Raw genomic sequence first — 55,992 nt, forward strand, 5'->3', positions numbered from 1 at the left:
CAGTCGTCGTCGAACTGGTAAAGACATAGTGATCTCAGTGTTGTAAATAGTTATACGTTTATTATGCAGAGTATTTTTTTAATATAAAAATTTATCAAGCATGCCCCTGGTAGAATGCCTGTTTTTTGCACTCGGAGCCGCCCTGAATGTCGTCAAATTTGAACTGCCCATTATGATCTATGATGTCGTTGTTATTGGCGCTGGCGCCGCAGGGTTAATGTGCGCAGCGCAAGCGGGCTATGCCGGTAAACGGGTCTTAGTGCTTGATCATGCTAACAAAGCGGGCAAGAAGGTTCTGATGTCCGGCGGCGGCCGCTGCAACTTTACCAATCTAGGCACGACGCCACAGCATTTTTACTCTTCAAATCCTTACTTTTGTATCTCAGCGCTCAAGCGCTACCGCCCAGAACACTTTGTCGAGCTCGTTGAGCGCCATGGCGTTGAGCATGTTGAGAAAACACCGGGGCAGCTGTTCTGCGCAACCTCCGCCAAGGAAATTGTTCGCACCCTACTCACCGAGTGCGAGTGGGCCGGGGCTGAAATAAAACTCAGTACTCAGATTACCCGTGTGGAACAGCAGGGCAATGCCATGCGGCTGTCGACGTCGATCGGTAAAATTGATGCGGGTGTGGTGGTAGTGGCCAGCGGGGGGCTTTCTATTCCGAGTATGGGAGCGACGGGATTTGGTTACGACATAGCGCGTCAATTTGGCTTGGAAGTGTTCGATACTCGGCCGGGGTTGGTGCCGTTCACCCTTAGCGATACCTGGAAAGCGCGTGCAGCATCACTTTCTGGTGTCAGCGTACCAGTGGTCGCCAGTGCTGGCAGCCGTCGCTTTGTTGATCCTATGCTGTTTACCCACCGCGGCCTGTCTGGGCCCGCGATGCTGCAGGTATCCAGCGTTTGGCAGCCAGGGGAGAGCCTTACCGTTGATCTGTTGCCCGGTGAAGATGTGGCGGAATCGCTGCGTGAGGCGCGTCAAGCAACGCCCAAGCGTCAACTTTCTACGTGGCTGACGGAACGCTTTCCGAAGCGCTTGGCGCAAGCATTGCTTGAGTGGTATCCCGATCATGATCCTGCGCGGCCGCTCGCTCAATATGCCAATCAGGCCTTGGACGAATGGGCTGGCAGGCTTAATGCTTGGCAACTGAAACCGGCAGGTACTGAAGGGTGGCGCACTGCTGAAGTGACCATGGGGGGAGTCAATACCGACGCGCTATCATCCAAAACCTTTGAAGTGAAAGGCTTGCCACAGCTGCGGTTTATCGGTGAAGTAGTGGATGTTACAGGCGAGCTCGGTGGGTATAACTTTCAGTGGGCATGGGCGAGTGGCGTAGCCTGTGGTCAGTCTTGCTAGGCAACGCCGCTCGCTCAGGGTATTAGCAACAGGCTTAAGTAGCCACTTTGGCTAATAACTTAAGCTTCTTGAGTAGCATATAGCCCGCAAGCACTTTTCTACCTGCCGCCATTGCTCCACCTGGGTGGCGCATTAGTTTGAATGCGGCAAAACCACCGACGGCGTAAAGCGGCAGCTTGAAACTTTGCCAGTTTTTATCCAGGGGCGAGGCGGCTTGCTGCAGGTATTCGCTATCGACCAGAATATCCACACGCTGCTGCTCCAATTCCGCCAGCAGCAGGGCTTTACGTTCAGCGCGGCTTAGTGGCTTTGTTGGCGGGTTAGCGGTGTCTGCGGATGGTTTCATCACTTGGCTCCTCAAGCAGTGCTCGATCTGCGGCAAGCTGTTTGAGTGTTTCTTTCAAAAGAGAGTGGCGCTTCGACTGGCGAACAGCGATCCACGCTAGTAACAAACTGGCGCCTATCAATACCCCAGCGCTTATCACGATGGCGGTTAAGCGATAGCTATCCCAGAACAGAACCACTACCAGCGCTGTCAGTGTGGCAATACCCAGCAACAGCAGCAGTAAGCTCGCACCTGCAAGAAGGAGTAAAACCAGTAGCCGCGCACGCTCTTCTTCTAACTCAAACACCGCCAAACGCAGGCGAGTTTCGCTATTAGCGATCAGCGATTTTAGTAAGCGTTTGGCAGCAGAGAAGACGCGTTGGGTTGGACCCAAAGCCATTAGCGACGACCGAGCAGCATACCCACAACCATACCCACTGCCGCACCAATGCCAATACTCGTCCAGGGGTTCTCATGAACATAGCGGTCGCAGGCATCTGCTTGCTGTGTCAGTGAGTCGCGCGTGTCGTCATAGAGGCGTTCGCCGCGAGCTTCAAGGCGCGCACGGGTATCTTTTAATCGACGCTCGGCGCGTGTACGTAGATCGTTCATCTCTCCGCTGGCATCTTTAGCGGTCGCGTTGACGAGTTCTTCAACGGTTTCGCTCAAATGGCGCAGATCATCTTTAAGTTGATCGGCTTGCGTAGAGTAAGTTTGCTGACGTTTGGCCATGAAGTCTTCCTTTGACGAATGAATGAGAGGGCTGCTACAAGCATAGCAGCCACCTGACAACAGACAAGCAGTTACACCTATCGGTTCAGCCCTGTGGCACTAAATAAGGGATTTAAACTGAACCCCAAGCTTAAGCGATGCACACGATGATCGTAATCAATCATGCTTTCGCCGTAGCCATAGTAATACTGTACATGTGCTCGCAAGCTGTTGAAAGCAGGCCAGCTGTAATCTATCTGTGTGCCTATATTGCCAGCGCTTGGGTTGCCACGCAGCTGTCCACTCACTTCATGGTTGTTATTAAGGCGCTTGGCGAGGCGAATATCGCCGTACCCCATGTAGCGTTCGATATCTGGGTTGTCGTCATCCTTTGTGGATTCCGGTATCCGCCAATGGGGTGCCAGGGTAAAAGCCCAGTCACCGCGCTGGAAAGTACTTTCAAGATAAACCCGGTTCCAGCTACGGGAGAGAGGATCTGAGCGTCCATTAGACTGGTGATTGAGGGAAACTCGGTTGCGGGTATTCACCCAGCCCAGCGCCCCCCAGGCATTGTCAAAGTCGATAAACACTTCCGGCTCGTAGTTGGTTTCCCGGAAAGGCGATGAGGCGTCAGTATTATAAGCCTGCCACCAACTGCGCTGGGTGTAGCCGAAGTAAACATCGCCATAGTTGCCCAATACCTGCTCGGCCAGATTAACCTTGGCACTAAACTGGAATTTCAACTCAACGTTATCAATCGGGGTATCACCAGAAATATTTCGGAAGCTTTCACGGTTTTGATTGGCGTTATAGCTAACTGGAAAAAGGTAGTTGGTGCGGTGGGTAGTGATGGAAAACGGGTTGCGGGTTGATGCCTGTTCAAGCTCACGGCGCTCGCTTAAATCTTTCCGTGCAGCTTCTTCAGGCAACTGTTCAAACGGCATGCCCTGCGCGGCATCTTCGGGGCTCTCAATCTGCTGCAACTGTTGATGCAGGTCATACAGCTCGGCGTTGAGGGCACGGATACGCTCCTCAATCTCTTGTTGAGACTCAGCGACGGCACTCGCACTAAAAGTAGCAAGACTCAGCAGGACAATAAGTTTCGTTAACGGCAGTTTTCGGGTGACCATCAAGGTGACTCGCAAAATAAAGGAATAGGCAAATGCCAAGCGTGTTTCTATCACGCCGCCTGAGGAAGTCAACACCTCTGATTGCGCTGACCATCAGAACGCCTGACAATAGCATCATTCTCCGTCTCTGCGGAGCATTTGATGTCAGCGAGGCCCTAAGTAACGTGTTGATACGTAACGTGGTGAGATGCGCCTGTCAGTGGAGTATAACCTGTTTGTTCCTGCTGTTTGTCATGAGCAGTGTCGCTTTTAATCCAGCACACGCTGCGCTTCAGTCCAATATGCTTGAGCTAGTGCCCGAACAGGCTGAATTGGCATCAAGGCTTGCTCAGTTAGAAGCTCTTGAAGAACCCTTGACCGCCCAGCAGGTCAGCGATAAAGAGGCCCTGGAAGCGGCTCTTGAAGCTTATGAGCGGCTGGCTTCTGTGGACGAGCGTCTAGCGGCTCTAGACACCCGAGTAGAACAAGCCCCTGAAATGTTAGCACGACTGCAGCGCGAGTTGAGCGAAGCGGAAGAGGCTTCCCAGCAGCTAACGGTGGCTGACTTGAGCAACCGCCCCCTTGATGAGCTGGAAACGTTGCAAACTAACGCCGTGGTCGAGCTGCAGCAGTTGCAAAGCCAACTGGCAGAAGTGAACTCGCAACTGCTGGCCGCCCAAACACTGCCTGAACGTGCCCAGCAGTCCATCGCTGAAACTCTCCAACGCGCAGAAAGTCTACGCCGACAACACGATGAGCGCGAGGCTTTGCTAGCGGATCGCCAACTTTCTGCACTGAGCGATGCACGGCTTATCCAATTACGCCTTGAGCGGGCACTGGCCGAACGTGAAGTAAGCTTTTATCAGCGTGAGCTAAGCGCTAATAGCCGCCTGCGCGAATTAGCCCAGGAGCGCCGTGATGTGCTGATGGTGCAGATCGATTATCAACAGCAGCAGCTAACGATGTTGCAAGGCGTTATTGATCGGCAACGCCGATTGGCCTCTGAGCAAGCCATTGCCGATGCCGCCAGGGATAACCCGTTAATCGCCGCTGGGCATCCGGTGCTGGTGCAAGAGCAGCAAAACAATCAAATGCTAAGTTTAGAGCTGCTGCGGGCGACAGATCGCGCAAACAGTATAGTGCGCGACAATATTGAAGCCCAGCGACAGTTAGAGAACGTGCGTCAGCTTCAGCGCAGCCTTAATGAGCAAATTGAGGCTATCCGCGGCAGCCAGCTGCTGTCGCGTATTCTGCGTGAACAGCGCAAGTCCTTGCCTCCCTTGTCGGCACCACGAGATTTACAGGACGAAATTGCCGACCTGCGCTTAAAACAGTTTGATTTGGTTCGTCAGCGCGACCAGCTACGTCAAAGTGACCAGTTTGCCACGCAGCGTCTGGCAGAGGCGGGCATAGAGGTAACGCCTGGATTAGTCGATTCTCTCTCTCGTCTTTATCAATCACGTCGGGAGCTAGTCGAACAATTGGAGCAGTCTTATGGAAGCTTGTTGAGTGCAGCGATCGAGCTACAGCTGAACCAGCAGCAGGTATTAACGACCACCAGTGAGCTACGCGAGACGATTGATGAACATCTCTTTTGGGTCGCCAATAGCCGCCCGCTGGACGTTAATTGGCTGCGCCAGTTACCGCGTAATTTACTTTTAGAGTGGCAAGAGGGAGAGTGGCGCGCCATTTTGCCCACCCGTTGGCAAGGGCTCTCTTGGCAAGTGCTTAACGGGGCACCGCTGGTGTTGGTGGGGCTTGTGCTGATGGGGTTACGTCGCCAAATTAAGACGCGCTTGGCGAACCTGCATTCACAAATCGGACGCTTGAAAAGCGATACCCAGCTGCACACGCCTAAAGCGGTGCTGTTCAATGCGCTGCTGGCGCTGCCTGGCCCATTAGCGTTAGCGGGCATTGGGGTTGGGTTATTAGGCGCGGTGGGGCCGTTGGCGACTAGCGTTGCTCCGGCACTGCTTCAGTTAGCCCTGAGTTGGGGCGTAGTGGCATGGGTGCGCCGACTATTGGTTGCTGATGGGGTGGCTGAACGTCATTTTACCTGGTCGCCTCAATACACCGCTCGCTTACGCCAACTGTTAGGCGGGTTAGGTATCGCTTTGGTGCCCGTCATTGCCATTGCGGCTATGTCGGGTGAGATGGAGACTCCGTTAGCACAGCGCCCCGTTGCGCTGGCGTTACTGTCACTTGGATTGATAGCCATGAGCTGGTGGCTGACGCAGTTGATACTGGCGCATATCCCCATTTTTGGCGTGCGCCTGTTTCGTTTGTTTTTGGGGCTGGCGATGGCGTCGGTACCGCTGATGCTGCTGGGATTAGTCGCCTGGGGCTATGAATACACTGCTTTGCGTCTAGTAGGCAGGTTCGCCATTACGCTTTACCTGTTGGGGCTGTGGGTAGTGGTGGAAGCCACGTTGGTGAGAAGCCTTGCCGTGGCCGCGCGGCGACTTGCCTATCGTCGTGCGCTGGCGCGCCGACGCGCTCAGGTACAGGAGGGCGCTGAAGGTGGGTTAGAAGTTGTCGAAGAGCCACCGCTTGATATGGCGCAAATCAACAGCCAGTCGCTGCGGCTTTCCAAGCTGATTGTGTTGATTGGTTTTAGTGCCCTGCTTTATCTGGTCTGGGCAGACTTGCTTTCAGTGCTTGGCTATTTGGACAACGTGTCACTATGGGAGGCGCAAGAGGGGGACCTGGTTGATAACGCGCTATCGATATCCGACATCTTTGCTGCCCTGCTGATTGTCGCTATTACGTTTATCATGGCGGGCAACTTACCCGGCTTGCTAGAAGTGATGGTGTTATCCCGCCTGTCATTGAAACAGGGCAGCGCCTATGCCATTAGCTCGCTGCTCTCCTACACTATTGTGGGCACGGGGATTGTGATGGGGTTATCGACCCTTGGCGTTTCCTGGGACAAACTGCAGTGGCTGGTGGCCGCTCTGAGTGTGGGCCTAGGGTTTGGATTGCAGGAGATTTTCGCCAACTTTATATCCGGCTTGATCATTCTGTTTGAACGCCCCATCCGTATTGGCGACACGATCACGATTGGCAATTTGCACGGTACCGTCAGCCGTATCCGCATTCGGGCGACCACCGTCACTGATTTTGACCGTAAAGAAATTATTATCCCCAATAAAACCTTTGTGACTGACCAGCTAATCAACTGGTCGCTGTCGGATAATATTACCCGAGTCGTGCTGACTTACGGCGTGGCTCATGGGTCGGACATGCCGAAGGTGCATCAATTGCTGCGCAAAGCTGCAGATGAAAACCCGCGCGTGCTGGCGGACCCAGAACCTCAGGTTTTCTGTTTAAGCTACGGGCAGCATAGCCTCAATTTTGAGCTGCGTATTTTCGTCAACGACCTGCTCGACAGGCTGTTTGCGGCCGATGAAATTAACTGTCGGGTTGATGCACTGTTTCGTGAGGCGGGCGTACGCGTGGCCTTTGAGCAGATGGACGTATGGCTACATCCTGATAAGGGCGAGGCTATAAAAGTGCAGTCTGCAAATCAGCTCACGCCTCCTTCGTCGACTTGAAGCTTTTTATTAAGCGCCTTTTACGGCATGCAGGAGAAACTCCCGATTGCCATCGCCGCCGGTAATCGGGCTCTCCTGCCAGTGGCGTATGGTAAATCCGCAGGCGTGACAGGTGCTGCGAATATTGGCTTCAACGTCGTTAAAACGGCTAGCGTCACGCACCACGCCGCGCTTATCGAGAGCTTCTGCGTTCAGCTCAAACTGAGGTTTAACCAGCGAAATCAATTGCCCCTCCAGCGGCAGCAGAGTAGCAATTTCAGGCAGAATTAGCGTTTGCGAGATAAATGACACATCCATAATGGCGCTATCGATGGGTTGAGCGGCAAGCACGCTTTTTAGTGCTTCATCGCTACTCATGTAACGCGCATTCAATCCCTCCAGGCACGTCACGCGTGGGTCGCCACGTAGCTCGGGGGCCAGCTGCCCATGGCCAACCTCTATACCAACGACATGGCGCGCGCCAAAGCGCAGCGCGCAGTCGGTGAAGCCACCGGTCGATTGGCCTATATCGAGTACCACCGCTTCATTGAAATGCATTTGTAGCGTTGTCAGCACCGCTTCCAGTTTCAAACCCGCGCGGGAGACATAGCGCTCTTCAGGGTCGTCCTCCACTTCAAAGCGAGTATCTTCGGGCCACTTTTCTGACGCCTTAGTTAACGGCTTACCGTTACTGGCAAGACGAACCCGCCCATGTCGAATAAGCCGCTGGGCGCGGGTACGCGAATTGGCCAGCCCTTGGCTGACCAATAGTTGATCGAGTCGCATCATAATGATTAAGAGTGTCGTTAATAGGGCGGCTTATTCTGCATCCGGTGGGGCGTTAGGGCCTTGATCAGCCTGCAGTTCGACAGGCGGTAAACGCGATGCCCCCCAGCTACGGTGGAGGTAATATTTCACATTTTCCAACTCTTCATCGGTGACAGACACTACTTCACCACGCTCGAGTGGGTCGTAATGATAAATATACAGCCGCGATGCAAAGCGTTCGAAAGGCAGCGATGCTTCACCAAAGCGTTCACCGTTACCCGAGGTGCTGACAATGACGCCGTCGCCCCAATCCTGGCCGCTATCGTTGTTGGGATTATAAAAATAAACCCGCATAACGTCAGATGGGTCGAGGGAGGCCCGCAAAATGGTGATCGCGTGCCAGCCAATAAAGCGTGCTGCGCTATCGGTGACCGCAATGCCCGCTGGCTGGGGATGAATCAGCGGTTGGTTGCCATTGTAGTAGGGGTGATAGCTGGCATAGAAGTGGCGTACAAAATCATCCACATCGCTTAGCTGCCCGGTGGCCACATCGACATTGATGCGGAAACCGCGTCCTGACCACCAGCCATGAAATTCAGGATTCACCCAGCGGTGAGGGTCACCCTCACGACCAATGCAACGTCGGCCCATTTCGGCATAAATGCGATCAAGGTGTGGCACCACAATCAGCGACACGGGATCTAAATCCATTGGCAATTCAGTCGCAACGCCAGAAAGGCTCTCCATCGATGAGATGGCCTGGCCCTCGAAATGCATAATGAGTTCGTCATCGCGCGCTGCCCACGCCACCATCTGCAGCAGATAGTCCGGATCATTGTAGGCCCACATGGAAAGGGCGCGTGCCGATTGGCAGGTAGGGTTATTACCCTGTCCAACGCCTAACGGTAGACCCAGCATGCATAGCACGCCTTCAATCAGCCGTGCACGGGGCGAAACAGTGTCGCCATAGGCGATAGTGAGTCGTGACTGGGCCCACTCTGAGAGCGGTAGATTAAGCTGGCGCCACATGGCCGGTGCCACCGGCGGCTGATAAAGAATGCCGCGTTCGAGCATGAGCGCTAGGCCATAGACCGCCTGCGACGTAGCAGGATAAACACCACCACGAATCAACGCTTGAACCAGCTCACGGTAGCAGAGTAAGCAATCACGCCCGGTAGACGACAAGCCCAACGCTTCAGAGAGTAAATGATCACCCTCTTCAAGCAGGTGGCGTAGCAACACGGCGTGGTAGGGCGAAACTAGCCCGGTATCGTGCATCGCCCTGGCAAAACCCGTGGATTCAGCCTGCAGCGCCGCCTGATCCATGTGCTCCAATCGGTCGCGATAAACATCGACACCAGGGTCTTCTCGGCAGGCCTGAGTGGGCCCGTAAAGCGAGCTGACCAAACGGTCGGCGCCTTGGCCACTGGCGCCAAGATCAATCGCCGGGTTGGCTTGGCAAAGGGCAATTTGGGTGATCATTTGTTTGATCGAGTCAACCTGGATGGGACGCTGCTTTAAAATGCGCCAAATCTCATCAATCAGTTGATCGACGATATGTTCGTAGCCGATTCGATCCGCTAAGTGCTGGAAAAGCTGGCGAGGAATGGTCGCCAGGCGCCCCTGGGTTTCCCGCTCCGCCTCACTGGGCGGTAAAAATAGCAGCCATAAATTAATGGCCATGACCTGAGTCAGGTAATGGTGCGCATGATCGGCGGAAATCAGGGGATGAATAAAGTCGCCTTTAGCGACGGCGAGAAGCCGAAGCTCGCTTAATGCTTCGATGACGACCACATTGGCATCCGCGCTTTTCAGCGCAAAAGTTGTCAGGGTCGGCACCAGATATTGGGGAGTTTCCCAGTCGGAGCCTAAAAACACACCAGCCTCCTCGAACGCTTGCGCGCGGGATTCCAGTGCTTCACAACCGCCATCCTGAAGTAATATTCGCCGCGCAGTATCCATTACTCGCGGCAGCTTGGCGGGCTTTGAGAAGGCGGGCGCCTGCGTAAGCAGGCGCACAGCGTCATCAAATTTGCTCAACAGTCCATTGAGCTTGCTATCTTCTTGAGAAGACGTAACTTGATCAGTCTCCACGGTGACTCCTTATCCCAGCGTTAGCAGGGATTATACATAGAAGTCGAGGTCTTCTTGGCGTTTTAATAGGTCGCGTATGGTATGCGCATCCTCGCCTTTAAAGTAGACCAGACCCCAATGGGTACCAAACGCGGTGCGTTTGGTAACGGTTTCTTCTACTGGTGAGGTTAGCTCATGAGACTCAAAGTAGGGGTGATCTTCGGTCTCTTCGGGAATTTCCAAACGGCTGACCACACGACGGCGTGGGTATACGCCAAAGCAACCGGCAAAGCCATCGGCATCGACCACTTCTTTCGGGAAAAACTTGGCCACTTCTTCTTTCGTGGTTTTCGGGTCGAACACTAGCATTGACGCTTGATAAGCATTAAAGCCGTAAACACGTTCTAACAATTCAAAGACTTTGAAACCGGGCGGACGGTAAGCCACTTCGCCAAAATACATCTCACCATCGCTGGTGACAAAGTATTCGGGGTGAATCAAGCCAAACTCAATATCAAATGCTTTAACTAGCTTTTCGATTTGCACGGTGATCTGTTCGCGATACTTCTCAAGCTCTGGAGACGCAGGCACAAATACAGAGTAACCCAGCGTTACATATTCTGAGATGTTCAAGAAGGCGATTTTGCCATCATGAATCCACGCTTCGACAGCAAACTCCCAGCCGTCCAGGTGCGATTCCATCAGCACCGGGAACTCTTCGTCCGGGATGGTATCCACTTCATCCGGTGTGCGAATAACACGGTGGCCCAGGCAGCCTGCTTTATCGAAGGCCTTGAGGTGAATGGGGTCGTTGGGGTCACCATCCAGCTTAAGCAGCGTCTGGTTAACGCGTTTGAGAAAGCGCACCACGTCTTCTTTATCGTGGGCTTCTTCAAAGATACCGACGCGGATGCCGCCTAACTGGGCCCGACGCTTCATCAACGCCTTGTCGCGAAGCAGTAGCGATTGACCATAAATACGTGGGTTATCAAGCAGTACGGAGTTGATGGCCCCAGCCCATTCTACGGTTTCTTCATAGAGAGGGATCGCGACATCAACACCCTTTTCTTTGAGTGTCTCGGCGATTTCCATTGAGCGGTCATTGAGGCGCTCGAAATTCCAAGGCACATAGGGAATGTCGTGTTTTTGGCAATACTCTTCGGCCCAGTCAGGTGCAACGACAATGTAGCGACGATCAAAATTCTCAGCCGCTTCAATCGCATTGAGGCTCCAACCGAGCAGAGCGATATAGCCCTTATTTGGATCCTTTTGCATGTTGATGACTCCTACTTGGTGAGTGAAAAGAATTGCCAAAACACCCAGCCCACCATACACGAGGGCGGCTGGTGCGGCTAATGAGCCCATTATCCGCAGCATTAACGCAACACTCGCTAAAGGCTTTGCGTAAAGTCGTAGCGGTAGGAATATGGTAAGCTAGTCGGTTCAACTTCATGTACAAATGGCAAGAGGAATAGGCCAAGATGGCGGCCAAGCCGATCTACCGTGTGGTGGTTCACCAGCAGGGTGAAATTTGGGATTTATACGTCCGAGAAATCTTTCAGAGCGAACTTTGGGGCTTTATTGAAGTCGAGGAGTTTGTCTTTGACGATGCTTCACGGGTAGTCGTCGACCCTGCGACTGAAAAATTGCAGCGAACCTTTGATGGTGTCAAACGTAGCTACTTACCATTAAATGCTATTGTGCGCATTGATGAAGTAGAGCGTGAAGGCCCATTGAAGGCGGTTAAAACTGATGCCCGAGTAGCAGAGTTCCCCCGTCCCTTTTCGTTGCCACCGCGCGGAGAAGGGTAAGCGTATGAGACAAGCGCACCGCTAAGTTAGGCGATAAGCGCTGTTGGCTTCGTCCGCCTTGCAGCGTTTTAAATCAGGACATGATGTCATGCAGGTAAATAAAATTCGTTTTCGATATTACGCCGCTGCGGCCGGCGTTTTACTAAGTGTGGCGAGCATTAATGCTAACGCCCAATCCGACAACCAGGCATGGGTGACCGACGAGTTAAGTACCTACGTGCGTAGTGGCCCAACGGACGGTTATCGCATCATCGGTACGTTGAATGCCGGTGAGCAGGTCGATGTTCTTGAAACCAGCGGGAATTACACCCGGGTTCGTAATAGCGATGGCAATGCGGTCTGGGTATTGAGCGACGAGCTTCAGCAGACGCCGAGTGCGGTTGAGCAGCTACCCGCGTTAGAAGCGCAGGTCGAAGAGTTAACGGCTGAGCTTGAAGGCATCAATGAATCCTGGGAACAGCGTGTTTCTTCAATGACCGAAACTCTTGAGGTTCGTGAGCGGCGTATTGCCGAGCTTGAAGCGAGTAATCAAGAGCTGGACAGTCAGGCTGAGCAGTCACGCCAGCAGGTAAGAGGGCTTCAGGCGCGCTTAGAAACCCAGGAAGAAGATCTTTTGATGCGCTACTTTATGTACGGCGGTGGTGTGGCTGGCGCGGGCTTGTTGGTTGGTTTGATTGTGCCGCACCTACCACGTCGGCGTAAAAAGCGTGACCGTTGGTTTTAATAGCGCGATCAACGACAAGGTAGCAAAAAATGAGTGATCAATGGCGCAAGCGCTGGCAAGAAGGGCGCATTGGTTTTCACCTGCGGCAGGCGCACCCGGCACTACTGCGTCATTGGGGCTCTCTTGGTGTTGCCAAACGCACCAAGGTACTTGTACCGCTGTGTGGCAAGAGTCTGGATATGCGCTGGCTGGCTGATGAAGGATATCCGGTATTGGGTATTGAGTTTGCCCCAGAAGCCATTGAGCAGTTTTTGGCTCAGCGCAGTACCTCAGTATCACGATATCGCCAGGCAGGGTTCAATGTCTCCCGTCAAGGTAATGTCGAACTCTGGTGTGGGGACTTTTTTCATCTACATATTCAGCAGGCAGCAGAAATTGGGGCGTTTTATGATCGCGCTTCACTGATAGCGCTGCCGCCAGCAACCCGTCAGCGCTATGCTTTCCATCTTGCTCAACTGGTACCGCCCGGTGCCAAAGGTCTGCTGATTAGTTTGGCCCACAACGAGGGTGATGCTGGGCCTCCCTATAGTGTCCCCGCCAGCGAAATTGAAAGCCTGTTCGCCCCTAATTTCACGTTAACATTTCTAGAGCAGGGCAACCCCGATGAACGCGGCTACACGGAGAGCGTGTGGGCGCTGGAACGACGCGGGCCGCGCCTCTAAGTGTTTAGAGGGGCAGCCCGCATGTGTGCGGCTTGTGCGAAGGAGATAGCTTAGCGGGCGAGCAATTGGCCCAGTTCAGGGTCGCTAAAAGCACGGTTCATACCATCGCTAAGTAGATCGCTCAGCATGCGTGCATTACTGTCGGCGTCGGGTTTAAGCGCATAACCCTGTGTACGGCGCGATGTGTAAGTGCCGGTATAAGTAGTGCCCTTGTTTTGCGCGATAGCGCGGAAGACACCTTCAAGACGCGCTTCGTCTACCAACGGCTGGCCGCTCTCGCCACGCGCGTAATTCAGGCTGGCAAGTTCCAGCGTCAAACTCGGACGCCCCTCGGCTTGCTCAGTCGTGGGCGTAAAGCCCATATCGCTAACGGCGCGCTCTGCTTCTTGCTGTAAGCGCGGAATTAATTCGTGGCTGCTCACGGTGATATGCGCGGTGGACATTCCGCCGCCAGCACGATTGCCAATAATATCGCTTTCGCGCCCATCCTGAGCAATTACCGTGACTTGCTGGCCAGAGCCAACCTGAGGCACCTGGGCGCTGCGTTCAGGGCTGAGTTGCAGGTACTGCGGGCTAGTACAACCGGCTAGCCAGGCGCTGGCAAGCAGAACACCTGAAATCCGTAAAAAGTGACGCCGAAGCATAGTCTTCCTCCGCTATGGCTAAAAGGCCAGTATAACGCGGCTAGCGCGCTGACGGTATGTTCTGGCGTTGCGGCTTTGCCAACGATGGCAAAGGGTTGCTGGATCGCTTCGCTGCTGGCAGCTACTGGTCCTAATTTTTTACAGTCCTGAATGCAAAATAGGCACCGCTATGACGTATACAGATCTGTTTGAAAACGACGATATGAAGTTGATTAATCTGCTCCCATGGGATGGGGCGGCTTATTACCACGGCAAAATCCTGGATACAGTCACAGCGGCTATGTATTTAGATAAATGCATAAGCGAATTAAGCTGGGAGCATGATCGCACGTTTATTTACGGCAAAGAGATTGTTACAAAGAGGAAAATAGCCTGGTATGCAGACAAGCCGATTTCCTATACCTACTCCGGCTACACAAAAATGGCGTTAGTGTGGCCGGACTTTTTGCGTGATCTTAAACAGGTTGTGGAGAGCCACTGCAAAGAGGGCTTTAATTCGTGCCTGGGTAATTATTACAGCTCCGGTGAGGAAGGCATGAGCTGGCACAGTGATGCCGAAAAAGACCTTGTTGAAAATGGGGCAATCGGGGCGTTGACCCTAGGCGGCGAAAGGAAATTCTCGTTTAAACATAAACAAACAGGGGAGAGTGTGTCGCTTACTCTAGAGCACGGCAGTCTGTTGATTATGAAAGGTACTACACAGCAAAACTGGCTACATAGCCTGCCTAAAACCAAAAAAAGTATCGAGCCGCGGGTGAGCCTAACGTTTAGGCAAATGCGCTTTTGAGCTAATCCGAGTAGTTATTAACGCAAGCCACCCCTGGGCGGGGCGGCTATTGAAACGTCATGCGACGCGTGTCTGCTCCGTCGTTTTCTCAGTGACTTTGGGGAAGCGACGCCAGTGGCGCGGGTGAGCAAACAAGCGCTGCCCACGGCGTAGCGCCAAGTGTTCAAAGTCAGTGTGGCGCACGGTAGCCAGCCACGGCTGGGCCAGCCAGTCGGCTTCTAGCTCCACGCGTACTTCGGCACCTACCGGGGAGATCGCTGTGATGGTAACCGGCAAGTGGCTCTCTGAGGTGGGCTGCTCGGTTAAGCGTACTTCATGCGGGCGCAGCAACAGCTCTTCATGACCATCGGGCAGATCAACGTGCCAATAGGCATCGCCGCAGGTCAATACGCCGTTACTCACTTTGCCTTCCAGGTGGTTGACATCGCCTAAAAATTCAAACACAAAGCGATTTGCTGGCGTGCGGTAGAGCTCGTCGGGGGTGTCGATCTGCTCTATACGGCCATTGCTCATTACCACGACGCGGTCGGAAAGCTCCAGTGCCTCTTCCTGATCGTGAGTTACAAAGACGCTGGTGAAATTGAGCTCATCATGCAGATGACGCAGCCAGCGGCGAAGCTCCTGGCGTACTTTGGCATCAAGGGCACCAAACGGTTCGTCCAAGAGCAATACTTCAGGCTCCACCGCTAAGGCGCGGGCCAACGACACGCGCTGCTGCTGGCCGCCCGAAAGCTGGGCAGGGTAGCGGTTGGCAAGATGCTCCAGCTTGACCATTTCAAGCAGCCTGAACACCCGTGCACGAATCTCACCGCTGCTGGGGCGGCGTTTGCGCGAGAGCACGGTCAAGCCAAACGCCACGTTATCGTAAACGCTCATATGGCGGAACAGCGCATAGTGCTGGAAGACAAAGCCAATCCGCCGGTCGCGAACATGTACATTGGTCACGTCGCGGTCGCCAAACAGAATTTTACCCGGTTGGGTGGTACGGTCGGCATTTTCCAATCCGGCGATAATCCGCAGCAGGGTGGTTTTGCCTGAACCCGAAGGGCCGAGCAGGCCGACCAGCTCACCTTCATGAATATCCAGATTGATGGGCTCTAATGCCTGGGTATTGCCGAAGTGCTTAGCGATGTTGTGTAAGCGAATGCTCATGCAAATGCCTCCCGGCGCGCTGCGCGCCATTCCAGCCCGGCCTTCGCGGCGAGCGTCAATAGGGCAATGAATGCGAGTAAGGCCGCGCAGGCAAAAGCCCCTACGGCGTTGTAATCCTGATAAAGCTGCTCAAGGTGCAGTGGCAGTGTATTGGTCTGGCCGCGAATGGCACCTGAGACCACCGAAACGGCACCGAATTCGCCGACTGCACGAGCATTGGTGAGGATGACGCCATACAGTAGTGCCCAGCGAATGTTGGGTAGCGTGACGCGACGAAATGTCGTCCAACCGGAAGCGCCAAGCGTCACGGCCGCTTCTTCTTCACGCGAGCCTTGAGCCTGCATCAGCGGAATCAATTCCCGGGCCACGAAAGGGCAGGTCACAAAAATAGTCACCATCAGAATACCCGGCCAGGCAAACATCAACTGAATATCGTGGCCATCCAGCCACGTGCCGATCCAGCCGTTGCGCCCATACAGCAGCAAGTAAATCAGACCTGCCACCACAGGTGAGACCGCAAAGGGAATATCGATCAGGGTCTGTAAAATGCGTCGCCCGGGAAAGCTGAAGCGTGTTACCAGCCACGCCAGCGCTACACCAAACACCAAGCACACCGGGATAGTGAGTAGCGCTATCATCAGCGTTAAGCCAATCGCATGCAGCGTGAAGGTATTACTTACATTGGTCCAGAAGACCATGACGCCCTGAGAAAATGCCTGAGCAAAAATAGCGACCAATGGTAGCAACAAAAAAAGTGCTGACAGCACTAGGGCGGCACCTATCAGCAGACGCCGGATAACCGGTGCATCACCAATTCGACGCATTACCCCTTACCTCCATGCAGGCGGCGTACAAAACGTCCCTGCCAAATATTGATAGCCAGTAGCAGCGCCAGCGATACGAACAGCACGACCGAGGCAATCGCCGATGCGCCCGCATAGTCGTATTCTTGCAGTTTGACGAAGATCATCAGCGCGGTGATCTCGGTTTCATAAGGCATATTGCCAGCGATAAAAATGATCGCGCCGAACTCGCCTAGTGAGCGCACAAACGCAAGCCCGGTCCCGGTCACCAAGGCAGGCCAGATATGCGGCAAGATCACACGACGAAAGGCGACACCGTCAGTTGCCCCTAGTGACATGGCGGCTTCATCAACTTCGGCGGGCAAGTCTTCCAACACTGGTTGAACGGTGCGCACTACAAACGGAATACTGGTAAAGGCCATGGCTAGTGCAATGCCCACCCAGGTATAGGCGACCTGAAAACCAAGCGGTTCAAGCAGTTGGCCCATCCAGCCGCTGCTGGCGTAAAGCGTTGCCAAGGTAATGCCTGCCACCGCGGTGGGCAACGCAAAGGGCAGATCCATCAAGGCATCCAGTAAGCGCTTGCCAGGGAACTCGTAGCGCACCAGCACCCAGGCCAATAACAGGCCAAAGATGGCATTGATAATGGCCGCGACGGCTGCCGCGCCAATGGTCACCATATAGCTTGCGACCACACGACCTTCAGTGATAATCGCCCAGTATTCGGCGAAGCTAAGCCCCGCTAACTGGCCGAACAGGCCGGTAATCGGTAAGAGCAGCACCAGCGAAATAAACAGCACGCTGATACCCATAGAAAGGCCAAAACCCGGCAGCACGCGTGTGCTGCCGGTTCGCCAAGTGGCAAGTTGACTCATAGTTCAGGCTGGCTCATAGGTGAATATTAGCGGCGCTGTAACTGGTCGAGAAGGCCGCCGCTGCCGAAGTGAGTTTCCATTGCTTCATCCCAGCTACCAAACACGTCGTCTACCTCGAGTAATTCGGTCTCCGGGAACTCGTCGGCAAACTCTTCGACCACGGCTTCGTTATGCACCCGGTAGTTGAAGCCCGCGAGTAGGCGCTGAGTCTCTTCGGTGTAGAGGTACTCAAGATAGCTCTGGGCCAAGTCGCTGTTGCCGTTGCGCTCAGCGTTTTCGCCGACAACAGCAACGGGGAATTCGGCTAGGATACTGACAGGCGGCACGATCACTTCGTAATCGTCGCTGCCGTACTCGCTACGAATATTGTTAACTTCAGACTCGAAGCTAATCAGTACATCGCCAATTTCTCGCTCAATAAAGCTGGTCGTCGCGCCACGGCCGCCGGTATCAAATACCGCCACATTGGCTAAAAAGGTGCTCATGAACTCTTCGATTTGCTCTTCATCGCCATCAAATTCGTTCTCGGCAAAGCCCCAAGCGGCTAAATAGGTGTAGCGGCCATTACCCGAGGTTTTCGGGTTAGGGAAGACCACTTCTACGTCTTCTTGGACTAGATCGTCCCAGCTTTCGATGCCTTTGGGGTTGCCTTTACGCACCAGGAAAGCGGTAGTGGAGTAGTAGGGCGAAGCATTGTTCTCAAATGCGTCTTGCCAATCTTCTGCTACCAGCCCGGCATCCGCGAGTACTTGCACGTCGGTCACCTGGTTAAAGGTCACTACATCGGCACGTAGGCCCTGCAAGATGGCGCGTGCTTGTGCAGAAGAGCCGCCGTGAGACTGGCTAATGGCAATTTCTTCACCGTGCTCTTCCTGCCACCACGCTTGAAACTCAGGGTTGATCGCGGCAAACAGCTCGCGAGCGATATCGTAGGACGAATTGAGCAGCTCCCGCTCCTGGGCAACGGCGGAACCGCTGACCGTAACGCCCATGGCAATGGCTATCAGGCTGCGGCGGAAAATTGTCGGCAATGTCATCGTTAACTCCTTAAATTAGTAAGCGCATAGGATCGCCAAAAAGTAGTGTCGCAATAGCCGCAAGGTTAAAGCTATCAATGTGGAATTACAATCATGTTTTATATTCTATTTAAGAATATGCCTGTGATGACTATGCTCAGCCGCTCTTAGGCCGCAGATACGTGGTTCTAGTAAGCGGCTCTGATAAGATAGATGTTTGGCTTTGCTCTTTAGCCTGTGCTCGCAGGCATAGGGGTCGCTACTCTCGTCTACTGTTTACTCTTCAGGAATGGAATATGACCGCTGCGCATGATTTTCTCATTGCCCCCTCTATTTTATCAGCTGATTTTGCCCGGTTGGGTGAAGAGGTGGATAACGTGCTGGCTGCAGGCGCCGATGTGGTGCACTTCGATGTAATGGATAATCACTATGTGCCTAACCTCACGATTGGCCCCATGGTGTGCAAAGCGCTGCGTAAGCACGGCGTAACGGCGCCCATTGATGTGCATTTGATGGTCAAGCCGGTCGACCGCATGATCAGCGACTTTATCGAGGCAGGCGCCAGCTACATCACCTTTCACCCTGAAGCCTCTGAGCACGTTGACCGTTCGCTGCAGTTGATCCGCGATGGTGGCTGTAAGGCTGGTTTAGTGTTTAATCCCGCGACGCCGCTCTCTTATCTTGACTACGTGATGGATAAAGTCGATATGGTACTGCTGATGAGCGTTAACCCAGGCTTTGGTGGCCAGTCATTTATTCCTGGTACGCTAAACAAGTTGCGCGAGGCACGGGCGCGCATTGATGCATCACACTATGATATCCGCTTGGAAATCGACGGCGGAGTAAAAGTGGACAACATCGCCGAGATTGCCGCCGCTGGCGCCGATACCTTTGTAGCAGGCTCCGCTATTTTCAGTGCCCACCAAGCCAGCGACCCGCACGGTTACGACACAGTACTCAAACAACTGCGGGCGGCGCTAGCGACGGCTTAATACTGCGTTTCAAGCGAAAATTAACGGGGTGTTTGTTTAGTGTAATTTCATGCGCGGTTTTAAATACTTATTAAGTTTATCCACCAGCCATGACAGCCCCGTTTTTGTCGCCCCATGAATTGAGAGCTGATGCGTACGATATAACGAAGCATACGCTTTGCGTGCCAGCCAGCCTTCCAAAAACAGACCTTTGGAGGCTCCGCTACGCATCAAATTACCCACTGCATCGTAGCGCGCCAGTGAGACCAGTGAGCCATGATCACGGTAGCGAAAATCCTGTAATGGCTTATCTTCCAGTTGGTTAACCAGGTTTTTGGCTAATAACTTGGCTTGTTGATGCGCCGCTTGAGCGCGAGGCGGCACGGTACCCTCGTCTCCCATCGGGCAACTGGCGCAGTCGCCAAGCGCGAATATTCGTTCATCGTCGACACTTTGCAGGCTACGTTTCACTTCGATCTGATTTTTCTTGTTAGTCGTCAGGCCAAGTTCGGTTAGAAATGGCGGCGCTTTAATACCCGCTGCCCACACATTAATATCCGTCTTTATCTCCTCACCGTTGTCGGTAATCAGCCGATGCGCTTGTGCTTCCTTGATCGCCGTATCGGTATGAACGGTGACGCCCATTTTCTCAAGCTCTGTTTTAACGGTCTGGCTGACCCGGTCAGAAAGCCCAGGCAGCAAGCGTGGCGCAGCCTCTAGCAAGTGTACGCTAATGTGCTGATGATCTATCGCCGTTACGCCATAGGCATTGAGCATACGTGAGGCATCAAATAGCTCGGCGGCAAGCTCTACCCCTGTTGCGCCGCCGCCCACAATGCCAATAGTCAACTGGGTATGCTGGCGCAGGGTGGGGTCGGTATAGCGCAGGAAGGTATTGATCATATCGCGCTGAAACGCTTTGGCCTGCTGGGGCGAATCAATAAAGTGGCAGTGCTCGGCGACGCCGGGCGTGCCGAAGTCATTGGAAACACTACCCAACGCCATCACTAAGTAGTCATAGGTTAACTCGCGGGCAGGCAGTACCTCAGCGCCATCTTCGTCTTTAACGGGGGCTAAACGTAGGACTTGCTGCTGGCGATCCACACCCGTCAGTGAACCTCGCTGATAACGGTAGAAGTGAGCAGACGAATGTCCGCGATAATCCACCTCGTCCATACTGGAATTAAGCACGCCGGTCGCCAGTTCATGGAGCAAAGGCTTCCAAACGTGGGTGGTGTTACGATCCAACAACACAATCTCTGCGCGTTTACGCTTGCCTAATGTATGCCCTAGCCGCGTAGCGAGGGCTAGCCCACCCGCGCCACCGCCGACAATCACAATCCTGGGTATGGCCATCATTATCTCCTTGGCTAAGTTAGCTCCAGCATAGAAGCTTCTTACGCTTCTGACTAATGCGAACGTTTACCTTGAACAGGTAAGATAGTTTTCTAAACACGATGAGGCAGAGGGCAATGACGGTGCATTCCATACGATTGACAGAACGATATTCAGGACTACATTCAGCACTGCAGGGTAAGCGGCTGATTGCGTTCGACTTGGATGGCACGTTGATTGATTCGGTACCTGATCTTGCCGCCGCGGTGGCGCATGCTCTAAAGGCGCTTGATCTACGCCAGCCAAGCGAAGCAGAGGTGCGCGATTGGGTCGGTAATGGGGCGCCGGTATTAGTCGAAAGAGCCCTAACCTGGGCGTTACAGACACCGCCCACGCCCGCACTCCAGCAGCGCGGCTATGATACTTTTATGGATTACTATGGCGCCGCGCCCCATGTTCTCACAACGCTCTATTCGGGCGTTCAACAAGCGCTTCAGGGGCTGCACCAGCAAGGAATGACACTGGTGCTAATTACCAATAAGCCTGAGCGTTTTATTGAGCCGCTCTTACAGCACTTTGAACTGCTGGACTATTTTGCGCTCTGGGTGGGTGGTGATTCACTGGCTGAAAAAAAGCCTCATCCACTGCCGCTGCTGCATGCTGCCCGCATGTGCCAGATTCCAGCCGATGAATGTGTGATGGTGGGCGATTCCCGGCATGATATTGCTGCTGGTAAAGCGGCAGGCTTTACTACCGTAGCGTTACCGTACGGCTACAACCACGGCGAGCCAATCGAAGAGAGTCACCCTGACCTAGTGCTCTCTTCGTTAACAGAATTGCTGGCAACTACTTCCCAGACGACAAAGGCGATTGAGTAATGACAAAGGGCTGATTACTCGGCCGTTGCGCCGCCTAAAGCGGTATGCAGTACCTCTGCGTTATGACGCAGCATGGCCGAATAGTTGGCAGCTGGGCCATCTGTGCTACTCAGTGAATCGACATACAACGGCCCCGCGAGTGGAATTGAAGTCTCCCGAGCTAAAGCATCCATATGAATACTGGGTGTCGTGCTTTCAAAAAAGAGTGCCGAGAGACGTTTTGCAGCAAGTTGCTCGCTCATTTTGGCCATTGCCTGGGCACTGCCTTGGGTCTCATGATTAACGCCCCATATTCCCTGGGCTTGAAATGAGAAAGCACGTGCGAAATAACCAAAGCTTGCTTCACTAGTGATTAGTGTGCGGTTGGTTTGAGGGATACCATCGAGCCGCTCTTTCACCTCTGAGCTCAGAGTAGTCAGCGCTTTGCGAGCTTCTTCGGCGCGCGCATAAAACACATCTGCCTGCTTGGGCAGGTGCTCGGCCAGCGTGGCGGCAATCACATCAATGTAAGCGGCGGCGCCGGCGGGGTCCATCCACATGTGCGGATCTGGTTCGCCTTTATATTGCCCGGTCGAGATCATCAGCGGCGCGTAGTCGGCCTTTTTCGCCACTTCCACGAGGGTTAACTGATCGTCTGACATCGCTTCAATATGACGAATCCAAGGCTCTAAGCCCAACCCGTTATAAAAGACGATATGGGTCTCTTCTAACGCAAGCACATTGGGGGGTGTTAACTCCCAGCGGTGAACGTCTTCACCCACAGGAACAATGACATTGACGCTGACCGCGTCTCCTGCCACCCGTTTGACCAACTCCTCCATGACTGAAAACGAGGCAATAACGCGTAGCGTTGTGTTGGCATAGGCTGGCGCAGTGCTGATCAATGCGACAAATAAGAGCGTACACATCCAGGTAACCCGCTTTGTCATCTTACGCTCCTAACTTAATTGTAAACTAACGTAAATGTCGGTAGATAATAAAGACTGCGGTGGTTCGTTGCTAGTACCAATCTTCGGGCAGGTCGAGCGAGGTAAGGTATAAGGTTGGATTTCCTCTAAAGGAAAGTGCCACTATGCTTAATAGTCTTACACTCCTAAGCATAGCGTGCCTGATGACTGAACGAACGGTTTCTTCTGTGCGCCGCTGGTGAGTCCCATTTATGGGGCGGTTCGTAAGCTCGCTGGGGGAGCTTCTGATCATTACTGCCCGGCGCGGCACTTAACCCCTGCAACGCAGCGCCCGGTTGCGGTATCATCAAGTCATTAGTGGTTTCATCTGTGATCTGAATGACGCAACGGAGTAAGTGGGGCAATGGCGCAAGCTCAGTCGGGGCAGAAACTGTCAGCGCAGAATCAGCCAGCGCGTAAAGTGGTGATGATAGACAATTACGACAGTTTCACGTTTAACATCGTCCAGTACCTGGGCGAGCTGGGCGCGAAAGTAATCACTTACCTTAATGACGACATCACCATTGAGCAGATTGAAGCGCTGGCGCCGACGCACTTGGTGGTGTCGCCCGGGCCCTGTACGCCTAACGAGGCAGGTATCTCCATGGCCGCCATCGAACATTTTGCTGGCAAGCTACCTATTTTAGGTGTCTGCCTGGGCCATCAGGCGATTGGGCAGGTCTTTGGTGGCAAGGTCGTGCGCGCCCCACAGGTCATGCATGGCAAAACCTCTGCTGTACTACACGCGAACCAAGGTGTATTTGAAGGGTTGGATAACCCTGTTGAGGTGACCCGCTATCACTCTCTGGTCGTCGATAAAGCGAGCCTGCCTGACTGTTTGGAAGTCACTGCCTGGACAGGCGATGACGACGTTACTCCCGGCTTAGTCATGGGGTTTCGTCACCGCGAGCTAGATATTGAAGGGGTGCAGTTTCACCCCGAGTCGATTCTTACCCGCCAAGGCCATGAGCTATTGGCCAATTTTTTAAAACGCGGCTGATGGCCGGTTTCACACGCTTTTTTAGGGGCCCCTCTGCTCATGCAAATGCGAGACGCAATTAATGCGGTGATGCGCCGCGAAGACCTTTCTTTCGATGCCATGCACGCCTTGATGCGCCAAATCATGACCGGCGATGCTAGTGATGCGCAAATCGGTGGCCTGCTGGTGGGCCTTGCCATGAAGGGCGAAAGCGCCGTTGAAATCAGCGCTGCTGCCCAGGTCATGCGCGAGCTGATGAAACGCGTTGAGCTGCATGCTGAAAACGTTGTCGATATTGTCGGCACCGGTGGCGATGGCGCGAACCTGTTCAATGTTTCCACCGCTGCCAGTTTTGTTGCCGCTGCCGCTGGCGCACACGTGGCCAAGCACGGTAACCGCAGCGTTTCGTCGTCATCCGGTAGTGCAGACTTATTTGATGTGGCGGGTATCTACCTGGATCTTAAGCCTGATCAGGTGGCGCGCTGTATTGAGCAGGTGGGCGTTGGCTTTATGTTTGCCCCTAATCATCACCCGGCCATGCGCTATGCCATTGGGCCCCGCCGTGAAATGGGCGTGCGCACGCTGTTTAATATTCTGGGCCCACTGACCAACCCGGCTGGTGCTCCCAACCAGGTACTTGGCGTTTATGCGCCGGAGCTGGTACCGCTAATGGCAGAAGTGCTGAAAACCTTGGGTAGCCGCCACGTGATGGTGGTCCATTCAGACGATGGTTTGGATGAAATCTCCCTGGCAGGCCCCACCTTAGTCGCCGAGCTTAAGGAGGGTGAGATTACCCAGTACACCATTACGCCCGAAGAGCTGGGCATTGAGCGCCAGAGCTTGGCAACACTGAAAGCCAATAGCGCCGAAGATAGCCTGCGCTTAGTCAAGGCCGCGCTTTCCGGTGAAGGCGCCGCCGCCGATATGGTCGCGCTAAACGCTGGCGCCGCACTTTATTGTTCGGGCGTGGCGGATACCTTAAAAGAGGGGGTGATGGTGGCCCAGGACGCGCAAGCCTCCAAGCTGCCGCTCGAAAAACTCAAAGAGCTTTCGCACTTTACCAGCGTTTTTAAGCAGTAGGTTCTTAAACAAGATAAGTTTTAAAAAAAGAGATCAACATGACTCAACAGGCAACGCCAACTATTTTAACGCGCATTCTGGCTCGCAAAGATCAAGAAGTGGCTGAGCGTCGTCAAGCGGTTTCAGAATCAGACCTGCTCGCGCTAGGAGAGAAGCAGAGCGCCCCGCGTGGCTTTATTGAAGCGCTTAATACACGCATCGCAACGGGTGATCCGGCGATTATCGCCGAGGTGAAAAAAGCCTCTCCCTCGAAAGGCGTTATTCGTGAAGAGTTTCACCCGTCCGATATCGCCAAAAGCTATGCGCAAGGGGGCGCTGCCTGTCTATCGGTGCTCACCGATGCCGACTTCTTCCAGGGCCACGAAGACTACCTGATTGCCGCGCGGGATGTGTGTACGCTACCGGTGATTCGTAAAGACTTTATCACCCACGGTTATCAGGTCAGTGAAGCGCGAGCTATTGGTGCCGATTGCATCCTATTGATTGTCGCCGCCTTGGATGACTCACAGCTGCGTGATCTACACCAGCAGGCCAATCAACTGGGAATGGATGTGTTGGTAGAGGTGCACGATGCAGACGAGCTGGAGCGCGCCTTGGCGCTGGAGCTAAAGTTAGTGGGTATCAACAACCGCAATTTGCACACCTTTGACACCAGCCTCAATACCACGCTGGATCTGCTGCCGCGCATTCCTGAAGGCGTCACGGTGATTACCGAATCGGGTATTCATACCCGCGATGACGTTGAGCTGATGCGTGACCACAACGTTAACGGGTTCCTGGTTGGCGAAGCCTTTATGCGCGAAAGCGATCCGGGTTTGGCGCTGAAAAGGCTCTTTTTCTGATTGCTGAACTCAAGCAGCACCAAGCCTGACTACCGGAACCTCATCACTGCTGCTTCAGGGCTTTCAATAGGGCTTGAAGTGGGTGAGGTAGTTTTTGTGCCGAATAGCGCTTCACCTGGCTGCGGCAGGAGTAGCCGGTGGCCAGTAGCTTGCCTGTGTTTTCTTCGGCTTCCACCTGGGGCTGCCAAGACTGGGCGTAGATCGTTTTTGATGTAGCGGCGTTGCGGGTTTCGTGGCCGTAAGTGCCTGACATACCGCAGCAGCCGGTGGCCATCAGCTCAAGCTCTAACCCAAACGCCGAGAACACTTGCTGCCATGCTTTAGGGCTGCCCGGCGCGTTGGTTTTCTCGGTGCAGTGGGCGAGCAGCTTAAAGCCGGGGTCGGTTAGCTTTAGCGGGGTGGGCGCTAGCGTATTGATGCGGGTCGCCAGCCACTCTTGCAGCATCAGCACCTCCGGCACGGCTTCATGGCCTAACGCTTTGACGTACTCCTGGCGATAGGTGAGCGTCATCGCCGGGTCGATGCCCACCAGGGGAATATCAAAGCGGGCCAAGGTGCGTAGCCGCTCGGCCTGCTTGGCGGCGGTGCGCTCGAAGGCGCCCAGGAAGCCCTGTACCTGGAGGGGTTTGCCGTTAGCCGAATAAGGCATCACAAACACACGTAGATTGAAGCGCGAGAGTAGCTCCACCACGTCCATCACCAGCTTGGCTTCAAAGTGGGTGGTGAAGGCGTCCTGCACAAGTATCACGCTGTTGGCGCGCTGCTGTTCGGTTAACAGGGCCAGCGAGAGCGGTGTTGCCTCGGCGACGCCCCAGGCCTTCAACTGCTTTTTAACACTGGCCCGCGAGAGCGCCGGGGAATCGCTCATGCCCAGCGTGCGGCGCATTAGTTGCTTTACCCAACGTTGGCCAATTACCGCGTTATACAGCGGCGCCGCCTTGGCCAGGGTGGGCAGCATAAACTCGGTGCCACCAATCACATAGTCGCGCAGCGGGCGCAGGTAACGGCCGTGGTAGACCTCTAAAAACTGCGAACGGAACTGGGGCACGTTGACCTTGACGGGGCACTGCCCGGCGCAGGACTTACACGCCAAACAGCCCGCCATGGCGTCATAAACTTCGTGGGAGTAGTCGTGGTGCTGCTTGCGGCTTAGCGTATTCGCCACCCGTAGTGGAAAGCTTTTAATAAACCCCCAGCTGCCCTCGGCTTTTTTCTTCCGCGACTCCTCAACAACGTCGATCCCTGCTTGGGTCTGCAGGCGCAGCCATTCGCGGATCAGGCTGGCGCGGCCTTTGGGAGAGTGGCGGCGATCCCGCGTTGCCTTCCAGGAAGGGCACATGGGGTCATCAAGGTCGTAGTTGTAGCAGGCGCCGTTACCGTTGCAGTACACCGCGGCGTCGTAGGCCTGCCAGGCGTGCTCGTCGATGGTGCGGTCAAACTGGCCGCGCATGGGCACGCCATCGACCGTCAGCAGATCAGGGTCGCTATCCTTCGCGATTAGCTCACCGCTTTCGGCGGGCGAAGCGATTTTGCCAGGGTTGAGTTGGTTATAGGGGTCAAAGGCCGCTTTTACCCGCTGAAGACTGGGATAGAGCTCGCCAAAGAATTTAGGCGCGTACTCAGAGCGCACGCCTTTACCGTGTTCGCCCCACAGCAGGCCACCATATTTTTGGGTAAGCGCGGCGACTTCATCGGACACTGCGCGAATCAGTTTTTCCTGCTCGGGATCCTTCATATCAATGGCGGGGCGCACATGGAGTACGCCAGCGTCTACATGGCCAAACATCCCGTAGGAGAGCCCTCTGGCATCCAGCGCGGCACGAAATTCGGCAATAAAGTCCGCCAAGTGCTCCGGCGGTACGGCGGTATCTTCCACAAACGGAATCGGCCGTTTCTCGCCCTGCACGTTGCCGAGCAAACCGACCGAGCGTTTGCGCATACCGTAGACTTTCTGGATCTGCTCGCGCCCTTCGGCCAGGGTGTAGCCCAGTCGCTCTACGGTGGTGTCTTGGCTTAGATGGTTGGTGAAAGCGCGCACTCGTTCGGCGAGGGGGGCTTCATGGTCGTCATTAAATTCGATCAGGTTAATGCCGCGAATTGCCGTGTTAGCGGTTGCCGGGAAGAACTCCGCTACGCTGTCCCAGACGAAGTCTTCCATGGCCAGTTGCAGTACTGTGTCGTCGATGGTCTCTATGGAAGTCGGGCGCAGCGCCTGCGGCTGGTTTTGTGAAGAGCTAGCCGCCATGAGCGCTTTGGCATCCCGCAGTGCGTCCATAAAACTGGTGTAGCGCACATTAACCAGTGTTGAGTGCTTGGGGATTGGCAGCACGTTCAACACCGCTTCGTTCAAAAAGCCCAGCGAACCTTCCGAACCGCACAGCAGGCTATTGAGGTTTAGTTGCCCTTCATCATTGCGCAGGTGGGCCAAGTCATAGCCGGTCAGGCAGCGGTTGAGCGGCGGGAACTTGGCTGCAATCAAGTCCCGCTGCTGGTCGACAATGGCGGCGGCGGTGGAATGTACGCGGCCCAGAATGCCTTCCTGCTGGCATTCAGCCTGCTCTTCGTCACGTGTTAACGCACGGCTGTGCAGGTGCTTTCCACCGATCAGAATAGTATCGAGTTCCAAAACATGGTCGCGGGTTTTACCATATTCGCAGCTGCCCTGGCCGCTGGCATCAGTGGAGATCATGCCGCCGATGGTGGCGCGGTTAGAGGTCGAAAGCTCCGGGGCGAAAAACAGCCCGTGGGGTTTGAGCGCAGCGTTGAGCTGGTCTTTCACCACCCCGGCCTGTACACGCACTCGACGGTTTTCAGTGTCGATCTCGATGATCTTGTTCATGTGGCGTGATACGTCCACCACGATGCCGTCGGTAAGTGACTGGCCGTTGGTGCCGGTGCCGCCGCCACGTGGGGTCAACACAATGCCCCGGTGGGAGGTTTGCGCGGCTAGTCGGGTCAGGCGTTCAAGGTCTTCGGCATGCTTGGGGTAGACCGCCGCCTGGGGCAGGCGCTGGTAAATCGAGTTATCTGTCGCCAGCACCGTGCGGTTGGCATAGTCGGGGGCAATTTCGCCTTCAAATCCGCGAGTTTTGAGGGCTTGAAGAAAACGTAAATACGAATTTCCCAAGCGTTCAAACGGGGCGGTACGGGTATCCAAGGATGCAATCATAGTTGAGCAAGCCGTCAGTGCCGGGGGCGCAAAAAAAGAAGATGGCTACTTTACCGCAGCGACTGCCCGGCTGCACCTTACGGTAACACCTTACTCAACACCCAGGGCTTCTTTTACCAGCGCTGATGAGGCGTCTGACATCGGCAGTGCTAGCGCCAGTTCGTGGGCACGGGGTGACATTTTGCGCCAGGTCATCTGCACAATACGCACCATGTGGTCGTGCTCGATCTTGCGCGAGAAATCAGCAAAGTAGTTCTCTAGAAACACCAGGCAGGCGCAATCTTCCAGCGCTTGTACGTCTGGGTCGCGGCCTAAGCCTTTCTTGCCAATCATCTTCGCGGCTCGGGCGGCGTCTTGGTCCGCATAGCCTGCGTCGCGCATAAGTTGAGCGGTAGTATCGCCAGCACGAATTCCCTGATCGCGCCGCCAGGTTAAATAACCCACACGCCCTTCGGGGTACTCATCGCGCGGCACTAACCAGCGCTGCAAGTGCTGGGCGCGAACGGCCAGGCGCAGCACTTCATCTGGGGCATCGTGAACGCGGTCTAACCAGCCACTCATACGCTGGGCGTAGGCCAGCTCCTGGGGCATGGAGGTGCCATCGGCAAGCGTCGTGGAGCGCGGATCCTCGGCATGCAAAGCATCAATGGCGGCAAGCGTTTGATCAAAGGCAGTAGACATAGTTGCGTTGCTCGGCTTTGAGTGAATAAGGGCTAGGTTGCCGAGAAATCGCATGAATCACAACTGCAGCGTGACACTGCCCATAGCTCCCCGCCGCGCTTTTGCCTACAATAGTCGCCTTTCTGCACGTGCGTTGGCGCGTTGCTCTTATTGATTTCAGGCCAAGGGACAGGATTCATGCTCGATCCGAAACTGCTGCGCGGTGATCTTGACACGGTTGCTCAACAACTGGCCCGCCGGGGCTTTGTGCTTGATAAAGCGGGACTGCAGGCGCTGGAGTCGCGTCGCCGTGAGCTGCAAACGCAAACCGAGCAGCTGCAAAACGAGCGCAACATGCGTTCCAAAGCGATTGGTAAAGCCAAGGCTAACGGTGAAGATATTCAGCCGCTGCTGGATGAAGTCAGCGATTTGGGCGATCGCTTGGATAAAGCCAAGCGTGAGCTGGCCGAGGTGCAGGAGGAGTGGGACGACGCCATCAGCGGTATTCCCAACCTGCCCCATGAAAGCGTGCCGGAAGGCAAAAGCGAGAACGATAATGTTGAGCTGCACCGCTGGGGCACGCCGCGGGAGTTTGATTTCACGGTACTCGATCACGTCGATCTGGGTAAAAAATCGGGTTATCTCGATTTTGAGTTGGCAGCTAAGATTACTGGCGCTCGCTTTGCGGTAATGCGCGGGCCGATTGCACGCCTGCACCGGGCGCTGGCGCAGTTTATGCTGGACACCCAAACCGAACAGCACGGCTACGAAGAGTGCTACGTGCCCTATATGGTGAATCGCGAATCGCTCATGGGGACTGGCCAGTTACCGAAGTTTGGCGAAGATCTGTTCAAGCTGGACGATGAGCGCGAGTACCACCTGATTCCCACCTCGGAAGTACCGCTGACTAACTTCGTGCGCGATGAAATTGTCGAGCAGGCGGCATTGCCGATGAAGCTTACCGCGCATACACCGTGTTTCCGCTCTGAAGCAGGCTCACACGGCCGTGATACCCGCGGCATGATCCGTCAGCATCAGTTCGATAAGGTCGAGATGGTGCAGATCGTCGAACCGGAGAAGAGCTATGAGGCGTTGGACGAGATGCGTGGTCATGCGGAGGCAATCCTTCAGGCGCTGGATCTGCCGTATCGTGTGGTGACGCTGTGTACTGGGGATATGGGCTTTGGGGCGACTAAAACCTACGACTTAGAAGTGTGGTTGCCCAGTCAGGAAACGTACCGGGAGATTTCTTCGGTTTCCAACTGCGAGGATTTTCAGGCGCGGCGTATGCAGGCGCGTTATCGCCACCCGGATACCAAAAAGCCACAGTTGCTGCATACCTTGAATGGTTCTGGACTAGCGGTGGGGCGTTGCCTGCTGGCAGTGCTTGAAAACCACCAGCAGGCGGATGGGTCGGTGACTATTCCTGAGCCGCTACGTCGCTACCTGGGCGGCCTGGAGCATTTGGTCCTTTAAGCGCCCACACAACGTTAACGCCAGCATCAATACGAATGGTGCCAGGGCTGTAATCACTGGTGGCAGCGGATTGGCTGGCACCAGCGGCATCGCTCTCCGCCCGCATCGACATCATCTGCGGTTGGAAGATAGGTGATTGCGTTTCTTCAATGCGCTTCACATGGCCCAGTTCGGCATCCAGGCTATCGGCCATCAAGTTTGCCTTGTGCTGCGCTTTTTCTAGCGCTTTGACCAATGCTTCATCGGTGGCGGCATCACGGTCCTGTAGGTCGAATTGCACGCCGTCCAGCGAGTTAACGCCCGCTGCAATCAGTGCGTCTAACACTTCGCTTAACTGATCAAGGTCGGTAAGTTCGACGGTGATAGGGCGCTCCAGTCGTGTGCGCTGGAGTGTTTCATGTTCGCCGTCTTCGTTGCGCGGTCCTTGAATATGCTCTGGATAGACGTTAAGCGATCCAGCGTTGATGGCGTTGCGTTCAAGACCGGTGGCTTCCATTTTTTCGATTAATTCGCTGGCGCGGCTCTCTAAACGCTCGCGTGCATCACTAAGTGCGCTACTATCGCTCCCTTCCAAGGTGGAAAGGGCTGGCGTGTTTTCCCATAAGCGCGCGTTGAGGGTGGCCTTGTTGGGTTCTACCTCAACCCAAGACTGTGCTTGAACGTGCAGGCTGGGGGGCGCTTGGTGTGCCGGTGCCGCGTGAGCAAAAGGCGCACTTAGGAGTGCTAATAAGGTACCACCTAGCAGGCCGTAACCTAGAAGTTGAGAGCGTAGTCCTGAAGAACCTGACCTTTGAGAACCTAGTGTTTGAGAACCAGCGTTTTGAAGACTGAGTGGAATTGCTTTCATAAATGGCTTCCTAAGTAAGAGGGCAGCAGTGAGTGGACAGCCGCGCCGCCAAGTTAAATCATCGTTTTAAAAGCTGTTTCAAGAAGTTAGGGCAGACACAACTTGGAAGGGTAGTAGAAAAGAAAGTTCAGCAAGGAAGAGTGGACGCACAACAGTTGCTTATTGTTTGCACGGTTTGTGCACTATGATCAAAGCAGCCATTATGTACCAATAACAGGCTAGGGAAAGATTATGTCGAACGTGTCTGATGAGGATTACCGAAGTATTCCGCTCAATGCCACCTTGGCGCTTGCCGCGTTGGTAGTGATTATTGCTGGAATGAAAGTTGGTGCTGATTTACTGGTGCCGTTGCTACTGGCGATATTTATCGCGGTGGTGTGTACCTCGCCGGTGCAGTGGCTGCACCGCTGTGGTCTGAGCATGCGAATGTCGGCCTTTCTGACCTTAATGGTATTGCTGGCGTTTATATCGCTCATTGGTCTGCTAGTGGTTAATAGCTTTAGCACTTTTTTGACGGCGCTGCCGGAAATTGAGTCTCGGCTATATGAACAGTATTGGAACTTGCTTAATGCGCTCTCTTCACGCGGATTAGCAATCAACCCTGACCAGATCAACTCCCTCTTTGAAGGCGAGGATGAAGGCTCCTGGATGCCAGCGCTACTGAGCCAGCTTGGCAATCTCTTCATGCAGAGCATTATTGTTGGGCTGCTGGTCATCTTCATGCTGTTTGAGACGCTCAACGTGCGCGACAAAATATCTCGAGCACTGGAAAATCCCGCGCCCAGTTTGAAGCGTTTCAGTGAGTTCAGCTTAACGCTAAAGCGCTACCTTGCAGTTAAGACGGTAATTAGCCTTGCCACGGGTGCGCTGGTTTGGCTCTCTTGCTTGATTGTTGGTGTTGAATTTCCACTGCTGTGGGGGGTGTTAGCCTTTGCGCTAAACTTCATTCCTAATATTGGTTCTGCTCTGGCCGCCATACCGCCGGTGCTGTTACTACTGGTTGCCCAAGATGGCGGCGCGTTTCAGGCGATGCTGTTGGCATCGGCCTATCTGGTCATCAACTTTGTGCTTGGCAACCTAATTGAGCCACGGGTAATGGGGCAGGCGTTAGGGCTCTCCACTTTTGTGGCGTTTTTATCGTTGGTCGTGTGGGGCTGGATCTTTGGTGCGGCGGGGATGTTACTTTCGGTGGTGCTGACAATGACACTTAAAATCGCGCTTGATAGCCACCCACAAACACGCTGGATCGCTCGGCTGCTAGGGCCTGGGAGGCGGCGTATAAAGGATAGTAGGGCGAGTGACGCAAGCTTGCCGCCGTGGAAGCGCTGAAGTTGAGGTAAAGAGTAGTGATAACACTACCGCCGACAGCGTCGGCGGTAATTGTACGTACTAAATTGCACGTACTAAACGGCTGTCATCAGGCGTTCTGTTCGATGAACTGCGTCAGTTGTGATTTGGATTGCGCGCCAACCAGTGAGGCGACTTTGGTGCCTGCTTTAAACAGCATCACGGTAGGTACACCGCGTACGCCTTGCTCGGCAGCAATTTCAGGTGCATCGTCAACATTGACACTAACGACTTTCAGGCTGTCCTGACGCTCTGCAGCTACTTCATCAACGACCGGGGCCATGACTTTGCACGGGCCACACCAGGGCGCCCAGAACTTCATTAGCACAGGCTGTTCAGCGTTGAGGACTTCTTGCTCAAAATTGGCGTTGGTGACATCAACATTATTAGCCATTTGCTTCTCCCGTTTGCGTTGCTCTTACTGTTTCGTTGCCTCAAATGGAGCAACGGTCATTACGCGATCAATTGGCGCTCGTTCACCGCGCCTCATCTCTATCACGATAAGCGTGGTCAGATGTTAGCGGGCGCGGAGGTTGCTGGCAAATTTCCCGTGTGGTGATTTATCTGAATAGCAGAAATTAATGGATGCTGGTAGGAAGATTTTTTATAATATAAAAGTATTATCCATTGGTTTTTTATTCTATCTAGTGCTGTAAAGTGCCGCACCAGCGCCGCTTTCCATCAAACGCATCGTAGTAGCTGCGCAAGGATGTGTTTCAAAGCGCATCCTACATAGATCTGTTTAGAGAATAAATAAGGTGAGGATATGAAGCTACAACAGCTACGCTATATCTGGGAAGTCAATCGACATAACCTGAACGTCTCAGCCACGGCGCAAAGTCTATTTACCTCACAACCGGGGATCTCCAAACAAATTCGTTTATTGGAAGACGAGCTTGGCGTTGAGATTTTTGCCCGCAGCGGCAAGCACCTAACGCGAGTAACGCCTGCTGGCCAATCGATTATTGAACTGGCCGGGCAAGTGCTGCGCCTGACCGATAATATCAAGCAGGTTGCCCAGGAGCATAGCGACGAGCGTCGTGGCAGCCTGTCGATTGCAACCACACACACTCAAGCTCGTTACGCGCTACCACCGATCATTAGCGAATTCACGCTGAAATACCCTGATGTAGCCCTGCATATGCAGCAGGGGACGCCCAAACAGATTGCACAGATGGTTAGCGAAGGGCAGGCAGACTTTGCTATCGCCACCGAGTCACTGGAGCTGTTTACCGATTTGGTACTGCTGCCATGCTATCGCTGGAACCGCTGCGTACTGGTGCCTAAGGGGCACCCTTTAGCGACTCATGATGGCCCGTTGACCCTTGAGGCGCTTGGCGAGCATCCGTTGGTGACTTATGTGTTTGGGTTTACTGGTCGTTCTCAGTTAGATGATGCCTTTAAAGCGAAGGGGTTAACGCCTAACGTAGTGCTCACGGCAGCCGATGCCGATGTGATAAAAACCTACGTGCGCCTGGGAATGGGCGTGGGTATCGTGGCGCATATGGCCGTGGATGAGGCGCTTGACGATGACTTGGTAGCACTGGATGCAAGCCATCTGTTTGCCAGCTCCACGACCAAGATTGGTATTCGTCGTGGCACTTTTATGCGCGGCTATATGTATGACTTTTTAGAGCGCTTCGCGCCTCACTTAACCCGTGACCGTGTGGATGAAGCGCTAACAGCAGGCCCACGCCATGAACAGTCGCTGTTTGATGACTTAGACCTGCCCGAGTATTGATTATTGACGAGTATCAGTGCTGTAAATGCAGCCCGCATTCGCGCTTCTCTTCCACCTTTGTGGGGTCAAAGTAGTCGAAGTTGTTGGGTAGGTTATGCGCCTGTAGGTACTGATACATATCTTTAGCGCTCCACTGTAGCAGCGGGGCCACTTTTAACAGGCCGTCGCTGTTGCGGCTAACCGCCTGCATTTTGGCGCGTTCGGGGGTGTCTTCAGCGCGTAGCGCGGTAAACCATACGTCAGGCTGCATTTCACGCAACGCACGCTCGAAAGGTTCGAGTTTCACTTCCTGAGTAAAGGCTGCATGGCGCGGGTCGTCAATGCCCGGCATGGGGCCGTCCAGCGCTTCGCGGTGGGCGCGAGTACGACGGGGCACAAAGCTGACGATATTGAGGTTGAGCTGTTTTATCACCTCGTCGGCGAATTGATAGGTCGCCTCGGTGTTGTAACCGCTGTCCATCCAAACAATTGGTATATCCGGGCGTACCTGGCTGACCATGTGCAGAATCACCGCCTCAAAAGGGCGAAAGTTAGTGGTGCAGATAGGCCGCGCGCCCTGGGCTAATGCCCACTCAACCAAACCCTGCGGGTTGTTAGCAAATTCGTTATTGATCGCTTCAAGCTCTGAGGACATGCTGCCTCCTGTTCGGGTGTAGAGTTATGGTGACTAGGCTATCAAACCCGACCCCTGACGCCCCAATACCGTTTAGTTAGGCTTTTATATTCCTTTTAGATATAGAAATTTAATTGCTTATTCCAGGGCGCCAATTAGGTGGCGAATCTTATCCAGTGTTTCGGTGTACTCTTCGTCCGCTTGTGAGTCTGCCACTAAGCCGCCGCCGCCCCATACATGCAATCTTCCCGCCTCGGCAACCATCGTGCGAATGGCGATGGAGGTATCCATACTGCCGCGTACATCGACATAACCTAAGCTGCCGCAATAGACGCTGCGCTGGCAGGGCTCTAATTCATCAATAATCTGCATGGCGCGAACCTTGGGTGCGCCGGTAATCGAGCCGCCGGGAAAAGCGGCTTCAAGAAGTGACAGTGGGGTATAGCTATCGGCCAGCGTTCCCTGCACGACGCTAACCAGGTGGTGCACGTTGGGGTAGCTCTCCAAGCGGCACAGCTGCGGCACGCGAATGGAGCCAGGCTTACACACGCGGCCTAAGTCATTGCGCAACAGGTCAACGATCATCACATTTTCAGCGCGGTCTTTAGTGCTGCTCAATAGCTGTTCCGCTAACGCCTGATCTTCTTCTGGCGTTGCGCCCCGCGGACGGGTGCCTTTGATGGGCCGCGTTTCGACTTCTCTATTGCGGCATTGGATAAAACGCTCCGGCGAAAGTGAGAGAACGGCTTTATCTCCCCAGGCCATGAAGCCCGAAAAAGGCGTGGGCGTTGCCTGACGCAATCGCAGGTACGCTTGCCACTCATCCCCCTCATAGTCGGCATAAAAACGCTGCGCTAAATTGATCTGGTAGCAATCTCCCGCCCGTATATAGCGCTGCACGGCGTTAAAACCCGAGACGTACTGGTCATGGCTAAGCTCGGCCTGAAAGGCATTATTAAGTGCAAATGTGCCTGGCTGGTCTGGTGACGTGGCAAGCCAGGTTTTTACCTGGTCACGACGTTCCGGCGTGGCAATTAACCATGCCTGCTGGGCCACGTGATCTAGCGTAATACACCAATCGTAAAGTCCTAGGCGGGCTTGTGGTAGTGCGACCGGGCTCGTTTGACCGCTAGGTATTGATAAGGTTTTACGTCCTAAATCGTAGCCCCAATAGCCAATCAAACCGCCAAGAAAAGGGAGTTCACTGAGCTCATTAGGAATATCTAACTGATCCAATAGCCACTGCTGCAGCGCAAACGCATCGTTGGCTAGGTGTGGTGGAGGGCTGAACTGATGAGATGAGAGGCTCGGGTTGCCGTCGCTCGTCACTTCCAGCGTAGCCAGGGGGTCGCTGCTGATAATATCAAAGCGACCATTGGCAATCGGGCGACCACTATCGAGCAGCACCGCGCCGGGTCTGGCGCGCAGGCGGGCGAATACACCCAAGGGGTCGGGTGAATAGGGCAGGGAAGTCATCGACAACGCCTTGATCATTAAACAAACGCCTCGCCAGTAAAGGGCGAGCCATTTTAGAGGGGCGTAGGCAATGACACCAGTGTTAGACGCCTGTCGCATTTAACGCTATGCAACCGCAACCCACCACTCGTTACCTAACAATAACTGCTTGATTGTTGACAGAGCTGATCTGATTTTCCCTATCAGTACAACGAAAGGCGTACAAAATCGGCTATCTAGGCTAGTTGACGGTTCAAATGACACGCGCTAGAGTTTGTTTACTTTTCAATTGTCGACAATTAATCATGGCAACACTCGCTTCTAACTCGTCTACTGCCGCCAACGCTTCCTCAGCAACAGCAGGTTCTGAGGCAACCGCCTCGGAAATGGCTGTACCCGAAGTACGCACGCTCGCAGAGCGGGTATTTCATCAATTGCAGGATGCCATCGTGCGCGGCGAACTCGCCCCTGGAAGCAAGATCACTGAACCGGGGCTTTCCAAGACCTATGGTATTTCACGCGGGCCGCTGCGCGAAGCGATGCGTCGCCTGGAAGCACACCGCCTGATTGAGCGAGTTCCTCATGTAGGCGCGCGCGTGGTTCAACTCTCAATGAAAGAGCTTCTAGAGCTGTTTGACCTGCGTGAAGCTCTGGAAAGTATGGCGGCGCGCCTGGCGGCGGAGCATATGTCGCCGGAAGAGGTGCAAGGTTTGCGGGATGTACTGGCGCTGCATGAAGGACAAGCCGACCTGAAACGCGGCGAAGCTTACTACCAGCGCGAAGGCGATCTCGATTTTCACTACTGCATTGTTCAGGGCAGCCATAACAAAATGCTGATGAACCTGTTGTGCGACGATCTCTACTATCTCGTGCGCCTTTATCGCACCCAATTCAGTGCCAGTGGCACGCGACCGCAGCGGGCTTTCGTGGAGCACCATCGCATTGTGGATGCCATTGAAGCCGGGGACGCCGAGTTGGCCGAGCTGTTGATGCGCCGTCATGTCAGCGCCTCCCGCGCCAATGTGGCGGATCGCTATGCAGCTTCTCTCGAACAGTCAGCGTCCAAATCGTAACGCTCTCAATTATACAGCTAAAACATAACTAAAAAATTAACAACAGGAGAAACTCCTCATGTCCCAGATGACTCCCGGCGCCCGTTTTCGGGCCGCGCTAGAAGCGAATCGTCCGCTACCGATACTCGGCACCATCAATGCCTATACAGCACTGATGGCTGAAAAAGTCGGTCACCAGGCTATCTACCTTTCCGGTGGCGGTGTCGCCAATGCATCGTTCGGCCTGCCGGATCTGGGCATGACGACCATGAATGATGTGGTGGAAGATGCTCACCGTATCTGCGGCGCGACCGAGCTGCCGCTGCTGGTGGATATCGATACCGGCTGGGGCGGTGCTTTCAATATCGCCCGCACCGTGAAAGAGATGCAGCGTGCTGGTGTCGCCGCGGTGCACATGGAAGATCAGGTCGCGCAAAAACGCTGCGGCCATCGCCCCAATAAGGCAATTGTCACTCAGCAGGAGATGGTCGACCGTATCAAAGCCGCCGCCGATGCCAAGATCGACTCCGAATTCTATTTGATTGCCCGTACCGATGCGTTTCAAAAAGAGGGTCTCGATGCGGCCATTGAGCGCGCTAATGCCTGCGTTGAAGCCGGGGCGGATGCTATTTTCGCCGAAGCCGTTCACACACTGGATGATTACAAAGCTTTCTGTGAAAGGGTCAACGCGCCGATTTTGGCCAACATCACCGAGTTCGGTGCTACCCCGCTATTTACTCAAGCGGAGCTTGGCGACGTTGGATGCCGCATGGTGCTTTACCCGCTCTCCGCGTTCCGCGCTATGAATGCCGCGGCACTGCAGGTCTATCAAAGCATCTTCGACAACGGCCATCAAAAAGACGTTGTGCCAATGATGCAGACGCGCGATGAACTCTACGATTTTCTGAACTACCACGACTTTGAACAAAAGCTCGATGCACTGTTTGCCGAACAGGGCGACGACCAGTAAGTCAAACGCCAGTTAACGTTCGATCATATTTGAAAGACACAATTTAAAATAAAAGCAGTAACAGGAGACTCACCATGGCTGATAAACCCGTGACAGGTGCAGGATTGCGTGGCCAGAGCGCCGGTACCACCGCGCTGTGTACGGTAGGCAAAACCGGCTCAGGCCTGACCTACCGTGGATTTGATATCAAAGAGCTCGCCGAAAAAGCCAAGTTTGAAGAGGTTGCTTACCTGCTGCTAAAAGGCAAGCTGCCCAACCAGGGTGAATTAGATCACTACATCAGTAAGCTCAAAAACCTGCGCGGTTTGCCCGATGCGTTGAAAACGGTGCTTGAGCAGATTCCTAAAGATGCTCACCCGATGGATGTGATGCGCACCGGCACCTCAATGCTGGGCAATCTAGAAACCGAGGAGAACTTTGATCAGCAGCAGGACGTGGCCGACCGCCTGCTAGCGGTGCTGCCCTCGATTATTTGCTACTGGTATCGCTTCTCTCATGACGGTGTACGCATTGATACTGAAACGGATGATGACTCGGTAGGCGGTCACTTCCTCCATATGCTGCGCGGCGAACCTGCTTCTGAACTGCATGCCCGGGTCATGAACGTCTCGCTGATTCTTTACGCCGAGCACGAATTCAATGCCTCTACCTTCACAGCACGAGTTTGTGCCTCAACGCTTTCCGATATGCACTCCTGCGTGACCGGTGCGATTGGTTCGTTGCGCGGCCCGCTACATGGCGGCGCCAACGAAGCGGCCATGGCGATGATCGAGAATTGGCAGTCGCCGGAAGAGGCGGAAAGCAAGATCATGGGCATGTTGGAGCGCAAGGACAAGATCATGGGCTTTGGTCATGCGATCTACCGCGAGTCCGATCCGCGCAACGCGATTATCAAGCACTGGTCCAAGAAGCTCTCCGACGACGTAGGTGACAAAGTGCTTTACCCGGTTTCCGAGCGGGTCGAAGCGGTAATGTGGCGCGAGAAAAAGCTGTTCTGTAACGCGGACTTCTTCCACGCCAGCGCATACCACTTTATGGATATACCCACCAAACTGTTCACGCCGATTTTTGTCTGTTCGCGGCTGACTGGCTGGGCGGCACACGTATTTGAGCAGCGCGCCAATAATCGCATCATCCGCCCCAGTGCCGATTACACCGGCCCCGAGAAGAGCGAGTGGGTGCCGATAGAAGCGCGAGACTGACCTGCGTGATGCCCGGTGGCTTGGCTACCGGGCTTTTTTCAGCCCCTTCTTGTGAGTCTGCCTGTTATGAATACCCAATACCGTAAACCCCTGCCTGGCACAGCGCTTGAATTTTTTGATGCTCGCGAGGCGGTGGAAGATATCCAGCCCGGTGCCTATGCTCAGCTGCCCTATACCTCGCGTGTGCTGGCCGAGCAGTTGGTGCGCCGCTGTGATCCAGCACTGCTCACTGATGCGCTGAAACAGCTGATCGAGCGCAAGAGTGACCTGGATTTTCCTTGGTACCCGGCGCGTGTCGTCTGCCACGATATCCTCGGCCAAACCGCACTGGTCGATTTGGCCGGGCTGCGTGACGCCATCGCCGAAAAGGGCGGCGATCCCGCCAAGGTTAATCCGGTGGTGCCCACCCAACTGATTGTCGATCACTCATTGGCGGTGGAGCACGCAGGCTCAGAAGAGGGCGCCTTTGAGAAAAACCGTGCCATTGAAGATCGTCGCAACGATGACCGTTTCCATTTTATCAACTGGACCAAGACGGCATTCGAGAACGTCGATGTGATTCCCCCCGGCAACGGCATTATGCACCAGATCAATCTGGAGAAGATGTCACCGGTGGTGCAGAACCGCGACGGCATTGCCTATCCCGATACCTGTGTGGGGACCGATAGCCACACGCCGATGGTGGACGCACTCGGCGTTATCTCAGTAGGCGTGGGTGGCCTGGAAGCCGAAAGCGTGATGTTAGGCCGCGCTTCCATGATGCGCTTACCGGATATCGTCGGCGTAGAGCTGACCGGCAAGCTGCAACCAGGGATAACTGGCACCGATATGGTGCTGGCGATTACCGAGTTCCTGCGTAAAGAGCGCGTCGTCGGGGCGTATCTGGAATTTTACGGCGAAGGTGCCGATGCGCTCACCGTGGGTGATCGCGCCACGATTTCGAATATGACCCCCGAATACGGCGCGACCGCGGCGATGTTCTACATCGATGGCCAAACCATCGACTACCTGAGGATTACCGGCCGTGAAGATGAGCAGGTGGCGCTGGTCGAAACCTATGCCAAGCACACCGGCCTCTGGGCGGATAGCCTGACCGAGGTTGAGTACGAGCGGGTGCTGACCTTTGATCTTTCGTCGGTGACGCGCACCCTGGCGGGGCCCTCCAACCCTCACGCTCATTTGCCCACGTCAGAACTGGCACAGCGCGGTATTGCGGTAGGGCTTGAGGCAGCGCGGGAAGAGGAGAAAGCGGGCAGAATGCCGGATGGCGCGGTGATCATCGCCGCCATTACCAGCTGCACCAATACCTCTAACCCGCGCAATATGGTCGCCGCCGGGCTGATCGCCCGTAACGCCAATCGGCTCGGTCTGCTGCGTAAGCCCTGGGTGAAGTCGTCGCTGGCGCCGGGCTCGAAAACCGTCAAGATGTACCTGGAAGAAGCCGGTTTGATGAGCGAGCTGGAAAATCTTGGCTTCGGTGTCGTCGCCTATGCCTGCACCACTTGTAACGGCATGTCCGGGGCGCTGGAACCAAAAATTCAGCAGGAGATTATCGAGCGCGACCTCTACGCAACCGCCGTGCTTTCAGGTAATCGTAACTTCGATGGCCGTATTCATCCCCACGCCCAGCAGGCGTTTTTGGCATCACCACCGTTGGTGGTCGCTTACGCCATTGCAGGCACGATTCGCTTTGATATTGAAAAAGACGCATTAGGTGTTGATCAGGCGGGGAACCCCGTCACTTTGAAGGATATCTGGCCAGCGGATGAAGAGATCGACGCGATCGTCAAATCATCGGTGAAGCCGGAGCAGTTCCGCCAGACCTATATTCCCATGTTCGACTTGGATAAGAGCGCCCGCGCCCAGGTCAGCCCTCTGTATGACTGGCGGCCCCAGAGCACTTATATCCGCCGTCCGCCGTACTGGGAGGGCAATATGGCCAAGGTACGAACTCTTAAAGGCATGCGGCCGCTGGCGATACTGCCGGACAATATCACGACCGATCACTTGTCGCCCTCCAACGCGATACAGCTCAACAGCGCGGCGGGTGAGTACCTGGCCAAAATGGGCCTGCCGGAGGAAGACTTCAACTCCTACGCCACCCACCGCGGTGACCACCTGACTGCCCAGCGCGCTACCTTCGCCAACCCGAAGTTGTTCAACGAGATGGTGCGCGATGCCGACGGCAAGGTAAAACAGGGCTCGCTGGCGCGGGTAGAGCCCGAAGGCGAAGTGACCAGAATGTGGGAAGCGATTGAAACCTATATGGCGCGTAAGCAGCCGCTGATTATCATTGCCGGGGCGGATTACGGCCAGGGCTCTTCACGGGACTGGGCGGCCAAAGGCGTGGCACTGGCAGGCGTAGAAGCGATTGCCGCCGAAGGCTTTGAACGTATCCACCGCACCAACCTGATCGGTATGGGGGTGATGCCGCTGGAGTTTGAGCCGGGTACTACACGCATGACACTCGCTCTGGATGGCACCGAAACCTTCGATGTCGAAGGCGCCGTTTCGCCAGGGGCAATGCTCACGCTGGTAATCCACCGCCAACGCGGAGACAGCGAGCGCGTCGCGATGAAGTGCCGTTTGGATACCGCCGAGGAGGTGTCAATTTACACCGCTGGTGGCGTACTGCAGCGCTTCGCCCAGGATTTCCTCGAATCGACGGCAGCTTAAAACCGTATCTGGCCAAGAGAGCCCGGTGTCTTTAGCTTTTCGAACCTAGCTTTTCGAATCAGGCTTAGAGCACCGGGTTATTTTTAGGAGTGGTAATAATGAGCGAGTCAGTTCAAAACAAACATGTGCCGCAGATAAAGATCCCGGCCACCTATATGCGCGGCGGCACCAGTAAAGGCGTATTTTTTAAGCTCAATGATCTACCCGAAGCGGCCCAGCAGCCGGGCGTAGCGCGGGATCAGTTGCTACTGCGCGTCATCGGCAGCCCCGACCCTTACGAAAAACAGATTGATGGCATGGGCGGGGCGACCTCAAGTACCAGCAAGACGGTGATTCTGTCGAAAAGTAAGTCAGCCGAACACGATGTAGATTACCTGTTTGGCCAGGTCTCTATCGATAAGCCCTATGTTGATTGGAGCGGCAACTGCGGCAACCTATCGGCGGCGGTTGGCCCCTTTGCGATAGCCAACGGCCTAGTTGATGCATCACGCATTCCGGAAAATGGTGTCGTCGAGGTAAGAATCTGGCAGGTCAATATTCAGAAAACCATCGTTTCCCAGGTACCTGTTGTGAATGGTCAAGTGCAGGAGACAGGCGATTTTGAGCTGGATGGGGTGACATTTCCCGCGGCTGAAATTCCAGTAGCTTTTAAGGATCCGGCGGACGGCGAGGGAGCAATCTTCCCCACTGGCAACCTAATCGATGAACTGGACGTCCCGGGCGTGGGAATGCTGAAAGCCACCCTGATCAATGCCGGTATACCCACGATATTCATTAATGCCGACGATATTGGCTACGTGGGTACCGAGCTTCAGGATGTCATCAATGGCGACGGTAAAGCGCTTGCGATGTTTGAAGCCATTCGTGCCCATGGCGCATTACGAATGGGGCTGATAAGCGACATCAGTGAGGCCGCTAACCGTCAGCACACACCCAAAGTGGCGTTTGTGGGCCCGCCAGTGGATTACCTCTCTTCGAGCGGTAAGAGTGTGAATGCTAGTGATATCGATCTGGTGGTGCGAGCGCTCTCGATGGGCAAGTTGCATCACGCCATGATGGGCACGGCCGCCGTCGCCATTGCCGCTGCAGCTGCCATTGAAGGCACGCTGGTGAATCTGGCAGCAGGAGGTGGCGGTCAACGTAACGCGGTCACTTTTGGACACCCTTCCGGCAGCTTGCGTGTTGGCGCTGAAGCAAACTTGGTCGAGGGGCGGTGGCATATCGAGCAGGCGGTGATGAGCCGTAGTGCCCGGGTATTGATGGAAGGAGTGGTGAGAATTCCTGGGGACAGCTTTTAGGGCGCGTTTCTTGAGCCATACTGAGTAATAGGTGATTCAACAGTAGGAGAGAGCGCTATGTCTACCAGACCATCTGCCACATCCGAAGCCAATGAGCGGCCCGATTACGATCCCGAGCTGCAGGCCATTGCCGATTATGTCCTGAACTATCAGGTGGGTTCCCAAGAGGCGCTGGAGACTGCGCGTTACTGCCTGATGGATACGCTTGGCTGTGGGCTCTTGGCACTACGCTTTCCGGAGTGTACCAAGCACCTTGGGCCGATAGTTGAAGGCACGGTGGTGCCGTTTGGAGCGCGAGTCCCAGGCACAACGCTGCGTCTTGATCCAGTCAAAGCGGCATGGGATATCGGCTGTATCATCCGCTGGCTGGACTATAACGATACCTGGCTTGCCGCCGAGTGGGGCCACCCCTCCGATAATCTTGGTGCCATTCTGGCGGTAGCCGATCACCTCTCTCAGCGGCGAGTTGCTCAAGGTGAAGCACCGCTTGTGATGCGTGATGTGCTTGAAGCAATGGTTATGGCCCATGAAATACAGGGTGTACTGGCGCTGGAAAACAGCTTTAATCGGGTTGGACTCGATCACGTGGTGCTAGTAAAGGTGGCGTCTACTGCGGTGGCCGCCAAGTTGTTGGGCGCCAATCGTGAGCAGGTGCTGTCGGCGCTTTCCCATGCGTGGGTCGATGGTCAGAGCCTACGAACTTATCGTCATGCGCCCAACGCAGGTTCGCGGAAAAGCTGGGCCGCGGGGGACGCCACTTCACGGGGCGTGCGCTTAGCGGATATCGCCCTGCGCGGTGAAATGGGTATTCCCAGCGCGCTGTCGGCGCCCCAATGGGGCTTCTACGATGTGCTGTTTAGCCACACCAATAAAGATTTGAGCCTGAAACCAGAAGCGGAGCGACGGCTGCGTTTCCAGCGCGAGTTCGGCAGCTACGTGATGGAGAATATCCTGTTCAAGATCGCTTTTCCTGCTGAGTTTCATGCTCAGACGGCTTGTGAAGCTGCGGTAATCCTTCATCCTCAGGTGAAAGATCGTCTGGCTGACATCGATAAGATCGTGCTGACCACTCATGATTCGGCTATCCGTATCATTTCCAAAACCGGGGCGCTCGCTAACCCAGCGGACCGCGACCACTGCTTGCAGTACATGACCGCGGTGCCGCTTATCTTTGGCGAGCTGACCGCTGATCATTATGAAGATAGTTTTCACGCGGCTCATCCGCTGATTGATGAGCTGCGGGGCAAGATGGTGGTAGAGGAAAACGCGGGATATTCGGCGGATTACCACGACCCAGAGAAACGCTCGATCGCTAACGCGGTGCAGGTCTTTTTTAAGGATGGTAGAGCGACAGATAAAGCCGTGGTGGAGTATCCATTAGGCCACCGGCGTCGGCGTGAAGAGGGTATGCCACTGTTAGTTGATAAGTTTAAGCGACATTTGGCGATGCGATTTCCAGCAAGTCGTTGCCAAAAAATTGTTGATGTATGCAGTCACCGGTCAACGCTTGAAGCATTACCGGTACACAAATTTATGGATGAATGGGTGATATAGCCCTTGGTGCTCAATGCATCTCACTAAAAATACCCGGTGCGCTTAAGCGCTACCGGGTTATGGTTGTTTGCACCGTTAAATTACTCTTCAAACGTTACTTGATCGCGCATGCGATCGACGGTGGCAGGCCCAATGCCACTGACACGTTCAAGGTCTTCAGCGCTTTCAAAGGCACCATTGGTTTCGCGCTCTTCAATAATGGCTTCTGCTCGGCTTGGGCCAATGCCCGGTAATTCGGCCAGCAGTTCAGCATCGGCGGAATTCACATTGATGGGCGCCACCTCTTGTGCCAGCACGCCACTGGAAATTCCCAAGCTAAGGCTAAGCAGAAGTGCGGCTAAGGTTCCTTTAATAGTCATGTTCATCCTCGATAATCCTTTTAATAACATTTGGTGTCATAGATGTGGTGCGCGAAGTTCAGAGGAGGTGATGTTATGCGCCTGAATTGTCGTTTAGCGTTATGAACGCTGCTGCACTATCAACTTAGCTTTTTTTAATGAGTGAATATGTCAGCGATGTACGACAGCGGTTGTAAGTTTTTAGCTATAGCTCTATGGCAAATAGCTTACATCGTGAGGAGGCGAGGAGGGGTGAGAGGCTGGTATAATGACAAAAACTACTTTCGGAGCAACTATATGGCCACTGAATCCCCGATCATTATTGCGCTTGACTACCCTTCGCTAGATGCGGCGCTGTGCATGGCTGATCAGTTAGACCCTGCCCGCTGCCGCGTTAAAGTAGGTAAAGAGTTGTTTACTCGCAGTGGCCCCGCCGTGCTTGAAGCGTTGCATGGACGTGGTTTTGAGGTGTTTTTGGACCTTAAATTTCACGATATACCCAACACGGTTGCCAGCGCCGTGCAGGCAGCGGCGGAGCAGGGTGTTTGGATGGTCAATGTTCATGCCAGTGGCGGTCAGCGGATGATGGAGGCGGCTATGCAGCGTCTGGAGCAACACGGTTTAACCACCTACTTAATTGCGGTTACCGTATTGACCAGCATGCAGGCCGAGGACTTAGCAGATGTTGGTATTAATGCACCGCTGGCTGAGCATGTAGAGCGCTTAGCGCTGCTGGCGAAGCAAAGCGGCTTACACGGTGTTGTCTGTTCGGCTCAAGAGTCCGCTCGAATTAAAACACTTTGTGGTGATTCGTTCTTAAAAGTAACCCCTGGAATTCGCCCTAGTTTTGCAGCGTCTAATGATCAGCAACGGATTATGACGCCTAGCCAAGCTATACAGGCAGGAAGCACGCATTTAGTTATTGGCCGACCCGTTACTCAGGCCGCAGACCCTATGATAGCTCTTGAGGCGATTGAGGCCGAACTAGCGATTGCATAAACGGCGCTGTTTATTCTGTCGCTATTCACCTTCTACGCCGATAACTGGCTTGATAGTCCCCCAGTAGCGGCAACTGGGGCATTGCCACTGGAGCGCATCACTCGCAAATCCACAGTGTCGGCAGCGGTGGCGGGTGCGATTAAGCAAAAGCGCATCGGTGTGGTGTTTTAGTAGCAATAAACGCGTGTCAGGAGAGGATTTTCCGTTTAGCCGCTGGCTCTCAATATACAGGTCAATCAAATAATCCAGCCCGCCCAAGCTTGGCACTGCGCGCAACCGTTCGCCGATCAACTCAATGGCTTTGTCGACGCCGTCGCGCTGATGCACGAGCTGTCCTAGTGCAATAATAATGCTGGTGTAGGGCGCTTGCTCAAGCAGGCGGTAAAGGTGCGCCTCAAACCCCGCTACATCGTTACGACGCAAATAGGCATTTTTAAGAGCAGGCAGCATAGTAGGAATATGGGCTATTTCCTGGCGCGGGATATTATCTAATCGCTCAATAGCGCGCCCATAGTGGCCGTTATCCATCTCCAATTCAGCCAAGAGCAGGGTGGCGCGAACGCAACTTTCATCTAGCTGTAGGGCTTTTTTTAGATGCTTTTTAGCAAGCGCTCGACTGGCTTCGCTGATCTCCTTAATGGCCAGCTCGCACAGCCAATGCGCGGCAGGGCGACGCAGCTTGGGGTGCTGTTTAAACAGCGGTTGAATCACTTCCAATGCTTGGTGCCAGGCTTTTTCACGCTCTAATAAATCCACCAGTAGCTGTTTGGCAGCATAGCGGAGCTCATCGTTGCTGCTGTGCTCCAGCAGTGTGTTAAGAAGACGCTGTGCGCGATCGTGTACCCCCAGCGCCATGAAGTCTCGGGCAAGCTCCAGCTGAACCTGTTCATTGGTATGCTGCGACAGCGCAGGACGCGCTAAGAGGTTTTGGTGAATGCTGACCGCTTTATCCGCCTCGCCACGGGCGCGAAAAAGTTTGCCAAGAGCAATGTGGGTATCCACCGTATCGCTGTTAACGGCTAGCACGTTGATGAACGTGTTGATCGCTTCGTCGGGCTGCTCGTTAAGGAGGTAGTTTAGCCCGACAAAGTAATCTCTCGACAGTGCCTGTGAGGACGCTGAGGGCGGTTGAGAGCGATGTCGACGGCGTCCAGCTTGGTGGTAGCCCAAGCCATAACCGATGGCAATAGCGACCAACAATACGCTTAGCAGCGCGACATCCAGCATTTATGCTAGTTCCTTGAACTCCTGGGTGCGCAAGCTATCTAGCTCTTTGCGTTGCTGCTTATTATGGCGCTGGCTACGGGCCAATGTTGCTTTTAGGCGGACATACACACCTAACATGGCCAGCATGCCCAGTACGACGCCAAGCACCAGTGTCGCCAATAACCAAACAGAGAGCGATACGGCTGGCAGCTCCAGCCAAATAAGGTTCAAGGCAATCGTTTGCTGATTGTTAACGGCAAACAAAATACCTACGAGCACTACGATCAGCAAAATAACGGCCAGAATAAGCCCTTTGATCCAACGCATGTGAGTTTCCTAGTCTGTGACGTTCACGGTAGCGCTATTGTGTACGACTCAAGCGGCGGCGTCATCCCGCAGAAGGTCGGATAACGCAAAAGCCGCCTCTAATAGCCGAGTGCGCGACTAGCGTCTACCTGTTCACGTAGCTCTTTCCCAGGCTTGAAATGCGGCACATATTTGCCTTCAAGATCAACCGCATCGCCTGTTTTTGGGTTACGCCCTACGCGCGGTTCCCGGTAGTGCAAAGAAAAGCTGCCGAAGCCACGGATCTCAACGCGACCACCGCTGGCGAGAGAATCCGTCATATCGTCCAGGATAATACGCACCGCTGTTTCAACATCTTTGGCGGACAATTCCGGCTGACGCATCGCAATTTGTTCGATTAATTCAGATTTAGTCATCGGTTAGCTCCCTGCGAACATTGAAGGCCGTGACGCGCTCTCGGCCTCACTCACATCAAATTCAGCATACTGCTCAATTCAGTATAAAACAATTCAGATAAAACAAGGTTCTAGACTGATTAATAGCATAGGCGAAGGAGGGCGCTGGCGCGACCCCACAGCTTAGGTATACTGGTGCTTCATTTATTTGATCGGAGCGGCTGACGTTGAACGACGACAATTCCCCTGCAGCCATTTTGCGCAAACGGCTTTATTGGCACTCGCGTCGCGGTATGTGGGAGCTAGACCTTCTGCTAATTCCGTTTCTTGAACAGCGTTTTGATCATATTAGCGAAGCGGATCAACTGGCCTATCAGCAGCTAATTGAAGGTGAAGACCAGGACCTGTTTGTCTGGCTAATGCATCGAGAGTGGCCTGAAGAACCTAGCCAGCGGCGTATCGTACAAATGATTGTTGAACATGCTGAAACCACCGATAATTCTGCCTATCGTACCCTCTAGGCAGTGGCGGTTAACGCAGTGCTGTCTGTTGATTGGAATAGCGGGGCTTAGCTACTGGGTTGGGGGCAAACCAGCGGTAGTGGCTGTAGCCGTGGTTGGGGGTGCTCTTGTGTGGCGTGGTTATCAGCGTCAACCGACAGGAGTGCTCTCTTTGATATCAACAGGCTCGCTGTTTTATGGCCGCTGGTTGCCGTGCGAGCAGCGGCCTGCTGAGAACGACCAGCCGCTGAACGCGCTTAACAATAAGGAGTATCAAGTGCGCTGCGACTATTTAGGGCCCTGGTTAATAGGGCTTTATGTTGGTAAGCAGCGGGTTTGGTTATGGCCTGATAGCGCTCCTTCTGAGCAATTGCGCGAAGTACGCAAGTTATTTCATCGCCCCGGCCAATAGTGCCGTGATCTAGCGCCTTTTTTCTAAATCTTGCAAAGTCAGTGTCGAAGCAGCGGCTATCGTCTGCTGCTGTGGCCAATCCGTGGTGTAGTGCAAGCCACGCGACTCATGCCGCTGTTGAGCCGCAAGTACCGTTAGGCGTGCTAACTGCAGGGCTTGATGTAAGCGTTTACCTTCCGGGGCTGCTAATGCGCTTTCTACTTCTTCCAGCGAATTTAACAGTACCTTCAGCTGCTTTTGAGCCGTATTTAGCCCTGTCGCGTTACGCACAATGGAGACATGCTGGCTCATGATGGCCCGCATGCGTTGGCGGATATCGCTAAGCATTACTGTGGGTAAAGTGGCTGTTGCCGGTAAGGCAGGGGGCTGAAATTTCTCTACGGGTGTGAGGTCATCTTGGGCCAGTAGAGCACGAGCACAACTGCGTGCAAACACTAGGCATTCTAACAATGAATTGCTGGCCATCCGGTTGGCACCATGTAGGCCCGTGCAGGCCGTTTCGCCAATGGCATATAGGTTCATGACATGAGTGGCGCCTTGCAGGTTGGTTGCGACACCGCCGCAGCTATAGTGTGCCGCAGGTACTACCGGAATAGCTTGCTGGGTAATATCAATGCCGCGTGAGGCGCAATGGGCCAGAATGGTGGGGAAATGGTGGTGAATTGCCTGCTTACCTAAATGGCGAATATCCAGCCATACATGGCCCCGCGTGCCGCGCTGTATTTCGGCGTCAATAGCACGAGCCACTACATCGCGGGGGGCGAGCTCTGCGCGTTGATCCAGCGCCAGCATAAAGCGCTGCCCATTTTCATTGAGCAAATGGCCGCCTTCACCGCGAACCGCTTCGCTAATTAAGAACGCCGGGCCTTCCGGATCAAAGAGGCAGGTCGGGTGAAACTGCTGAAACTCAAGGTTCATCAAGCAAGCGCCTAGTTCGGCAGCCATCATCATGCCTTCGCCGCTGCTAGGAGCTGGCGTGGTGGTGTGACGGTAAAGACCACTGGCCCCGCCGGTCGCTAATACAGTATGACGCGCAATGAGCGAGTGCCACTGCAGGTTAGCATCGCAGCCATAGGCGCCGCGGCAGGCGCCCTGTTCATCCTGCAGTAATCCCACCACGGTGAGATCGTTGCGCTGGGTAATGTTGGGGTGCTGCGCCACGTTGTTTAACAGTGTATCCACCACGGCGCGGCCGGTGGCATCATCCGCGTGGATAATACGCCGGGCATTGTGGCCGCCTTCACGGGTCAGGTGATAAGGGTAGCGAGCGCTGGGGTCAGTCTCTGGCGTAAAGGGCACGCCATTATCAATCAGCCACTGAATGGCGGCGGGGCCATGGGTAACGGTAAAGCGAACCGCTTTTACATCGCATAGTCCATCGCCAGCAATCAGCGTGTCGCTGATATGCGCTTCGAGATCGTCATCCGGAGAGAGAACCGCTGCTATACCGCCTTGCGCCCAGCGGCTGGCGCCCTGATCATCTTGAGCGGGGCGAACCAGCGTTACTGACATATGGTCAGCAATTTCTAGGGCAAGAGTTAATCCCGCTACGCCGCCGCCAATGATAAGGACATCAGATATTGGCGTGCTCATAGTGCCCGCTCCTTCATCATGCTGACTAAAATCTTGTAAGCCGTTACTGTTGCTAGCTTCGCGTCGTGCTCATTGACAGAAGGCAGGCATCATAGCGTGGTGATACGCGTTTAGCGATATTTAGGCGCTGATAAATGCTTAGTAAGGTGCCGCGGGAAAAGATTGCAGAATAGCGATAGCAGAAGGGGGAGTGATACTAGAAAGGATAAGAATGAAACTAAGAAATGGTGCCCGGAGCCGGACTTGAACCGGCACGGGGTTGCCCCCGAGAGATTTTAAGTCTCTTGCGTCTACCGATTTCGCCATCCGGGCAAAACATCGTAATGCTGTTTTAAAAAAGAGGTCTTTAAAACATCACTACTACACAAAGATGGAGGCTGGAGTCGGAATCGAACCGGCGTACACGGAGTTGCAGTCCGCTGCATAACCACTCTGCCATCCAGCCTCAAAAGTCGTTGAAGCGAGAAAGTAGATTCGACCGGGCTGGCGTTCCAGCTTACGACCTCGTCTTCAATTTCGCTTTGGAGCGGGAAAGGAGATTCGAACTCCCGACCCTCGCCTTGGCAAGGCGATGCTCTACCACTGAGCTATTCCCGCTCGACTCGAGGGCGAATTATACGGATCACCGCCAGCTTGTCAATCAATGAATTGGGGCGTGTTCATTATTTACTTATCAGCAGCTTACATTGAGCGGCTAAGATGTGGCCAGGCGGCTTTCAAGTACTGGATCATGGACCATAACGTGAGAATAGCAGCGGCATAGAGCACCATAATACCTAACAGTGCAAATTCGTGCGCTGGTGGAAGCGCCAGCAAGATTAGCAGTGACACCATTTGTAGTGTTGTTTTCAATTTGCCCACCCAGGACACGGCCACCATGCCACGCTTGCCCATTTCGGCCATCCATTCACGCAGCGCCGAAATGACAATTTCACGACCAATAATCACCAGTGCTGGGAGCGTGAGTACCAGAGTGTCATAGCGCTCTATTAATAGCGCCAGGGCCACGACGACCATAAGTTTGTCGGCCACCGGGTCTAAAAAAGCGCCAAAAGGCGTTGACTGATTCCAGCGCCGTGCCAAATAGCCGTCCAGCCAGTCGGTAATGGAGGCTAACGCAAATAAGCCTGCCGCCACGGGCATGCTCCAACTGAAGGGCAGATAAAACAGCACCACTAGCAGCGGAATAAAGGCGATTCTCGCCAGTGTCAGTATGTTGGGTATATTCATCGCAGGGTGCGATCCTTGCCGGAAAATCAGAGGATTCGAAGTGTCTGGCGCTTATTCTATCCCCCTTGGCCGATAGCATCTATGCCAAGAGGCGGTTTATCCATTGAGCGCTCGGTAAATACTCTCAGCTAGCGAGGCATTAATACCTGGAACGCGAGCGAGTTCATCGCGGCTAGCCTTTTGCACGCCCTGCAGGCCGCCAAAGAAGCGCAGCAGCTCACGCCTACGCTTGGGGCCGATGCCAGGAATATCCTGAAGTGTAGAGGTGCGTCTCGCTTTATCACGCTGGGCGCGGTGGCCTGCAATGGCAAAACGGTGCGATTCATCGCGAATGTGTTGGATTAAATGCAGGGCCGGTGAGGCCGGATCCAGGTCGAGCGGGTTGTCAGCGGTTTCCACAAACAGGCTTTCAAGCCCCGCTTTACGCGTGGTGCCTTTAGCGACGCCCAGTAGCATGATATTGGTGATATCGAGCTCTTTAAACACCTCGCGGGCCATATTGAGCTGCCCCTTGCCGCCGTCAACGATCAATATGTCAGGCGCCACCGCTTCGCCGCTTTTCACCCGCTTAAGACGCCGGGTGAGCGCTTGCTGCATGGCGGCGTAGTCATCGCCCGCGGCCACTCCTTCAATGCGGAAATGGCGGTAGTCACTTTTACGTGGGCCCTGATGATCAAATACAACGCAAGAAGCAACCGTCGCTTCACCATGGCTGTGACTAATATCAAAACACTCCAGGCGTTGAGGCGTTTCTTCCAAGCCGAGTGCTTTCTGTAGAGCAGTAAAGCGCTGAGTAAGCTGCGTTTGGTTGGCAAGCTGCGACGCCAATTGCTGCTCCGCGTTGGTAATTGCAAGCTGTTGCCACTGGGCGCGGTGGCCGCGCACTTGACTGGTGACGCGGATACGTTTGCCCGCCTGCTGCGTCAACGCTTCGGCAATCAGCTCACTATCGTCGAGTGGGTGGCTGGTAATGACTTCGCTAGGAACGTTATGCGGTTGGCCAAAATAATATTGGCTAACTACTTCAGTGAGCAGTGTCTCTAGCGGTAAATCTAGATCGTTTTTAGGCGTGTGATGGCGAGCCCCCAGCAGGCGTCCGTCGCGAACACTGAGAACAGAAACGCCTAGCGCGCCGGGTCGCTGTGCCAAGGCAAAAATATCTGCATCACCACCGCCTGTATCGACAAACTGACGCTGCTGAAGCTGTCGCAGCTGCTGAACTTGATCGCGTAGGCGAGCGGCTTCCTCAAAGTTCAGCGCTTGGCTGGCCGCTTCCATTGCCTCCATCAATTCTTGGGTGACATTTTCGCTTTTGCCTTCCAAACACATCACCGCATGTTCAACATCGCGCTGGTAATCCTCGGCGGAGATATAGTCGACGCAAGGAGCGCTACAGCGCTGAATTTGATACTGCAAACAGGGGCGCGAACGGTGCGCAAACACGCTGTCTTCGCAGTTCCTAATATGAAATATTTTTTGCATCAGCGCTAGGCTTTCCCGTACCGCACCACTGCTGGGGTAAGGGCCTAAATAGCGACCGTCATCGCTACGTTGACGAGCGCGTTTATACTCAAGTGCCGGGTAAGGGTGGCGGTCGGTGACAAACACAAACGGGTAGGACTTATCGTCGCGCAACAAAATGTTGTAAGGCGGACGCAGTTGCTTAATCAGCGTCTGTTCGAGCAGCAGGGCTTCAGTTTCAGTCCGCGTCACGGTGACCTGAACGTCGGCGATGCGTCCGACCATGGCCTGGGTTTTGGTATTCAGCTGGCCACGGAAATAGCTGGCAAGGCGCGCTTTTAAGCGCTTTGCTTTGCCTACATAGAGCGTGTTGCTTTGTTCATCAAGCATACGATAAACACCAGGAGAGGTACTTACCGAGCTTAGAAACTGTTTTGCATCAAAGGTCATATCAGCGTGTCGGTACCCGATAACAGCAGGGAAAATTGAGTTATATCTGGGCGGCGTCAAACCCCTCGACTAACCCGTGGCGGAGCGCTAAATGAGTGAGCTCAACGTCAGTAGCAATCTGTAGTTTATCAAACAGTCGATAGCGATAGGTATTTACTGTTTTAGGGCTTAAGTGCAGGCGATCTGAGATGTCTTGTACGCGTTGGCAGTTAACAATCATCAGGGCAATCTGTAGCTCGCGATGGGAGAGGTGGCTAAACGGATTATCCTCATTGGTAAAGTGTGAAAGGGCTAAGCGTTGCGCAATTTCCTGACTGACATATCGTCGACCATGAAATACTTGGCGTATGGCGTCGGTCATCTCTATTGCGTCTGCGCCTTTGCTTAAAAATCCTGAGGCACCAGCTTCCAGCATGCGACGCAGTACGCTGTCTTCCATGTGCGCGGTCAAGATCAATACCTTGACGTCCTCTATTGTGCGGTGAATGCGGCGTGTCGCTTCCAGCCCGCCGATGCCCGGCATGCGTATATCCATTAGCACAATGTCGGGCTTCAAATGGCGACACTGTGTCACTGCATTTTCACCGTCGTCGACCTCGCCCACAATTTTAATGTCACACTCTTCGTTTAGCAGGTGCGCAATACTGGTTCTTACTAAATGATGATCATCGGCGATAAGTACACTGATCAATGGATAGGCTCCTGCATGGAAACATCGTGGGCTCAGGCGTTGGCCTTGTACGCTACTTTATATTGCTGACTACATATCTTGCTAACGACATATAGAGTGCCACAGCTGGCGGCAAAGGAGAATTAGTCAACGCTGGTGGTTCAAAAACTTGACCGAGGTAAATGTTCATCGTAGTATCCGCCTCGCTGTCGAAAAGAGCAGCATGTGGGGCCTTAGCTCAGCTGGGAGAGCGCAACACTGGCAGTGTTGAGGTCAGCGGTTCGATCCCGCTAGGCTCCACCAAAATTAAATATAATCCTGATAATATTTATCAAGATTATAGAAAAAAGCCTCGTTGATTAAACGAGGCTTTTTTTCGTCTCCAGTAAAGATTACTCAGCAACCCTGCCCAGCAGTAAGAACTCGATCAGCGCTTTTTGTGCATGTAGGCGGTTACCGGCTTCCTGCCAAACAACGGCGCGGGGGTCATCAAGCAGCGTCTGGCTGATCTCTTCGCCGCGGTGTGCTGGCAGGCAGTGCAGGAACAGCACCTCTTGATTCGCCTGATCAAGCATCGCTTCGGTTACCTGGAAGCCAGCGAAATCCGCCTCACGTTTGGCCTGTTCTTCTTCTTGGCCCATGGAGGCCCAGACATCGGTGGTGATCAGGTCGGCGTCTTTGACCGCTGCTTGCGGGTCATGCAGCAATGTTATCTGGTCACCAGCGGCCGCCATGATGTCGGCGCGTGGCTCGTAGCCTTTCGGGCAGCATATGCGCAAATGAAAACCGAACTGACGGGCCGCATTGATCCAGGAGTGGCACATGTTATTGCCATCACCAATCCATACTGCCGTGCGGCCCTTTACGCTGCCGCGTAGCTCGGTCCAGGTCATTACGTCGGCAAGCAACTGGCAGGGGTGATAGTCATCACTCAGAGCGTTAATAACCGGCACGCTGCTGGCGCTGGCGTATGCCTCCAGGCCTGCGTGG

General features: G+C 54.3%; 53 protein-coding genes and 4 tRNA genes (2 of these 57 only partly in view). 24 read left to right on the plus strand and 33 right to left on the minus strand.

From position 1 onward, the window contains the following. On the minus strand, positions 1-27 hold the start of the coding sequence (locus tag CXF87_RS19440; RefSeq protein WP_101147847.1) for an efflux RND transporter periplasmic adaptor subunit. The gene continues 1,056 nt to the left of window position 1, outside the view; only the first 27 of its 1,083 coding nucleotides appear in the window; the start codon lies at positions 25-27; the stop codon falls past the left edge of the window. A 145-nt stretch (positions 28-172) separates the two neighbouring features. Here CXF87_RS19440 and CXF87_RS19445 point away from each other — a divergent pair, with 145 nt between their 5' ends. After that, on the plus strand, positions 173-1,357 hold the full coding sequence (locus CXF87_RS19445; RefSeq protein ID WP_101147912.1) for an NAD(P)/FAD-dependent oxidoreductase: 1,185 nt from the start codon (positions 173-175) through the stop codon (positions 1,355-1,357). 34 nt (positions 1,358-1,391) lie between these two features. Here the strand turns inward: CXF87_RS19445 and CXF87_RS19450 are convergent, their stop codons facing one another. The 4 genes from CXF87_RS19450 to CXF87_RS19465 form a co-directional block, all read right to left on the minus strand. Continuing rightward, positions 1,392-1,703 (minus strand): YqjK family protein, encoded by a 312-nt coding sequence (locus CXF87_RS19450; protein WP_101147848.1) that lies wholly within the window; start codon positions 1,701-1,703, stop codon positions 1,392-1,394. Next, positions 1,678-2,082, minus strand: coding sequence for a phage holin family protein (locus CXF87_RS19455; RefSeq protein WP_101147849.1), 405 nt, complete (start codon positions 2,080-2,082; stop codon positions 1,678-1,680). Before CXF87_RS19455 ends, CXF87_RS19450 begins: the two co-directional genes overlap by 26 nt. After that, positions 2,082-2,414, minus strand: a complete 333-nt coding sequence (locus tag CXF87_RS19460) for a DUF883 family protein (RefSeq protein WP_101147850.1) — start codon at positions 2,412-2,414, stop codon at positions 2,082-2,084. The genes CXF87_RS19455 and CXF87_RS19460 overlap by 1 nt, the downstream gene beginning before the upstream one ends. Positions 2,415-2,491: 77 nt before the next feature. Beyond that, the gene (locus CXF87_RS19465; RefSeq protein WP_101147913.1) at positions 2,492-3,523 is read right to left on the minus strand and encodes a phospholipase A; all 1,032 of its coding nucleotides are present in this window, start codon (positions 3,521-3,523) and stop codon (positions 2,492-2,494) included. A 32-nt stretch (positions 3,524-3,555) separates the two neighbouring features. On the opposite strand from CXF87_RS19465, the gene mscK reads away from it, so the two are divergent. Next, the gene (gene mscK / locus CXF87_RS19470) at positions 3,556-7,056 is read left to right on the plus strand and encodes a mechanosensitive channel MscK (protein ID WP_269801116.1); all 3,501 of its coding nucleotides are present in this window, start codon (positions 3,556-3,558) and stop codon (positions 7,054-7,056) included. Between the two features lie 9 nt (positions 7,057-7,065). Here the strand turns inward: mscK and CXF87_RS19475 are convergent, their stop codons facing one another. Genes CXF87_RS19475 through CXF87_RS19485 form a run of 3 tightly spaced genes read right to left on the minus strand, consistent with a single transcriptional unit; the run spans position 7,066 to position 11,151 of the window. Further along, a complete protein-coding gene (locus tag CXF87_RS19475; RefSeq protein WP_101147851.1) occupies positions 7,066-7,824 on the minus strand; it encodes a TlyA family RNA methyltransferase in 759 nt (252 codons plus the stop codon). A gap of 30 nt (positions 7,825-7,854) precedes the next feature. Next, positions 7,855-9,897: a hypothetical protein gene (locus tag CXF87_RS19480; RefSeq protein ID WP_008959581.1), complete on the minus strand. Its 2,043-nt coding sequence runs from the start codon at positions 9,895-9,897 to the stop codon at positions 7,855-7,857. A gap of 30 nt (positions 9,898-9,927) precedes the next feature. Beyond that, a complete protein-coding gene (locus CXF87_RS19485; RefSeq protein ID WP_008959580.1) occupies positions 9,928-11,151 on the minus strand; it encodes an ATP-grasp domain-containing protein in 1,224 nt (407 codons plus the stop codon). Between the two features lie 206 nt (positions 11,152-11,357). Between CXF87_RS19485 and CXF87_RS19490 the strand changes: the two genes are divergently transcribed. The 3 genes from CXF87_RS19490 to CXF87_RS19500 all read left to right on the plus strand — a co-directional run bounded on the left by CXF87_RS19490 (position 11,358) and on the right by CXF87_RS19500 (position 13,073). Further along, the gene (locus CXF87_RS19490; protein WP_008959579.1) at positions 11,358-11,687 is read left to right on the plus strand and encodes a DUF1820 family protein; all 330 of its coding nucleotides are present in this window, start codon (positions 11,358-11,360) and stop codon (positions 11,685-11,687) included. An 88-nt stretch (positions 11,688-11,775) separates the two neighbouring features. Next, the gene (locus CXF87_RS19495; protein WP_101147852.1) at positions 11,776-12,411 is read left to right on the plus strand and encodes a TIGR04211 family SH3 domain-containing protein; all 636 of its coding nucleotides are present in this window, start codon (positions 11,776-11,778) and stop codon (positions 12,409-12,411) included. A gap of 29 nt (positions 12,412-12,440) precedes the next feature. Next, entirely contained in the window at positions 12,441-13,073 is a 633-nt protein-coding gene (locus tag CXF87_RS19500) for a thiopurine S-methyltransferase (RefSeq protein ID WP_101147853.1), read from the plus strand. Between the two features lie 50 nt (positions 13,074-13,123). Here the strand turns inward: CXF87_RS19500 and CXF87_RS19505 are convergent, their stop codons facing one another. After that, on the minus strand, positions 13,124-13,717 hold the full coding sequence (locus tag CXF87_RS19505) for a YajG family lipoprotein (RefSeq protein ID WP_008959576.1): 594 nt from the start codon (positions 13,715-13,717) through the stop codon (positions 13,124-13,126). A gap of 202 nt (positions 13,718-13,919) precedes the next feature. Here CXF87_RS19505 and CXF87_RS19510 point away from each other — a divergent pair, with 202 nt between their 5' ends. Next, a complete protein-coding gene (locus CXF87_RS19510; RefSeq protein ID WP_232774968.1) occupies positions 13,920-14,504 on the plus strand; it encodes an alpha-ketoglutarate-dependent dioxygenase AlkB family protein in 585 nt (194 codons plus the stop codon). A 57-nt stretch (positions 14,505-14,561) separates the two neighbouring features. Here the strand turns inward: CXF87_RS19510 and CXF87_RS19515 are convergent, their stop codons facing one another. The 4 genes from CXF87_RS19515 to cysP are packed head-to-tail and all read right to left on the minus strand — an operon-like array spanning position 14,562 to position 18,371. After that, positions 14,562-15,656 carry a sulfate/molybdate ABC transporter ATP-binding protein gene (locus tag CXF87_RS19515; RefSeq protein WP_008959573.1) on the minus strand — a complete coding sequence of 365 codons (1,095 nt, stop codon included), beginning with the start codon at positions 15,654-15,656 and terminating at the stop codon, positions 14,562-14,564. Beyond that, positions 15,653-16,480: a sulfate ABC transporter permease subunit CysW gene (gene cysW, locus CXF87_RS19520; RefSeq protein WP_101147855.1), complete on the minus strand. Its 828-nt coding sequence runs from the start codon at positions 16,478-16,480 to the stop codon at positions 15,653-15,655. The genes CXF87_RS19515 and cysW overlap by 4 nt, the downstream gene beginning before the upstream one ends. Further along, a complete protein-coding gene (gene cysT / locus CXF87_RS19525; protein ID WP_101147856.1) occupies positions 16,480-17,334 on the minus strand; it encodes a sulfate ABC transporter permease subunit CysT in 855 nt (284 codons plus the stop codon). The genes cysW and cysT overlap by 1 nt, the downstream gene beginning before the upstream one ends. A gap of 26 nt (positions 17,335-17,360) precedes the next feature. Beyond that, a complete protein-coding gene (gene cysP / locus CXF87_RS19530; RefSeq protein ID WP_101147857.1) occupies positions 17,361-18,371 on the minus strand; it encodes a thiosulfate ABC transporter substrate-binding protein CysP in 1,011 nt (336 codons plus the stop codon). A gap of 275 nt (positions 18,372-18,646) precedes the next feature. On the opposite strand from cysP, the gene rpe reads away from it, so the two are divergent. Continuing rightward, entirely contained in the window at positions 18,647-19,342 is a 696-nt protein-coding gene (rpe, locus tag CXF87_RS19535) for a ribulose-phosphate 3-epimerase (protein WP_101147858.1), read from the plus strand. Positions 19,343-19,378: 36 nt separating this feature from the next. Here the strand turns inward: rpe and CXF87_RS19540 are convergent, their stop codons facing one another. Beyond that, positions 19,379-20,677 carry an NAD(P)/FAD-dependent oxidoreductase gene (locus CXF87_RS19540; RefSeq protein ID WP_101147859.1) on the minus strand — a complete coding sequence of 433 codons (1,299 nt, stop codon included), beginning with the start codon at positions 20,675-20,677 and terminating at the stop codon, positions 19,379-19,381. 116 nt (positions 20,678-20,793) lie between these two features. On the opposite strand from CXF87_RS19540, the gene CXF87_RS19545 reads away from it, so the two are divergent. Further along, positions 20,794-21,534 (plus strand): phosphoglycolate phosphatase, encoded by a 741-nt coding sequence (locus CXF87_RS19545; protein WP_101147860.1) that lies wholly within the window; start codon positions 20,794-20,796, stop codon positions 21,532-21,534. A 14-nt stretch (positions 21,535-21,548) separates the two neighbouring features. Here the strand turns inward: CXF87_RS19545 and CXF87_RS19550 are convergent, their stop codons facing one another. Then, positions 21,549-22,463 carry a metal ABC transporter substrate-binding protein gene (locus tag CXF87_RS19550; RefSeq protein WP_101147861.1) on the minus strand — a complete coding sequence of 305 codons (915 nt, stop codon included), beginning with the start codon at positions 22,461-22,463 and terminating at the stop codon, positions 21,549-21,551. Positions 22,464-22,845: 382 nt separating this feature from the next. On the opposite strand from CXF87_RS19550, the gene CXF87_RS19555 reads away from it, so the two are divergent. Genes CXF87_RS19555 through trpC form a run of 3 tightly spaced genes read left to right on the plus strand, consistent with a single transcriptional unit; the run spans position 22,846 to position 25,382 of the window. After that, positions 22,846-23,481 carry an anthranilate synthase component II gene (locus CXF87_RS19555; RefSeq protein WP_101147862.1) on the plus strand — a complete coding sequence of 212 codons (636 nt, stop codon included), beginning with the start codon at positions 22,846-22,848 and terminating at the stop codon, positions 23,479-23,481. Positions 23,482-23,520: 39 nt separating this feature from the next. Then, on the plus strand, positions 23,521-24,540 hold the full coding sequence (trpD, locus tag CXF87_RS19560) for an anthranilate phosphoribosyltransferase (protein WP_101147863.1): 1,020 nt from the start codon (positions 23,521-23,523) through the stop codon (positions 24,538-24,540). 38 nt (positions 24,541-24,578) lie between these two features. After that, positions 24,579-25,382, plus strand: coding sequence for an indole-3-glycerol phosphate synthase TrpC (gene trpC / locus CXF87_RS19565; RefSeq protein ID WP_101147864.1), 804 nt, complete (start codon positions 24,579-24,581; stop codon positions 25,380-25,382). 43 nt (positions 25,383-25,425) lie between these two features. Here trpC and ydiJ read toward each other — a convergent pair whose 3' ends face one another. Both ydiJ and CXF87_RS19575 read right to left on the minus strand, forming a co-directional pair. Next, positions 25,426-28,551: a D-2-hydroxyglutarate dehydrogenase YdiJ gene (gene ydiJ / locus CXF87_RS19570; RefSeq protein ID WP_101147865.1), complete on the minus strand. Its 3,126-nt coding sequence runs from the start codon at positions 28,549-28,551 to the stop codon at positions 25,426-25,428. A 90-nt stretch (positions 28,552-28,641) separates the two neighbouring features. Further along, positions 28,642-29,232: a DUF4202 domain-containing protein gene (locus CXF87_RS19575; protein WP_101147915.1), complete on the minus strand. Its 591-nt coding sequence runs from the start codon at positions 29,230-29,232 to the stop codon at positions 28,642-28,644. 177 nt (positions 29,233-29,409) lie between these two features. Here CXF87_RS19575 and serS point away from each other — a divergent pair, with 177 nt between their 5' ends. Next, a complete protein-coding gene (serS, locus tag CXF87_RS19580) occupies positions 29,410-30,687 on the plus strand; it encodes a serine--tRNA ligase (RefSeq protein ID WP_101147866.1) in 1,278 nt (425 codons plus the stop codon). On the opposite strand, the gene CXF87_RS19585 is transcribed toward serS, so the two are convergent. Next, on the minus strand, positions 30,632-31,534 hold the full coding sequence (locus tag CXF87_RS19585) for an SIMPL domain-containing protein (protein WP_101147867.1): 903 nt from the start codon (positions 31,532-31,534) through the stop codon (positions 30,632-30,634). The two genes, serS and CXF87_RS19585, sit on opposite strands and share 56 nt — an antisense overlap. Positions 31,535-31,765: 231 nt before the next feature. Between CXF87_RS19585 and CXF87_RS19590 the strand changes: the two genes are divergently transcribed. Then, positions 31,766-32,863: an AI-2E family transporter gene (locus tag CXF87_RS19590; protein ID WP_008959555.1), complete on the plus strand. Its 1,098-nt coding sequence runs from the start codon at positions 31,766-31,768 to the stop codon at positions 32,861-32,863. An 88-nt stretch (positions 32,864-32,951) separates the two neighbouring features. On the opposite strand, the gene trxA is transcribed toward CXF87_RS19590, so the two are convergent. Next, the gene (trxA, locus tag CXF87_RS19595; protein WP_008959554.1) at positions 32,952-33,275 is read right to left on the minus strand and encodes a thioredoxin; all 324 of its coding nucleotides are present in this window, start codon (positions 33,273-33,275) and stop codon (positions 32,952-32,954) included. Positions 33,276-33,647: 372 nt separating this feature from the next. Here trxA and cysB point away from each other — a divergent pair, with 372 nt between their 5' ends. Then, the gene (gene cysB, locus CXF87_RS19600) at positions 33,648-34,622 is read left to right on the plus strand and encodes an HTH-type transcriptional regulator CysB (RefSeq protein ID WP_101147868.1); all 975 of its coding nucleotides are present in this window, start codon (positions 33,648-33,650) and stop codon (positions 34,620-34,622) included. Between the two features lie 13 nt (positions 34,623-34,635). Here the strand turns inward: cysB and CXF87_RS19605 are convergent, their stop codons facing one another. Continuing rightward, entirely contained in the window at positions 34,636-35,256 is a 621-nt protein-coding gene (locus CXF87_RS19605; protein ID WP_101147869.1) for a phosphoadenosine phosphosulfate reductase domain-containing protein, read from the minus strand. 117 nt (positions 35,257-35,373) lie between these two features. Beyond that, positions 35,374-36,729, minus strand: coding sequence for an aminodeoxychorismate synthase component I (gene pabB, locus CXF87_RS19610; protein WP_101147870.1), 1,356 nt, complete (start codon positions 36,727-36,729; stop codon positions 35,374-35,376). A gap of 347 nt (positions 36,730-37,076) precedes the next feature. Here pabB and CXF87_RS19615 point away from each other — a divergent pair, with 347 nt between their 5' ends. The 6 genes from CXF87_RS19615 to prpD all read left to right on the plus strand — a co-directional run bounded on the left by CXF87_RS19615 (position 37,077) and on the right by prpD (position 45,442). Beyond that, positions 37,077-37,763: a GntR family transcriptional regulator gene (locus CXF87_RS19615; protein WP_101147871.1), complete on the plus strand. Its 687-nt coding sequence runs from the start codon at positions 37,077-37,079 to the stop codon at positions 37,761-37,763. Between the two features lie 58 nt (positions 37,764-37,821). Then, positions 37,822-38,712 (plus strand): methylisocitrate lyase, encoded by an 891-nt coding sequence (gene prpB / locus CXF87_RS19620; RefSeq protein ID WP_101147872.1) that lies wholly within the window; start codon positions 37,822-37,824, stop codon positions 38,710-38,712. Positions 38,713-38,786: 74 nt separating this feature from the next. Continuing rightward, positions 38,787-39,914, plus strand: coding sequence for a bifunctional 2-methylcitrate synthase/citrate synthase (gene prpC, locus CXF87_RS19625; RefSeq protein ID WP_101147873.1), 1,128 nt, complete (start codon positions 38,787-38,789; stop codon positions 39,912-39,914). A gap of 66 nt (positions 39,915-39,980) precedes the next feature. After that, a complete protein-coding gene (acnD, locus tag CXF87_RS19630; RefSeq protein WP_101147874.1) occupies positions 39,981-42,590 on the plus strand; it encodes a Fe/S-dependent 2-methylisocitrate dehydratase AcnD in 2,610 nt (869 codons plus the stop codon). Positions 42,591-42,688: 98 nt separating this feature from the next. Next, entirely contained in the window at positions 42,689-43,888 is a 1,200-nt protein-coding gene (prpF, locus tag CXF87_RS19635) for a 2-methylaconitate cis-trans isomerase PrpF (RefSeq protein WP_101147875.1), read from the plus strand. Between the two features lie 57 nt (positions 43,889-43,945). After that, positions 43,946-45,442, plus strand: coding sequence for a 2-methylcitrate dehydratase (gene prpD / locus CXF87_RS19640; protein ID WP_101147876.1), 1,497 nt, complete (start codon positions 43,946-43,948; stop codon positions 45,440-45,442). Between the two features lie 80 nt (positions 45,443-45,522). Here the strand turns inward: prpD and CXF87_RS19645 are convergent, their stop codons facing one another. Further along, positions 45,523-45,807 (minus strand): ComEA family DNA-binding protein, encoded by a 285-nt coding sequence (locus CXF87_RS19645; RefSeq protein WP_101147877.1) that lies wholly within the window; start codon positions 45,805-45,807, stop codon positions 45,523-45,525. A gap of 270 nt (positions 45,808-46,077) precedes the next feature. Here CXF87_RS19645 and pyrF point away from each other — a divergent pair, with 270 nt between their 5' ends. Further along, entirely contained in the window at positions 46,078-46,779 is a 702-nt protein-coding gene (gene pyrF, locus CXF87_RS19650; protein WP_101147878.1) for an orotidine-5'-phosphate decarboxylase, read from the plus strand. A gap of 21 nt (positions 46,780-46,800) precedes the next feature. On the opposite strand, the gene lapB is transcribed toward pyrF, so the two are convergent. From lapB to CXF87_RS19665, 3 genes are all read right to left on the minus strand, one after another. After that, entirely contained in the window at positions 46,801-48,006 is a 1,206-nt protein-coding gene (gene lapB / locus CXF87_RS19655; protein ID WP_101147879.1) for a lipopolysaccharide assembly protein LapB, read from the minus strand. Then, positions 48,007-48,312 (minus strand): LapA family protein, encoded by a 306-nt coding sequence (locus CXF87_RS19660; RefSeq protein ID WP_008959541.1) that lies wholly within the window; start codon positions 48,310-48,312, stop codon positions 48,007-48,009. It lies immediately after the preceding gene. Positions 48,313-48,410: 98 nt separating this feature from the next. Beyond that, on the minus strand, positions 48,411-48,707 hold the full coding sequence (locus CXF87_RS19665; protein WP_008959540.1) for an integration host factor subunit beta: 297 nt from the start codon (positions 48,705-48,707) through the stop codon (positions 48,411-48,413). Between the two features lie 206 nt (positions 48,708-48,913). Here CXF87_RS19665 and CXF87_RS19670 point away from each other — a divergent pair, with 206 nt between their 5' ends. Both CXF87_RS19670 and CXF87_RS22200 read left to right on the plus strand, forming a co-directional pair. After that, positions 48,914-49,207 carry an FAD assembly factor SdhE gene (locus CXF87_RS19670; RefSeq protein ID WP_008959539.1) on the plus strand — a complete coding sequence of 98 codons (294 nt, stop codon included), beginning with the start codon at positions 48,914-48,916 and terminating at the stop codon, positions 49,205-49,207. Beyond that, positions 49,167-49,598, plus strand: a complete 432-nt coding sequence (locus CXF87_RS22200) for a hypothetical protein (RefSeq protein WP_232774969.1) — start codon at positions 49,167-49,169, stop codon at positions 49,596-49,598. Before CXF87_RS19670 ends, CXF87_RS22200 begins: the two co-directional genes overlap by 41 nt. 9 nt (positions 49,599-49,607) lie before the next feature. Here the strand turns inward: CXF87_RS22200 and nadB are convergent, their stop codons facing one another. The 7 genes from nadB to uvrY form a co-directional block, all read right to left on the minus strand. Further along, the gene (gene nadB, locus CXF87_RS19680) at positions 49,608-51,191 is read right to left on the minus strand and encodes an L-aspartate oxidase (protein WP_101147881.1); all 1,584 of its coding nucleotides are present in this window, start codon (positions 51,189-51,191) and stop codon (positions 49,608-49,610) included. 225 nt (positions 51,192-51,416) lie between these two features. Further along, positions 51,417-51,503 (minus strand) — tRNA-Leu (locus CXF87_RS19685). 59 nt (positions 51,504-51,562) lie between these two features. Next, positions 51,563-51,636, minus strand: a tRNA-Cys gene (locus CXF87_RS19690). A gap of 77 nt (positions 51,637-51,713) precedes the next feature. Continuing rightward, positions 51,714-51,788: transfer RNA gene (locus CXF87_RS19695), tRNA-Gly, on the minus strand. An 84-nt stretch (positions 51,789-51,872) separates the two neighbouring features. Beyond that, a complete protein-coding gene (gene pgsA, locus CXF87_RS19700) occupies positions 51,873-52,421 on the minus strand; it encodes a CDP-diacylglycerol--glycerol-3-phosphate 3-phosphatidyltransferase (protein WP_101147882.1) in 549 nt (182 codons plus the stop codon). A 96-nt stretch (positions 52,422-52,517) separates the two neighbouring features. Continuing rightward, positions 52,518-54,332, minus strand: a complete 1,815-nt coding sequence (gene uvrC / locus CXF87_RS19705; RefSeq protein WP_101147883.1) for an excinuclease ABC subunit UvrC — start codon at positions 54,330-54,332, stop codon at positions 52,518-52,520. 40 nt (positions 54,333-54,372) lie between these two features. Then, entirely contained in the window at positions 54,373-55,023 is a 651-nt protein-coding gene (gene uvrY / locus CXF87_RS19710) for a UvrY/SirA/GacA family response regulator transcription factor (protein WP_101147884.1), read from the minus strand. A 206-nt stretch (positions 55,024-55,229) separates the two neighbouring features. On the opposite strand from uvrY, the gene CXF87_RS19715 reads away from it, so the two are divergent. Beyond that, a tRNA-Ala gene (locus CXF87_RS19715) sits at positions 55,230-55,305 on the plus strand. Between the two features lie 89 nt (positions 55,306-55,394). On the opposite strand, the gene argF is transcribed toward CXF87_RS19715, so the two are convergent. After that, positions 55,395-55,992, minus strand: partial view of an ornithine carbamoyltransferase gene (gene argF / locus CXF87_RS19720; protein WP_101147885.1) — the 3' portion only. Its footprint extends 323 nt past the window's final position; the window shows 598 of its 921 coding nt (coding positions 324-921); the start codon falls outside the window, past its right edge; it ends in the stop codon at positions 55,395-55,397.

Origin of the sequence: Halomonas sp. MES3-P3E (assembly GCF_002836035.1) — a bacterium.
Classification (GTDB): Bacteria; Pseudomonadota; Gammaproteobacteria; order Pseudomonadales; family Halomonadaceae; genus Vreelandella; species Vreelandella arctica.

Excerpts from the sequence above, each read along its gene's own strand:
- prpC (WP_101147873.1), top strand. The coding sequence starts at position 38,787 with ATGGCTGATAAACCCGTGACAGGTGCAGGATTGCGTGGCCAGAGCGCC.
- mscK (WP_269801116.1), top strand. The coding sequence starts at position 3,556 with ATGCCAAGCGTGTTTCTATCACGCCGCCTGAGGAAGTCAACACCTCTG.
- trxA (WP_008959554.1), bottom strand. The coding sequence starts at position 33,275 with ATGGCTAATAATGTTGATGTCACCAACGCCAATTTTGAGCAAGAAGTC.
- cysB (WP_101147868.1), top strand. The coding sequence starts at position 33,648 with ATGAAGCTACAACAGCTACGCTATATCTGGGAAGTCAATCGACATAAC.
- CXF87_RS19575 (WP_101147915.1), bottom strand. The coding sequence starts at position 29,232 with ATGTCTACTGCCTTTGATCAAACGCTTGCCGCCATTGATGCTTTGCAT.
- rpe (WP_101147858.1), top strand. The coding sequence starts at position 18,647 with ATGACCGCTGCGCATGATTTTCTCATTGCCCCCTCTATTTTATCAGCT.
- CXF87_RS19555 (WP_101147862.1), top strand. The coding sequence starts at position 22,846 with ATGGCGCAAGCTCAGTCGGGGCAGAAACTGTCAGCGCAGAATCAGCCA.
- CXF87_RS19505 (WP_008959576.1), bottom strand. The coding sequence starts at position 13,717 with ATGCTTCGGCGTCACTTTTTACGGATTTCAGGTGTTCTGCTTGCCAGC.
- CXF87_RS19660 (WP_008959541.1), bottom strand. The coding sequence starts at position 48,312 with ATGCGTTGGATCAAAGGGCTTATTCTGGCCGTTATTTTGCTGATCGTA.
- CXF87_RS19550 (WP_101147861.1), bottom strand. The coding sequence starts at position 22,463 with ATGACAAAGCGGGTTACCTGGATGTGTACGCTCTTATTTGTCGCATTG.
- trpD (WP_101147863.1), top strand. The coding sequence starts at position 23,521 with ATGCAAATGCGAGACGCAATTAATGCGGTGATGCGCCGCGAAGACCTT.
- CXF87_RS19590 (WP_008959555.1), top strand. The coding sequence starts at position 31,766 with ATGTCGAACGTGTCTGATGAGGATTACCGAAGTATTCCGCTCAATGCC.
- CXF87_RS19665 (WP_008959540.1), bottom strand. The coding sequence starts at position 48,707 with ATGACTAAATCTGAATTAATCGAACAAATTGCGATGCGTCAGCCGGAA.
- pabB (WP_101147870.1), bottom strand. The coding sequence starts at position 36,729 with ATGATCAAGGCGTTGTCGATGACTTCCCTGCCCTATTCACCCGACCCC.
- CXF87_RS19465 (WP_101147913.1), bottom strand. The coding sequence starts at position 3,523 with ATGGTCACCCGAAAACTGCCGTTAACGAAACTTATTGTCCTGCTGAGT.
- CXF87_RS19645 (WP_101147877.1), bottom strand. The coding sequence starts at position 45,807 with ATGAACATGACTATTAAAGGAACCTTAGCCGCACTTCTGCTTAGCCTT.
- prpF (WP_101147875.1), top strand. The coding sequence starts at position 42,689 with ATGAGCGAGTCAGTTCAAAACAAACATGTGCCGCAGATAAAGATCCCG.
- CXF87_RS19460 (WP_101147850.1), bottom strand. The coding sequence starts at position 2,414 with ATGGCCAAACGTCAGCAAACTTACTCTACGCAAGCCGATCAACTTAAA.
- ydiJ (WP_101147865.1), bottom strand. The coding sequence starts at position 28,551 with ATGATTGCATCCTTGGATACCCGTACCGCCCCGTTTGAACGCTTGGGA.
- CXF87_RS19510 (WP_232774968.1), top strand. The coding sequence starts at position 13,920 with ATGAAGTTGATTAATCTGCTCCCATGGGATGGGGCGGCTTATTACCAC.
- cysP (WP_101147857.1), bottom strand. The coding sequence starts at position 18,371 with ATGACATTGCCGACAATTTTCCGCCGCAGCCTGATAGCCATTGCCATG.
- CXF87_RS19500 (WP_101147853.1), top strand. The coding sequence starts at position 12,441 with ATGAGTGATCAATGGCGCAAGCGCTGGCAAGAAGGGCGCATTGGTTTT.
- CXF87_RS19445 (WP_101147912.1), top strand. The coding sequence starts at position 173 with ATGATCTATGATGTCGTTGTTATTGGCGCTGGCGCCGCAGGGTTAATG.
- CXF87_RS19545 (WP_101147860.1), top strand. The coding sequence starts at position 20,794 with ATGACGGTGCATTCCATACGATTGACAGAACGATATTCAGGACTACAT.
- pgsA (WP_101147882.1), bottom strand. The coding sequence starts at position 52,421 with ATGAATATACCCAACATACTGACACTGGCGAGAATCGCCTTTATTCCG.
- CXF87_RS19455 (WP_101147849.1), bottom strand. The coding sequence starts at position 2,082 with ATGGCTTTGGGTCCAACCCAACGCGTCTTCTCTGCTGCCAAACGCTTA.
- nadB (WP_101147881.1), bottom strand. The coding sequence starts at position 51,191 with ATGAGCACGCCAATATCTGATGTCCTTATCATTGGCGGCGGCGTAGCG.
- CXF87_RS19605 (WP_101147869.1), bottom strand. The coding sequence starts at position 35,256 with ATGTCCTCAGAGCTTGAAGCGATCAATAACGAATTTGCTAACAACCCG.
- CXF87_RS19615 (WP_101147871.1), top strand. The coding sequence starts at position 37,077 with ATGGCTGTACCCGAAGTACGCACGCTCGCAGAGCGGGTATTTCATCAA.
- CXF87_RS19585 (WP_101147867.1), bottom strand. The coding sequence starts at position 31,534 with ATGAAAGCAATTCCACTCAGTCTTCAAAACGCTGGTTCTCAAACACTA.
- CXF87_RS19540 (WP_101147859.1), bottom strand. The coding sequence starts at position 20,677 with ATGGCCATACCCAGGATTGTGATTGTCGGCGGTGGCGCGGGTGGGCTA.
- prpB (WP_101147872.1), top strand. The coding sequence starts at position 37,822 with ATGTCCCAGATGACTCCCGGCGCCCGTTTTCGGGCCGCGCTAGAAGCG.
- serS (WP_101147866.1), top strand. The coding sequence starts at position 29,410 with ATGCTCGATCCGAAACTGCTGCGCGGTGATCTTGACACGGTTGCTCAA.
- pyrF (WP_101147878.1), top strand. The coding sequence starts at position 46,078 with ATGGCCACTGAATCCCCGATCATTATTGCGCTTGACTACCCTTCGCTA.
- cysT (WP_101147856.1), bottom strand. The coding sequence starts at position 17,334 with ATGAGTCAACTTGCCACTTGGCGAACCGGCAGCACACGCGTGCTGCCG.
- CXF87_RS19450 (WP_101147848.1), bottom strand. The coding sequence starts at position 1,703 with ATGAAACCATCCGCAGACACCGCTAACCCGCCAACAAAGCCACTAAGC.
- CXF87_RS19485 (WP_008959580.1), bottom strand. The coding sequence starts at position 11,151 with ATGCAAAAGGATCCAAATAAGGGCTATATCGCTCTGCTCGGTTGGAGC.
- cysW (WP_101147855.1), bottom strand. The coding sequence starts at position 16,480 with ATGCGTCGAATTGGTGATGCACCGGTTATCCGGCGTCTGCTGATAGGT.
- CXF87_RS19495 (WP_101147852.1), top strand. The coding sequence starts at position 11,776 with ATGCAGGTAAATAAAATTCGTTTTCGATATTACGCCGCTGCGGCCGGC.
- CXF87_RS19515 (WP_008959573.1), bottom strand. The coding sequence starts at position 15,656 with ATGAGCATTCGCTTACACAACATCGCTAAGCACTTCGGCAATACCCAG.
- uvrC (WP_101147883.1), bottom strand. The coding sequence starts at position 54,332 with ATGACCTTTGATGCAAAACAGTTTCTAAGCTCGGTAAGTACCTCTCCT.
- CXF87_RS19490 (WP_008959579.1), top strand. The coding sequence starts at position 11,358 with ATGGCGGCCAAGCCGATCTACCGTGTGGTGGTTCACCAGCAGGGTGAA.
- CXF87_RS19475 (WP_101147851.1), bottom strand. The coding sequence starts at position 7,824 with ATGATGCGACTCGATCAACTATTGGTCAGCCAAGGGCTGGCCAATTCG.
- trpC (WP_101147864.1), top strand. The coding sequence starts at position 24,579 with ATGACTCAACAGGCAACGCCAACTATTTTAACGCGCATTCTGGCTCGC.
- acnD (WP_101147874.1), top strand. The coding sequence starts at position 39,981 with ATGAATACCCAATACCGTAAACCCCTGCCTGGCACAGCGCTTGAATTT.
- CXF87_RS22200 (WP_232774969.1), top strand. The coding sequence starts at position 49,167 with ATGCTGAAACCACCGATAATTCTGCCTATCGTACCCTCTAGGCAGTGG.
- prpD (WP_101147876.1), top strand. The coding sequence starts at position 43,946 with ATGTCTACCAGACCATCTGCCACATCCGAAGCCAATGAGCGGCCCGAT.
- lapB (WP_101147879.1), bottom strand. The coding sequence starts at position 48,006 with ATGCTGGATGTCGCGCTGCTAAGCGTATTGTTGGTCGCTATTGCCATC.